Annotated in this window: 60 protein-coding genes, 2 tRNA genes and 2 pseudogenes (2 of these 64 cut by a window edge); 17 read left to right on the forward strand and 47 right to left on the reverse strand. The window is 54.6% G+C overall.

Annotation, left to right across the window (positions count from 1 at the left end; genetic code table 11):
- From FY034_RS04745 to FY034_RS04845, 21 genes are all read right to left on the reverse strand, one after another.
- Positions 1-503 carry the 5' portion of a hypothetical protein gene (locus tag FY034_RS04745; protein ID WP_265554148.1) on the reverse strand. It extends 1,204 nt beyond the left edge of the window, so 503 of the gene's 1,707 nt are visible here — the first part of the coding sequence; it begins with the start codon at positions 501-503; its stop codon lies off the left edge, out of view.
- Positions 500-2,455, reverse strand: coding sequence for a HEAT repeat domain-containing protein (locus FY034_RS04750; protein ID WP_265554149.1), 1,956 nt, complete (start codon positions 2,453-2,455; stop codon positions 500-502). The genes FY034_RS04745 and FY034_RS04750 overlap by 4 nt, the downstream gene beginning before the upstream one ends.
- 91 nt (positions 2,456-2,546) lie before the next feature.
- On the reverse strand, positions 2,547-3,503 hold the full coding sequence (locus tag FY034_RS04755; RefSeq protein ID WP_265554150.1) for a toll/interleukin-1 receptor domain-containing protein: 957 nt from the start codon (positions 3,501-3,503) through the stop codon (positions 2,547-2,549).
- The gene (locus FY034_RS04760; protein ID WP_265554151.1) at positions 3,504-3,818 is read right to left on the reverse strand and encodes a hypothetical protein; all 315 of its coding nucleotides are present in this window, start codon (positions 3,816-3,818) and stop codon (positions 3,504-3,506) included.
- 11 nt (positions 3,819-3,829) lie between these two features.
- Entirely contained in the window at positions 3,830-4,096 is a 267-nt protein-coding gene (locus FY034_RS04765; RefSeq protein WP_265554153.1) for a hypothetical protein, read from the reverse strand.
- A 44-nt stretch (positions 4,097-4,140) separates the two neighbouring features.
- Positions 4,141-4,659, reverse strand: coding sequence for an ImmA/IrrE family metallo-endopeptidase (locus tag FY034_RS04770; RefSeq protein WP_265554154.1), 519 nt, complete (start codon positions 4,657-4,659; stop codon positions 4,141-4,143).
- Entirely contained in the window at positions 4,656-5,543 is an 888-nt protein-coding gene (locus FY034_RS04775; RefSeq protein WP_265554156.1) for a type II toxin-antitoxin system MqsA family antitoxin, read from the reverse strand. Before FY034_RS04775 ends, FY034_RS04770 begins: the two co-directional genes overlap by 4 nt.
- Positions 5,544-5,554: 11 nt before the next feature.
- The gene (locus FY034_RS04780; RefSeq protein ID WP_265554158.1) at positions 5,555-5,791 is read right to left on the reverse strand and encodes a hypothetical protein; all 237 of its coding nucleotides are present in this window, start codon (positions 5,789-5,791) and stop codon (positions 5,555-5,557) included.
- Positions 5,792-6,656: 865 nt separating this feature from the next.
- Positions 6,657-6,800 carry a hypothetical protein gene (locus tag FY034_RS04785; protein WP_265554160.1) on the reverse strand — a complete coding sequence of 48 codons (144 nt, stop codon included), beginning with the start codon at positions 6,798-6,800 and terminating at the stop codon, positions 6,657-6,659.
- Between the two features lie 11 nt (positions 6,801-6,811).
- Entirely contained in the window at positions 6,812-7,084 is a 273-nt protein-coding gene (locus tag FY034_RS04790; RefSeq protein WP_265554161.1) for a hypothetical protein, read from the reverse strand.
- A gap of 2 nt (positions 7,085-7,086) precedes the next feature.
- The gene (locus FY034_RS04795) at positions 7,087-7,425 is read right to left on the reverse strand and encodes a hypothetical protein (RefSeq protein WP_265554162.1); all 339 of its coding nucleotides are present in this window, start codon (positions 7,423-7,425) and stop codon (positions 7,087-7,089) included.
- A gap of 240 nt (positions 7,426-7,665) precedes the next feature.
- The gene (locus FY034_RS04800) at positions 7,666-12,963 is read right to left on the reverse strand and encodes a hypothetical protein (RefSeq protein ID WP_265554164.1); all 5,298 of its coding nucleotides are present in this window, start codon (positions 12,961-12,963) and stop codon (positions 7,666-7,668) included.
- Between the two features lie 3 nt (positions 12,964-12,966).
- Positions 12,967-14,271 (reverse strand): hypothetical protein, encoded by a 1,305-nt coding sequence (locus FY034_RS04805; protein WP_265554166.1) that lies wholly within the window; start codon positions 14,269-14,271, stop codon positions 12,967-12,969.
- A gap of 11 nt (positions 14,272-14,282) precedes the next feature.
- Entirely contained in the window at positions 14,283-14,822 is a 540-nt protein-coding gene (locus FY034_RS04810) for a hypothetical protein (protein WP_265554167.1), read from the reverse strand.
- 19 nt (positions 14,823-14,841) lie between these two features.
- Positions 14,842-15,402 carry a hypothetical protein gene (locus tag FY034_RS04815; RefSeq protein ID WP_265554170.1) on the reverse strand — a complete coding sequence of 187 codons (561 nt, stop codon included), beginning with the start codon at positions 15,400-15,402 and terminating at the stop codon, positions 14,842-14,844.
- 11 nt (positions 15,403-15,413) lie between these two features.
- Entirely contained in the window at positions 15,414-15,929 is a 516-nt protein-coding gene (locus tag FY034_RS04820; RefSeq protein ID WP_265554171.1) for a hypothetical protein, read from the reverse strand.
- Positions 15,930-15,963: 34 nt separating this feature from the next.
- The gene (locus tag FY034_RS04825; protein WP_265554172.1) at positions 15,964-17,310 is read right to left on the reverse strand and encodes a replicative DNA helicase; all 1,347 of its coding nucleotides are present in this window, start codon (positions 17,308-17,310) and stop codon (positions 15,964-15,966) included.
- On the reverse strand, positions 17,297-17,524 hold the full coding sequence (locus FY034_RS04830; protein WP_265554174.1) for a hypothetical protein: 228 nt from the start codon (positions 17,522-17,524) through the stop codon (positions 17,297-17,299). The genes FY034_RS04825 and FY034_RS04830 overlap by 14 nt, the downstream gene beginning before the upstream one ends.
- A gap of 56 nt (positions 17,525-17,580) precedes the next feature.
- The gene (locus FY034_RS04835; RefSeq protein ID WP_265554176.1) at positions 17,581-18,252 is read right to left on the reverse strand and encodes a hypothetical protein; all 672 of its coding nucleotides are present in this window, start codon (positions 18,250-18,252) and stop codon (positions 17,581-17,583) included.
- A gap of 288 nt (positions 18,253-18,540) precedes the next feature.
- A complete protein-coding gene (locus tag FY034_RS04840) occupies positions 18,541-18,933 on the reverse strand; it encodes a hypothetical protein (RefSeq protein ID WP_265554178.1) in 393 nt (130 codons plus the stop codon).
- The gene (locus tag FY034_RS04845; RefSeq protein WP_265554179.1) at positions 18,930-19,127 is read right to left on the reverse strand and encodes a helix-turn-helix transcriptional regulator; all 198 of its coding nucleotides are present in this window, start codon (positions 19,125-19,127) and stop codon (positions 18,930-18,932) included. The genes FY034_RS04840 and FY034_RS04845 overlap by 4 nt, the downstream gene beginning before the upstream one ends.
- A 106-nt stretch (positions 19,128-19,233) precedes the next feature.
- On the opposite strand from FY034_RS04845, the gene FY034_RS04850 reads away from it, so the two are divergent.
- On the forward strand, positions 19,234-19,863 hold the full coding sequence (locus FY034_RS04850; RefSeq protein WP_265554181.1) for a helix-turn-helix domain-containing protein: 630 nt from the start codon (positions 19,234-19,236) through the stop codon (positions 19,861-19,863).
- Positions 19,864-20,083: 220 nt separating this feature from the next.
- On the opposite strand, the gene FY034_RS04855 is transcribed toward FY034_RS04850, so the two are convergent.
- The 19 genes from FY034_RS04855 to mutS form a co-directional block, all read right to left on the reverse strand.
- Entirely contained in the window at positions 20,084-20,413 is a 330-nt protein-coding gene (locus tag FY034_RS04855; protein WP_265554184.1) for a helix-turn-helix domain-containing protein, read from the reverse strand.
- Between the two features lie 6 nt (positions 20,414-20,419).
- Entirely contained in the window at positions 20,420-20,785 is a 366-nt protein-coding gene (locus tag FY034_RS04860; RefSeq protein ID WP_012469202.1) for a type II toxin-antitoxin system RelE/ParE family toxin, read from the reverse strand.
- Positions 20,786-20,836: 51 nt separating this feature from the next.
- A complete protein-coding gene (locus tag FY034_RS04865; protein WP_012469203.1) occupies positions 20,837-21,391 on the reverse strand; it encodes a recombinase family protein in 555 nt (184 codons plus the stop codon).
- A 262-nt stretch (positions 21,392-21,653) separates the two neighbouring features.
- A complete protein-coding gene (locus tag FY034_RS04870; RefSeq protein WP_012469204.1) occupies positions 21,654-21,998 on the reverse strand; it encodes a helix-turn-helix domain-containing protein in 345 nt (114 codons plus the stop codon).
- Positions 21,967-22,245: a type II toxin-antitoxin system RelE family toxin gene (locus FY034_RS04875; RefSeq protein ID WP_265554188.1), complete on the reverse strand. Its 279-nt coding sequence runs from the start codon at positions 22,243-22,245 to the stop codon at positions 21,967-21,969. The genes FY034_RS04870 and FY034_RS04875 overlap by 32 nt, the downstream gene beginning before the upstream one ends.
- A 49-nt stretch (positions 22,246-22,294) precedes the next feature.
- Positions 22,295-23,557: a tyrosine-type recombinase/integrase gene (locus FY034_RS04880; RefSeq protein ID WP_265554189.1), complete on the reverse strand. Its 1,263-nt coding sequence runs from the start codon at positions 23,555-23,557 to the stop codon at positions 22,295-22,297.
- A gap of 179 nt (positions 23,558-23,736) precedes the next feature.
- Positions 23,737-23,813 (reverse strand) — tRNA-Met (locus FY034_RS04885).
- Between the two features lie 45 nt (positions 23,814-23,858).
- A tRNA-Met gene (locus FY034_RS04890) sits at positions 23,859-23,935 on the reverse strand.
- A 57-nt stretch (positions 23,936-23,992) separates the two neighbouring features.
- Entirely contained in the window at positions 23,993-24,724 is a 732-nt protein-coding gene (locus tag FY034_RS04895; RefSeq protein ID WP_265554190.1) for an SPOR domain-containing protein, read from the reverse strand.
- A gap of 10 nt (positions 24,725-24,734) precedes the next feature.
- Positions 24,735-26,426, reverse strand: coding sequence for an arginine--tRNA ligase (gene argS / locus FY034_RS04900; protein WP_416222779.1), 1,692 nt, complete (start codon positions 26,424-26,426; stop codon positions 24,735-24,737).
- On the reverse strand, positions 26,426-26,602 hold the full coding sequence (locus FY034_RS04905; RefSeq protein ID WP_265554192.1) for a hypothetical protein: 177 nt from the start codon (positions 26,600-26,602) through the stop codon (positions 26,426-26,428). Before FY034_RS04905 ends, argS begins: the two co-directional genes overlap by 1 nt.
- 12 nt (positions 26,603-26,614) lie before the next feature.
- The gene (locus tag FY034_RS04910; RefSeq protein ID WP_265554193.1) at positions 26,615-26,914 is read right to left on the reverse strand and encodes an FtsB family cell division protein; all 300 of its coding nucleotides are present in this window, start codon (positions 26,912-26,914) and stop codon (positions 26,615-26,617) included.
- A 1-nt stretch (position 26,915) separates the two neighbouring features.
- Positions 26,916-27,854 (reverse strand): UDP-glucuronic acid decarboxylase family protein, encoded by a 939-nt coding sequence (locus FY034_RS04915; RefSeq protein ID WP_265554194.1) that lies wholly within the window; start codon positions 27,852-27,854, stop codon positions 26,916-26,918.
- Positions 27,854-29,212 carry a UDP-glucose dehydrogenase family protein gene (locus FY034_RS04920; RefSeq protein ID WP_265554197.1) on the reverse strand — a complete coding sequence of 453 codons (1,359 nt, stop codon included), beginning with the start codon at positions 29,210-29,212 and terminating at the stop codon, positions 27,854-27,856. The genes FY034_RS04915 and FY034_RS04920 overlap by 1 nt, the downstream gene beginning before the upstream one ends.
- 28 nt (positions 29,213-29,240) lie before the next feature.
- Positions 29,241-30,077 (reverse strand): 16S rRNA (cytidine(1402)-2'-O)-methyltransferase, encoded by an 837-nt coding sequence (gene rsmI, locus FY034_RS04925; RefSeq protein ID WP_265554199.1) that lies wholly within the window; start codon positions 30,075-30,077, stop codon positions 29,241-29,243.
- Positions 30,077-31,366 carry an N-acetylmuramoyl-L-alanine amidase gene (locus FY034_RS04930; RefSeq protein ID WP_265554200.1) on the reverse strand — a complete coding sequence of 430 codons (1,290 nt, stop codon included), beginning with the start codon at positions 31,364-31,366 and terminating at the stop codon, positions 30,077-30,079. The genes rsmI and FY034_RS04930 overlap by 1 nt, the downstream gene beginning before the upstream one ends.
- A gap of 160 nt (positions 31,367-31,526) precedes the next feature.
- Positions 31,527-31,916, reverse strand: coding sequence for a type II toxin-antitoxin system VapC family toxin (locus tag FY034_RS04935; RefSeq protein WP_265554202.1), 390 nt, complete (start codon positions 31,914-31,916; stop codon positions 31,527-31,529).
- Positions 31,906-32,136 carry a hypothetical protein gene (locus FY034_RS04940; RefSeq protein WP_265554203.1) on the reverse strand — a complete coding sequence of 77 codons (231 nt, stop codon included), beginning with the start codon at positions 32,134-32,136 and terminating at the stop codon, positions 31,906-31,908. Before FY034_RS04940 ends, FY034_RS04935 begins: the two co-directional genes overlap by 11 nt.
- A 70-nt stretch (positions 32,137-32,206) precedes the next feature.
- A complete protein-coding gene (gene mutS, locus FY034_RS04945; protein WP_265554204.1) occupies positions 32,207-34,825 on the reverse strand; it encodes a DNA mismatch repair protein MutS in 2,619 nt (872 codons plus the stop codon).
- A 139-nt stretch (positions 34,826-34,964) separates the two neighbouring features.
- On the opposite strand from mutS, the gene FY034_RS19025 reads away from it, so the two are divergent.
- Positions 34,965-35,150 (forward strand): Rdx family protein, encoded by a 186-nt coding sequence (locus FY034_RS19025; protein ID WP_408059141.1) that lies wholly within the window; start codon positions 34,965-34,967, stop codon positions 35,148-35,150.
- Positions 35,151-35,160: 10 nt separating this feature from the next.
- Here the strand turns inward: FY034_RS19025 and FY034_RS04950 are convergent, their stop codons facing one another.
- The 7 genes from FY034_RS04950 to phnD form a co-directional block, all read right to left on the reverse strand.
- Complete coding sequence (locus FY034_RS04950) at positions 35,161-36,081, reverse strand: 4Fe-4S dicluster domain-containing protein (protein ID WP_265554205.1); 921 nt, start codon at positions 36,079-36,081, stop codon at positions 35,161-35,163.
- Complete coding sequence (locus tag FY034_RS04955; protein ID WP_265554206.1) at positions 36,074-36,712, reverse strand: TorD/DmsD family molecular chaperone; 639 nt, start codon at positions 36,710-36,712, stop codon at positions 36,074-36,076. The genes FY034_RS04950 and FY034_RS04955 overlap by 8 nt, the downstream gene beginning before the upstream one ends.
- 73 nt (positions 36,713-36,785) lie before the next feature.
- Positions 36,786-37,556 carry a 4Fe-4S dicluster domain-containing protein gene (locus FY034_RS04960; protein WP_265554208.1) on the reverse strand — a complete coding sequence of 257 codons (771 nt, stop codon included), beginning with the start codon at positions 37,554-37,556 and terminating at the stop codon, positions 36,786-36,788.
- A gap of 19 nt (positions 37,557-37,575) precedes the next feature.
- Positions 37,576-40,143 (reverse strand): molybdopterin-dependent oxidoreductase, encoded by a 2,568-nt coding sequence (locus FY034_RS04965; protein ID WP_265554210.1) that lies wholly within the window; start codon positions 40,141-40,143, stop codon positions 37,576-37,578.
- A gap of 354 nt (positions 40,144-40,497) precedes the next feature.
- Positions 40,498-41,904 (reverse strand): sigma-54-dependent transcriptional regulator, encoded by a 1,407-nt coding sequence (locus FY034_RS04970; protein ID WP_265554213.1) that lies wholly within the window; start codon positions 41,902-41,904, stop codon positions 40,498-40,500.
- Positions 41,891-43,369 carry an ATP-binding protein gene (locus FY034_RS04975; RefSeq protein ID WP_265554214.1) on the reverse strand — a complete coding sequence of 493 codons (1,479 nt, stop codon included), beginning with the start codon at positions 43,367-43,369 and terminating at the stop codon, positions 41,891-41,893. Before FY034_RS04975 ends, FY034_RS04970 begins: the two co-directional genes overlap by 14 nt.
- Positions 43,366-44,232, reverse strand: a complete 867-nt coding sequence (phnD, locus tag FY034_RS04980) for a phosphate/phosphite/phosphonate ABC transporter substrate-binding protein (protein ID WP_265554216.1) — start codon at positions 44,230-44,232, stop codon at positions 43,366-43,368. The genes FY034_RS04975 and phnD overlap by 4 nt, the downstream gene beginning before the upstream one ends.
- Before the next feature lie 89 nt (positions 44,233-44,321).
- Here phnD and FY034_RS04985 point away from each other — a divergent pair, with 89 nt between their 5' ends.
- From FY034_RS04985 to FY034_RS05055, 15 genes and pseudogenes are all read left to right on the forward strand, one after another.
- Positions 44,322-44,663 (forward strand): ArsR/SmtB family transcription factor, encoded by a 342-nt coding sequence (locus FY034_RS04985; RefSeq protein WP_265554219.1) that lies wholly within the window; start codon positions 44,322-44,324, stop codon positions 44,661-44,663.
- Between the two features lie 103 nt (positions 44,664-44,766).
- Positions 44,767-45,807, forward strand: coding sequence for an ACR3 family arsenite efflux transporter (arsB, locus tag FY034_RS04990; RefSeq protein ID WP_265554221.1), 1,041 nt, complete (start codon positions 44,767-44,769; stop codon positions 45,805-45,807).
- A 190-nt stretch (positions 45,808-45,997) separates the two neighbouring features.
- Entirely contained in the window at positions 45,998-48,592 is a 2,595-nt protein-coding gene (locus tag FY034_RS04995; RefSeq protein ID WP_265554222.1) for a putative bifunctional diguanylate cyclase/phosphodiesterase, read from the forward strand.
- A 2-nt stretch (positions 48,593-48,594) separates the two neighbouring features.
- Positions 48,595-49,233 carry a molybdenum cofactor guanylyltransferase gene (gene mobA, locus FY034_RS05000; RefSeq protein ID WP_265554223.1) on the forward strand — a complete coding sequence of 213 codons (639 nt, stop codon included), beginning with the start codon at positions 48,595-48,597 and terminating at the stop codon, positions 49,231-49,233.
- The gene (mobB, locus tag FY034_RS05005; protein ID WP_265554225.1) at positions 49,233-49,739 is read left to right on the forward strand and encodes a molybdopterin-guanine dinucleotide biosynthesis protein B; all 507 of its coding nucleotides are present in this window, start codon (positions 49,233-49,235) and stop codon (positions 49,737-49,739) included. Before mobA ends, mobB begins: the two co-directional genes overlap by 1 nt.
- Positions 49,736-50,728 carry a GTP 3',8-cyclase MoaA gene (moaA, locus tag FY034_RS05010; protein WP_265554227.1) on the forward strand — a complete coding sequence of 331 codons (993 nt, stop codon included), beginning with the start codon at positions 49,736-49,738 and terminating at the stop codon, positions 50,726-50,728. The genes mobB and moaA overlap by 4 nt, the downstream gene beginning before the upstream one ends.
- Positions 50,729-50,732: 4 nt before the next feature.
- Positions 50,733-51,149: pseudogene (locus FY034_RS05015) on the forward strand (MOSC domain-containing protein); the annotation flags it as partial.
- Between the two features lie 30 nt (positions 51,150-51,179).
- Positions 51,180-51,524: pseudogene (locus tag FY034_RS05020) on the forward strand (DUF2703 domain-containing protein); the annotation flags it as partial.
- Between the two features lie 83 nt (positions 51,525-51,607).
- Positions 51,608-52,555, forward strand: coding sequence for a permease (locus FY034_RS05025; protein ID WP_265554228.1), 948 nt, complete (start codon positions 51,608-51,610; stop codon positions 52,553-52,555).
- Positions 52,556-52,568: 13 nt separating this feature from the next.
- Positions 52,569-52,796: a thioredoxin family protein gene (locus FY034_RS05030; RefSeq protein ID WP_265554231.1), complete on the forward strand. Its 228-nt coding sequence runs from the start codon at positions 52,569-52,571 to the stop codon at positions 52,794-52,796.
- Entirely contained in the window at positions 52,796-53,767 is a 972-nt protein-coding gene (locus tag FY034_RS05035) for a DUF4405 domain-containing protein (protein WP_265554233.1), read from the forward strand. The genes FY034_RS05030 and FY034_RS05035 overlap by 1 nt, the downstream gene beginning before the upstream one ends.
- A gap of 29 nt (positions 53,768-53,796) precedes the next feature.
- The gene (locus tag FY034_RS05040; RefSeq protein WP_265554234.1) at positions 53,797-54,264 is read left to right on the forward strand and encodes a rhodanese-like domain-containing protein; all 468 of its coding nucleotides are present in this window, start codon (positions 53,797-53,799) and stop codon (positions 54,262-54,264) included.
- A 5-nt stretch (positions 54,265-54,269) separates the two neighbouring features.
- Positions 54,270-54,578, forward strand: coding sequence for an ArsR/SmtB family transcription factor (locus tag FY034_RS05045; RefSeq protein WP_265554236.1), 309 nt, complete (start codon positions 54,270-54,272; stop codon positions 54,576-54,578).
- Positions 54,579-54,597: 19 nt separating this feature from the next.
- Positions 54,598-55,254: a cation transporter gene (locus FY034_RS05050; RefSeq protein WP_265554239.1), complete on the forward strand. Its 657-nt coding sequence runs from the start codon at positions 54,598-54,600 to the stop codon at positions 55,252-55,254.
- Positions 55,251-55,359 carry the start of a cation diffusion facilitator family transporter gene (locus tag FY034_RS05055; RefSeq protein ID WP_265554240.1) on the forward strand. Its footprint extends 821 nt past the window's final position, so only the first 109 of its 930 coding nucleotides appear in the window; its start codon is at positions 55,251-55,253; its stop codon lies off the right edge, out of view. Before FY034_RS05050 ends, FY034_RS05055 begins: the two co-directional genes overlap by 4 nt.

A 55,359-nucleotide genomic window follows, 5' to 3' on the forward strand; every position in this document is an offset into this window, starting at 1 on the left:
GAACGATCTGTGGCATCAAAAACATGCTCACTAAGCATAAATCTTTCGATCAAAGTGGCAATTTTGTCGCCACCCCAGAAGTCAAGTGTAACCTCACCGGAATGACCTTTTGCATAACTATCCCAGTTAATTTGCGTGTCTTGCTTCAAATCGCCAGTAGTAGCAAGGACTATGCGCTTACGAAGTGGCTCGTGTTGCGGTTCCACATGGGTCTTTAAATAGACATCAAAAACTTCATTTAAACTCTGGCGGGATGACTGTGGGCCGGAGTCCCATTCATTCCTCCCAAGATCGCCGCGCTTAATAACAAGACAGAGTAATTCTCTGATGCCATCTTCCGGATGTTTTCCCACTGCCGCCATGTCAACGCCATATTGACGGTTGCCTGTCTGAGGTTTTGAGACCGGGACATATCCCATAGACAGCAGTAAGTCAGGAAGCAGTCTGTCGAATTCATCACGCTCCCGCAGGGTACGCAAATACTGTGCAAGGATCAGTCTCATTCTACACCACGCCTTGCCAGGCGAAAGCCCATGTGCCTGATTTCATAACCAACTGCATCAAGAACGTGGCGTCGTGGTAGCGCAATAGAATGGGAATGCGGGATAAGGTTACTGGCTTCAGTATAACCACCATCCCGAAAGCTGAACCATCCGCTACCGCCCTTCATGGGAATCTCCGTGAAAATCTGACTAACTATCGACTTTTTTCTTGCTTCTTTTGCCACTACATTCATCTGTTTGGAATGAGCACTTGCAAACAGGCGTTGCACATCGGGAGGTGGTTTTAATTCTTCAATTCTGGGGAGTGCCTCAATTGCATCGATGTGGCTGGTAATTTGATGAATAACTCTTGAATACAGCTCAACAATTTTTGGATCGGAAGTTTGGGACTTCTCTTGCTCCAACCTCTTCATCGTTGAATCTGGATAATCCATACCTACTTCTTCAGCCAAAACTGTATGCACAAACCCCAGCTTCCAATCTTGAAGATTCGTCGATTTTAGAAGAGAAATGGTAAGCGATAGTAGATGATCCTCCGAGTTAACAAAACCAAGTAACCGCCTTACCAAGAAAAGAAAATCAGCTTTATTGAAAGTGCTTAACAACGTTGTGTCGAACTCTGGATTTTTAAAGCCATGTACCCATAGTTTCGAAAGTAGTCCTGCTACGGCTGCAGCATGCTTTCTATCATCTGATGACAACCATTCCGTAATTATTTGCGAAAGCAATTCTGGACGCTTTAGCAATTCAAATACAGTAGAATCAAACAATTCTGGAAAGCTTGTATCTCTTGGAATTTCATGGCCATTTCTTGCAACCCACTCCGAAAGACACGAGAGTACAAATTGTTGTTGCACCTTATCAGCTAGCAAATGCGCTAAAATAAAATCAAAATTATCAACAGCTCCCTTGAATGTCGGTGTTAGCTTGCATAATTGGCGTATATATTTCTTAAAAATGTCTTTATCTGCCAAGTCTTTCGTGTTCATGAACAAGTGATGGGAAAGTGCTGCCAATACTTCCTGTTCCCCTGTTTTTGCCATTTTTAAAAGTAGGGGATCAAATTTTCTTGTTATTGAGACTGATTCAGCAGCGGCATAGATTGCAGTTCTACGGACCTGCTCGTCTGCATGCGAGATGTTCAAGGTGATAATTTCAACAGCAGAAGCGAATTCTGTTTTCTTGATCAGATTACAGACTAGTAACCGACCTAAAGTCCATATAGCTGCTCTTCTGAGAATAACGTTTTCTGATTTTGTGTCTTCAATGGCTAGTCTTAACGACTCTTCGGCATTCTGTGATGCGAGAGCAAGGAGTGTGGTCGGATGGAGAGCTACTGTGCTCTGAGAAATTTTCTCCTGCAGAAGTGAATGTAGCAAACGACATGATTCAGGCATGTTGCTCAATTTTTTCTGCAGTTGGCTTAGAAAAGCGCCAGCCATAAGATCATTTTTCGTTTTTTCATGCTGAACATCGCAAAGTTGGATAATCGATGCTGGCTCGATCCTAAGAAAGTAAGGTAGAGCAGCCTCAACAACGTGTAGAACAGTAAATACTTCAATGCTACCATCAACAATTGCGCTTGCCGCAACCAGGAGAATATCTTCTGTGTTATGCGCTAATGCCAGTAAGCGGCCAGCTACTCTATCCGATGAACCAATTTCATGACGCCAGACGTCATTAGCCTTGTGCAGCCATTGACTCGGATCTAATTGAAATTGCGCCTTATGTTTATCAAATAAATATGAAGCCAAAAAACGGTTGCGTCCCTCGATTGACGCAAAAACTACTGAATTTCCGTCTATCTGAATTTCATCTGAACTCTCTTGAGGCGAATGTAGGCTTTCGGGAGGCAGGGCAATCATCAGATCAGAACTGCCACTCTCGTGAGAGTGAAGTACCAATTCGCCAAGCGTGTTAGCTGTCTGTGCTGTCATCACGTCATCGAGCATACAATCTCCACGAATAAATTTGCCTAAATTACCATATAGGGAATTCACGTGCCATATATGGCAAAGACAAGTCAATATCCCTCTACCCCTCTTACCTCTGAAGCGGCCCAATCAACAATTCCCATAAATATTCTGACGCTCCTTCTTCAGTAAGCTGTTTTCCGGAAACTTTTCCATAATGCGGCATGCCAAGTGGTTTCAGATATAAAGAATACCCATCACTCTCAACCGAAAGTGATTCATTGTATGTCGTATCTGTATTTAAATCAGGATTGTTGGAATAGAGGATACCACTAGAAAAAGAGCTTCTGCCGCCATACCATATTCTGCAACCAGATACCTGCTGCCCATTACAATAAATCTTTGCCGAAAAGTGACGCACATCAACGCGCGTCCCTCGTGTCTGTATTCCCTGATTGCGCTGTGCAAGCTCTTCTAACGAACCTTCAAGATAATTGCAGATAACATTGAAAGCTGATTCCAAAAAATCATCTTTATCGTGGTCAGAAAATTGGCGGGTAATGCGCAGATTGCTTGAGCGAAGAACAACGGCTGTTGGTGAAGTGGTGTCACCTACAGGAATCACTGATTTTTTTATCTGGTTACTAGGGGTGAGTGTTTCTACTGCCTTCTCAATAGCATTTGCAACTTCCAGAAACCCATCATCAAGAGTAGGGTATTTTGTAATTGCTTTGCCATCTTTTGTTGCGGCAAGTATCTTTCCAAATGGTGCCTTGTGCCAACTGCATGGTCTTAGAATGACCGGTATAATGATAGCCTCGCCACGTTCATGCCGTTCCATCGCACGAGTCATCTCAATGTCATAGCAGTAATCGGAACTGAGAAAGTCAGAACTAACGAGAAGCAAGATGATATCAGCCGTTTCGAGGTTGGCGCTAATCTCTCTGGCAAAGTCATTACCAGCTCCAATGCGCCGGTCATGCCATACTTCAATCAGCCCCTGCCGCTTCAAAATGGAAAGATGTTTTTCCTGTTCGTCACGCAAGGCCTCATCTGCGTGTGAATATGAGAAAAATATTGTTGGCATTTAAAGAATCCTTTGTAGTTGTTCAAGAAACGCAACTATTTCACCACCGCCTAAATGTTTTTGTTTGCCGCCATGTTTTTCCCACAGTTCAAATATTCTGAGTTCTTGCTGAGTAGCCTGCCTATCGCCTCCACTGCCTGTCGAGGGACATGCTCCTGAGCAGAGCCGCATGTTTATATTCCCTTTTTTAATCGCAATCTGAACACAGACACTGCCGCTATCATTTTGCTGCTCTCTGATTTGGCTAATTATCCAATGTTTATCTGCCTGCAAAAGGTCATGTTCCTGGTTTCCTATTCTGATTTTTACAGACATGCTACCTCCGGCTAAACGTTATATTTTTTTCCTTTTTTAGCTGGCCTCTGCGCCAAAGTACTCCCAGCCGCTGCTTTCGAATCCTTACTTGTCCGTCCATCCCGCAGCACACTCGAAGCCGCTTTTGCCGCTGGTGCCGATGTGACTTTTGCTGGCGCCTTGGTCTGCGATAAGGCACTTGCTGCCGCTGTTTTAGATTTTGTTGCGGTACTGCTACTTGTCATGGTTTTAGATGCGCTGGTTGCCGCTTTTGGACTTGTCACTTTTGCCTTAGCCATCTCAGTTCTCCTTTGATCTAGGTTTGATAGTCTTCCAGTTCCGCTTACCTTAAATTCTTCGCCGACCCGAAAAAATTCGCCACCGCAATAGTCATCGCCGGTCTGCTCACCTGAAAAATCCCCGCCAATTTCTCCGGATTCTTCAACTCCGCCTGATACTTCTTCAACTGTTCCTGCGGAATGAGCAACTCAGCGGCAAAGGCGTCCGCTTCCTGCTCCCATGGCGGCTTGGCGCTTTCCGGCATATCCTCGCCATATTCCCGCGCCACTTCGGCATCGTAAAAATCCCGCTTATCGTGTCTGAGAAAAATATGCCCCAACTCGTGAGCCAGGGTAAAACGGCCCCTCACGTAGGCTTTTGCCCTGTTCACCATGGCAACCCGCGTTCCGTCCTCCAGTTCCATCAGCATCCCGTCAACGGCTTCGGGGTCGTCAAGTTCCATATACTCCAACCCCTCACCCTCGCAGATTTTACGCAGGTCGGTGGGAACATCCACGATCTTGTACTGCTTCAGCACCTTGCGCGCCATGTTTCGCGCCAGTGGATAATTGGCCGGAATCATCGCGTTCCTCCCGCTTGCGGCAGAGCATCAAGAGCAGCCTGTACCTTTACCAGGTAGTCGTCACTGACCAGCTTCTGCTGTGCCGACTCGCCTCTTTTCTGCGCTAGTTTTTCCAGCATCATGTTGACAGTGCGTGACTGGGCAGCCGCCCCCTTGGCGTCGTAACTGGTGGAACGTGCATGGACAACGGTTGCCGAGTTCTTCATTGAGACGATTGATAAGGTGGCGTTGAGTAGTCGCTTGAGGTTATCGAGCGTCAATCCGAAAAACTGGACAATCCGTGCGGTTACATCGGGAGAAATCTGTTCCGGGGCAAAATCATTGTTTTCAATACGAGTCAGGATGGCCGGTTCAATCTCCAGTGAGGCACAGACCAGATCTGGCAGGAGTCTGGTCGCATTGATTACCTCGCGAATATACTCCCCAAAGGAAAGATACTGATCAAGCAGGGAGCTGTTCACTTTACTGATGGCGGCGATGCGCTCCGACGGAATCAGGTTAACCTTGGCATCGGGGAACTTCTCAATGAAGTTATGCACTAGAAGGTTCATGGAGGGGGTGATGGCAACCTCACCACGCTCCCAACGGCCATAGGAGTTGCGGCCGATCTGCAGCAGGTCGCAGATTTCGTCCAGCTTCATGTTTAGCACCCGGCGCACCGTCTTCAGTTGTTCCGGTGTGAGGAGTGGTTTCAATCCGAACTCCAGAGCAACTCGCTGCTTGTCAATTTCCAGGCTCTGCCCATGGGTGAACGTAACTTCCCCACAGGCGGGGCAAGTTTCGCAGGCAAGGTCACGTAACAGGTGCGACTCGCCATTAACCGTCACTGTGAGATCGGTCGTTGAAGTCTTATAGTCAGCGTTAAAACAGTTGGTGCAGATCATTGTCTAATCCTCTATTTGTGTGTGAACGAGGTAAGTTTCCATTCGATGAAGAGGCCGGTCTGCGGATGGTAGTTGCTGCAGACCTTGCAGTAGACAGTAACTCCTCTGGTGCTGGTGCCGTGGATAACATAGTGGGTGTTGTCCGGATGGCTCGCCCGTTCACTGGTTGCTGGCATCGCCTTTTCAATGGCATCGGCATCCATGATGACCTTCTCTACATCGGCCTCATATAATTCAGCCTTATCCATATCGTTCAAGCAATCCTTCGTCTTCCTGATTTTCCTTGCCAGATAGGCATTCTTTATTTCAGCGAGAACAAGTCCGTCTAGCTCCGTTCCAATTGGCGTCATAGAGTCTCCATAATCACTCACACCAATTGGTGTTAAATTAAATATACCAATTGGTATTTTGGTGTCAATTACAATTTTTCTTCGAAGTGTCACCTGTTATCAACTTGTGCTTCATCGACAAGCTAACTACTCATGATGCATTACCCAACCCTTCGATTATCCTCAAATCGCCACCACATGGCATATTCCTGCACCGCACCAACTCTTCAGGCCGTCACAAACCACAAACAAAGCCAAGTAAACACTGCGCGTTACGAAAAAGTGTAAAATTTCTTTACACCTTTGAAAAACGAAAAACCCGCCTTTGGGGCGGGTTCAGTAATAAACGTATAGGTCTTTAGCAATTTATTTCGCATGGCTACCACTCTAATGGATAGATCACTGTAGTCTGTGTACCTGAATCTAGATCAGCTGTCCAGGGATTTACAAAACATTTCTGAGTATAGCCACCATTGCCACCATCAAAGCCACGGACTCCTGCCTGCCGCTAGGGGTTGTACCGGAGGAGGAAAAAAGAAAAGGCCTCGATTTCTCGGGGCCTTTTGGCTTTGTCCGGACAGTGCCGGATTGTTAATTGGTGGCTGCTCAGTCTCTTAAACTGATTGAATAAGTCACTGTTTTTGCTGGTAAGTATTTTGTTTTTAAGATTGCATGTGTCCCCAAAAACATCCCTAAAACTGTTGTTGTTTATCAGTTGTAAGATCAGGCAGAGAGGTCAAATTGTAATCCGTCCCAGTGATTCCGGGGCAGCTCTATTGTGAGGCTATGCTGTTACTTCGTCACTAAGCTGTTTGATGGTTTGCACCAATACTCGTAGATCATTAATCCGGTCAAGCTGTTCATTCCGTGGCAAGTCAATAAACTCTTCCGCAAGATCGTAGGTCTCTCGGTCCAGTATGTTGACCATGGAGCGAAGTTCTATTTCGGCAGGATAGGTCGTGGTTGCCGCTCCGTTTCAAGCAGTTTTAAAGCGCCATCAATATCACGACATATAGAATTTATTGACCAGTAGACACCTGAACACATGGCCTCGTTTTTCAGATTGATTACAGGCATGCCGGTTTCATCCCAGAGCATTTCATTGAACACATCAAGCCTTAAAATTGCTTGTCTAATGGTATCTAGTGGGTCTTCTTCTACTGCTTTGCATAATGGAATAGCCTGTTGTGGTTTATCTGTTTTGTGGGTCATAGTTACGCTCCATTCGCCTTGGTTTCGGTATTTGTCAATAAAACTTCAGGGCCTTGTGGATCATACTTGTGTACTTCAAGGCGTGTCTTTGTTCCGTGAAAGCGTTGGTGTATTATCTGAATGTTGGCATCTTCAGCCCAGCTTTTTAGAGATTCAAATTCAAAAGCCATAGTTTTTACATTTTCAGCAAGGCATTCGATGATATTTGCAACGCCACTTAAGTCATCATCTGGTTCCGTTTTTTCGAAGATTATTTTAGATACTTGTTCCATTGATCTTGCTATTCTCACAAGACTCATACTGTTTTGATCCAGCGTAAAAGGTGAAATGATTGTACACATAAAACCTCCGGTTCAGTTTTTGTCTTTTGCTACTTTCATGCTACCTATAAAAATAATCTTGCGTAAGCTGTTTTATTCTGATAGATTCTGCGTAACATTTTGATGTTACTGAAAAACAATTTTTCGGGTAATAATAATAAAAATCATCCGCAATAGTTGCGGATAAACACCAAAAACAACAAAGCCGCCCTGGTGATTACCGGAGCGGCTTTTTCTATGGCAACTGAATTTTAAGGAGTCCTACCTGTACGCCTGTTTGTACCAATCAATCGCAAGCTTGACGTTCTCCCGGTCTTGCGCTGAAAGGCTGTTAAGAAACTGCTGCCGCATGTGCAGGGGCATTCCTGACAGCGGGTGCTGACGCTTGATGCTCTGATACAGGTTTTCCGGTTTTCCGCCTGCCTTCAGGTACTCTGCCTTGTAGTGGTCTACCGCCTCCCTGTCACGGTACTTCAGGGCCTGGCGGAAATAGAAAAGGGCCTTGCTCCGTTCGGTGGGTTCGGCTGTGGTCTGTTCTCTGCCGTGCTTTTCCAGAAAGCGGCCCACCTGTTGCTTGATGTCATGATAGGCATTCTCTCCTGGGTCCGATTCGTACACCAGCAGATTCTTCAGGCTGTTCAAGTAGCCCTTGGTTGGTTTGCCTGCCAGTGCCTTGTACTCTTCATCCAATGCAAAGAAGCGGGCTACATGCTCGGTTCTGTCCCTGATCGGCATAGGCTTGGTCATATCAGGGTAAATGCTTTTGCCGGTCATCAGTTCACCGGCAAGCTTGGTAAAGGGGCTGGCAGCATTCACCAACTTGTTAGGTGTTGCCAGTGCCATCTTCTTCAGCATTTCCTTGGCGTCCATCTGCCCGGCCTGCAGTTTTTTGAAACTCTCCGGGTAGTCTTCCAGCCCTGCCCATGCAAGAACGTCTGAGAAGGCACCAGAGAAACGCAGGGTTAATGTCTTACCGTCGCTGGTAGTGCCAAGGATCAGATGCAGCTGCCCGCGTACCTGTGCGCTTAACTTTTCTTCCTCTTCCGGGTGAAGCAGATGATTGAAGGCCGATACCGCTGCAAACAGCAGGTGGGTCAACAGTACCTTTTCACCAATGCCCAGGGCTGCCCCTGCTGCTTTGCGGGCTCCTACCCCTGCCATGCGTGCCGCTGTGCTGCCTGCTTCCCCTTGGGTGGCGGCGTTCTTAAACAGGCGGTAGTAGCGTGGTGCGTTAATCTCCATCCAGCTCCAGAAGGGAATCAGGCTGGTTCTGATCTTCTCCCCGTGGGCAGACAGGTTGCCATAATCCCCCAGCAGTTCCCGGCTGAGTTTGGCGGCCTTGTCCCTGGTGTTGGTCAGGCTGTTAATCTCTGCAGGTGTTGAGGCCCAATAGACCGGCTTGCCCTGGTCAAGCAGTTCCTTTGCCCGCAGGTAGGCGGCTTCCCTTAACAGCCCTTCCCGTAACTGGGTCAGGCTGGAAACCTTGTCAAAGTATTTGGCAATCAGGTTTGCTGGTGCCAGCTTGGTGAGATCCCCGGTTTTCAGGGCATCCATCAGTTTGACGTTGCGGGTGCCTTCCTTCAGGTGCTGGAATCCGGGCAACTTGGAAATGTCCGGGATTTCGTTAATGCTGATACCGGCATCAATGACGCCACGGTCAAGCATGGCCAGCTCTTCAAAGGTCATCGGCTGGCCTGCCTTACGGTTCAGGGCATTCTTCCAGGCGGTGCTGAAGTGCTTCATAATGCCGGGATCAGCAGCAAGAACGATATCAAGGTCACCTGACATATTGTTCAGGTTGTACTTCAGTGCCCGACGTGGAGAGAGCAGCGTCCAGACCTTCCAGCCACCAATCAGCTTTTTATTGATGGTGTCCAGGGTGGCGTCTTCCCGGTTGGTTCTCAGATTATCCAGGGTCTTTGCCAGCCCTGCAGGTATGACCACCTCTTCCTTTCTGCCGCCCAGAATCAACACTTCTTTGAACTTTTCTGCCACTTCAGCAAAGGCCGGGTTCTGCTCAACAAAGCGGGTAATGATGCTTTCCGGCATGGTCTGACCTTTGTAGAAGACGCTGCCCTTTTCCGGCTGCCATGTGGTGTAGCCTTCGGGGATCAGGGCTTTCCAGTCAGCAGCCCCTTCCTGTTTGGCCTGTTCCCGCAATGCCGGGGCAAGGTCGTTGATGCTCAGCACCTCGTCCAGTGCCTTCTTGGTTGCCAGCTCTTTCATGGCCTGGCTGTAGTATTCAAACTCTGCTTCAAGGAAGTTGGTGTTAATGTCCAGTTCTGAACCTTCCCGGCCCTTCTGCCAGCCCCGCTGCTTGTTGCGGACCTCTCCGGCTGTGCTGATACCGGCCCACTTGCGGGCGTTGGCATGTTCAAGTACCTGGTGCCGGAAATAGCCGGTGTTAATGTCATCAACCGTGTATTTGCCGGTTTGCTTGTAGTTCTCCAGCCCTTCAGGTGTCAGCACTGATTCAACCGGCAGCAGGTCATTATCAACCAGTTCAAGCACCAGATGCTTGTTAACCTCTGTTCTCCGTTCTACTGCTGCCTGGACATCCGGGTTGGCTGCCACCAGTTTGCTGATACGTTCATGGTCAGCCTTGACAGTCTCCGGGGTGTAGCCAAAGGGGAGGGCACGGCCTTTGTCCGCTTCATTGATCAGGTCATCCAGTACCACCTTGCGGCTGAAAAGATCCATCTTCTGAGGCCCAAAGGAGGCGGTCAGGCTGTGCAAATATTCGGAGGTTTTAGCCTTGGCGGCTATGTCAGATGATTCAAAGCGCCGTAATATGTCAGCAGTACGCTTGCCGCTGAAGCTGCTGGTGTCCAGATTGGGGAAGTGCTGGGTTTCGGATAGCATTCGCTGCAGAAAACCTTGCAGACGTTCCTTAAGGCCGGGGCCATCACTCAGGCCGTGGGCTGTCTGCCAGCGTTGTTCTATGGCCGGGTCTGTTGATGCAATCCCGGCTGTCATACCTTTTGGCTGCTGTATGGTGTCATTGGGCTTGGTTCTGCTGGCGGCAATCCGCTCCAGTGTGGTTTTGATGGAGTAGGCCGGGGGTGCTGCTTCGCTTGCATTGGTGCCATTCCAGACGTCACCGCTGGCGATATCCTGCATAACCTTCAGCGCCGGGTTAAACAAGCCACGTACTTTCTGAAAGAACTGGTAAATGGCCTGCAACCAGAGATGCCCCTTCCGTTGCCCAAGGCCGTTGTTGTCCCTCAGTCTCTGGTATTCCTGGGCTGCTGCTTCTTCATTACCAAACTTTTTCAGCAGGGTTGCCCGCTGGCTTTGGTTCAGGGCAAGGGCCATTGCAGCGTGGAAGGTTTCGTGGTGGATCTCTCCGGCACCGGCTTCAGTCAGGGAGATAACAGCATCCTGTCCCATCCGCTGGAAGGCGGCCACCGGCTTTTCATCAGCTTGCAGCTTGCGGCCATAGGCGGCTTCTGCTACCTGCAGATTGAAAATGATTTCATCTGTGCCGTTCACGCGGATGGTTGCGCCGTTCTTCATGGTTACGGTGAAACCGTGCTGGTCTTCAGAAATGGTCTGTTTGGGAAATGCCTGTGCAACAACATCATGGGTCAGGTTGAAAAGCGGCCTGTTTTGTGGGGTGGCTTCTTGCGTGGCCGGGTTTTGATTGCTGGTTAATGGCATAGTAGCGTCTTGCTCATCAAAACGCTTGAGAGCGTACATAATGGATTGATCAAGATTCGGGTCAAGTGCAGATACATCAAAGGGGAAATCTGACATATTCTGTTCAAGGTTGGCCTGATGCTGCAGGCTGTAGCTGTGTTGGCCTCTGGTGGCAGCCTCAATCTTGCTGTACATATCCTCAATGCTGCTACCGGGGGGCAGATAGCCATGTTCTTCCAGCAGCTCCCGCATGGTATCCAGGGGCTTGCCCTTGCTGCTGATGGTGTGCAGTATCCCCACTTTGCCGGTCTTGCTGGCGTGAAGATTCAGGTCTTTGATGCTGTCTTTGATGGTGCTGCCCCACTGTGTTACTGCCTGTTCCCTGTTGATACCGCCCAGCTTGGCAATAGCGGTGATCAGGTCATCCTGTGCCGGGTTGACTGAACGGCTTGGCTTGTTGTTCAAATTCGGCTGCATTTGAGACACAACGGGGTTTGATGTTGCTGGTTGAGGTACAAGCTCCGGCTGCTGCAGGGCTGTTGGTTCTTCCTGCTGTTGGCCGGTCAGGCGTTTCCATTCACTGACAAGTGCCTGGCCGGTCCTGTCGTATGACCTGACGTTCATCAGGTGCGTCATGCCGTTCTTGATCTGCTTGTCTGCCCAATGATTTGCAAGGGCCAGTTCATCAGGTTGCGGCATGGTGACTGGCGTCCGAAATTCGGACGGTCCGCCAAGCAGTTCAGCGGTTGCCGGTCCGGCTTGTTGCTGGTCAGGCAGGACGGCTGATCCTTCATGTTCAAGGGCCTTTAACCGATCAAAGCCTTGCTGCTGTTCCGGGGTAAGCGTGATATCCGGCAGGTCTGGAGTATGTAGGGCGGCTGCAGCTTCACTCGCTTTTAAGGCCGATCCAATCGGGCCATAACCTTCTGCCTTGGCCTGCTGTGCTGCTTCCTCCGGGGTTTGACGGGGGATAGCCTGCTGCTCTGTTTGTGCGGAATGTTGAGCAAGGGCATTGTAGCCACCACCACCGGCACCCATCAGGCCACCGGTAACCATCCCTTGTGCCCCTGATTCCACCACCCCTTCATGCCACGGCTTACCCAGTGCAATGTTTTGCAGGGCTTGTTCCTGCATACTCTGGGGCAGTTCCTCCAGCATCCCTTCAGTCAAGGCACCTTCCGCAACCTGGCGGGAAAGCCCTTTGTTAATTGCCTTGCCGCCACCGCTGGCCAGCATGGTTTCAATGTTGGCAATACCGGCCTTGTTTGCAAACTTACCGGCTGCAGCTCCAATACCACCGGTCACAATACCGGATAACCCGGCAAGGCCAGCTTGTTCAGGTGTCAAGAGGTGGTCTGGTGTTTCTGCCCGGATAGCTTCGGCGTTCTGTCCGGCTGTTATGGCACCTTCTCCAATGGCTCCGGCCACAAAGGGGGCCAGCTTTGGCAATACCTTAATCGCTCCCCGTGCTATTCCAGCACCCCCCAATAAGGAGGGTGCAGATTCAAGGGCGGTGTGGGCGGCAACAGAGGGGTTTTCAACAATGGCCTGAACAGTGGGCAAAAAGCCCTTGGCTTGTTGAACTGCAGCATTGGCCTTTTTCTGTTCTGGTGAATACAGTTCATCCAGTGTTTTCTTGGCTTCACGGGGCCTGAAACCTACATATTCAAGCCCTTTGCCTACTCTGCCACCGGTTGGAATATCGGCAATACCTACAATAGATTCGGGCAAGCCTATTGCGCCTTTAAGTGCCGTTACTGCGGTGTCTCCGGCAATACGGCGAAACAGTGAAGAATGTTCTTCCGGCTGGGGCGCTGCCTGTGGTGTCGGCGCGGGTAGTGCTGCAAGCTGGCGGGCGATGTTGTCATCATCAATGCTTGTTGCATCGTCAAAGAAATTGATACGATCATACAGTCCCATGATTTACCCCTCCGTAGCTTCTTTTCTGGTTTGGAAGCGGGCAAAGTCAGGCACGTCGATTGCGTGGCCGTTCTTCTGGGCTACGCCATAGATACGGGCTGCCGCATCGTTATGACTCATGCCGCCCTTCATCAGCTTTTGATAATGGGACTCATACACTCTGGGTAGTGCAGCGTATTGTCCGCCTTGCCGGTTGGGGGAGAGCATGAAAACATTACCCCTGGGGTCTTCTGCCTGGGCATGCAGCTGGGCGTAGTAGTTAAGTTTTGGGGCCACATGGGTGGGGACGTTAAGCTTTGACCACCCGGACATTAACCCTTTCACGCGGTCGCTGTACTGCTGTTGGACTTGCTCCTGCTGTTTACCAAGGGCGGTCTGCTGTGCCTTGGCAATGTTCGCATCACCAGCAATACCGGCAGCCTTTACATGGGCATCAGCGTTATATTTGACACCGGCCAGATGCTGGTCAGTTGCGTACTTGTTGCTTTGCTCCTTGATACCTGCAATCCGCTGTGCCTGGGTATCTGCCAGCTGACCGGCTATTGCATTGCGGCGGGATTCATACCCGGCCAGATCGCCAGCAGCGCCACCACGTATGAAGCTTCCAAAGTTGCGATTGTTTACCGTTTCTGCAGCGGCCTGTTCACGGGGGGACATACGCATAAGGTCACGCTGTCCGGCCTCGTTTACCTTGGCAGCGTGCGCCACCTGCTCGTCATAGGTGCGGCCTCTGTTATCCATTAAGCCATTACCTGGCTTGCCAATACCGGCAATCGCTTGCTGATTGATTGCATCCATCCGGCGCACACCGCTTGCAGACATACCCGTTTCCTGCATTTTGCCCACAGTCTGCAGGCTATCCGGTGTCATGCCGGCAATAGTCTTTGGGGTGCCGATAAGGCTTGCACCACCTGGAGCAGAGGCACCAGCACCGGCGATACTAAAACCGGCAATTGCCGGTGCTTTATCCGGCATACCCAAGGGGCCTGATGATTGGCTTGTGCTGCCGGTTGGTTGAGAAGTTGCCCCGGCTATCGGTTGTGCTGGTCCAGCTATCCCTTGTGGTTTGCTGGCCTCCATTCCCGCAATGGCCATAGGGTTGTTGCTGGGTACTGGGCGACCGGCGTAGTATCCTGCACCGGCAATGGCGCTTGTGCCTGCATTTGGTGATACATCAAGCCCGGCTTTGGGCGGTTCTGCTATCGCTTGCGGCTTCTTGGACGGGTCAAATACCTGGCTGGGATCGTATGAAGCACCGCCTAGGCCTTGTTTTGTTGTCTGGGTTGTTTGATCGTTTTGCATTGCCATGGTTGTTTCCTTTACTGGTAGGGGGTTGGTTGTGCGGTCACGTAGTCTTCAAAACGGGCAGCATCGCCCTTGCTGTACTTTGCATTGCGGTAGGATTGGAACTGACGGATCAGCTCTTTCACTTCATCACGCAATCCAACAGGGGCAATGTTTTCAAGATAAACCGCTTCTTGTGCTGTAAGCTCTTTGGCTGCCAGTGCCTTGTTGAACAGGTCAACATACCGCTGATGTTCTCTCTTGGCCTTTTGCTCGGCTCTGTGCAGAGTGAGTATCCGGCTGCCCTGTAGCTCCTTGATTTTCAGATCAAGAGGGCGAATAGCCTCTTTGATTGGTTCAGCGGCTACCTGCTGCAATCGTAGGATTTCAGCATGAAGTTGGTTGATATCAGCTTCTTTGCGCTGTCCAGTGGCATATTCTGTCAGCATTGAAGGCAGCTTTGCCTGTAACTGCTTGATATGATCAAGAGCCGTTTCCTTGCGGGCCTGCAGTCTACTGACAGCAGATTCGAGTTTTTCAATTTCTGTGTAAATCTGTTTTACTTCCTCTTGCATGGCTGGGTTCCTCTATCTTTCAGGCATTTACCGTTATTTCGCTGCTGTCCGGTTCTTCAGGCAGCGGGGCAATGTTGACAACCTGCTCAAACGGGACCGGGTTAGGGCCAAAGCCCCGTTGGGCAAAGCACTGCAGTTGGCTGATCAGGGTGTTTACCTGCTCTTTAAGCACCGGGCGGCCAGCTGCATACGACCAGAGCCGGTCCTCATCACCTGCCTGCAGGCTGCGACGCTGCAGGACGGAGTTAAAGAACTTGGCGAATTCAGCGTCTTCAGTCCGCAACTTTTCAATATTGGTAATGTTGCCAAGGGCCAGCCGTACTGTTTTCAGGCGGTTGTCAATCTCTGCGTATGCGGCCAGATAGGGGGCTTGCAGGGCAACAAGCAGCAGCATCTTTTCGGCTTCAAGCTCCTGCAATTCAGCCAGATTTCCTGATTCTGCGAACCGGAGTAACGCGGCAACGTATTCCTTTTCAATTTCGTCAAGCCGTTCTTCAACAGAGCTACGGCGGTGCTTAAGCCTTGTCAGTGCTTCTGTAAGGTGGCTCTGTTCGTCGTTAAGCTGTTGTTTATTCTTCATGGCTTGGCTCCTTAATTGTGGTATTGCGGGCTGCAGTGATCGGCACCTTGTGAAATCAGGTTAAGCACCCCCAGCAAGTGCTGGTTCTGCTGCATCAGGTGAACAAGCCGGGCCTCTGCCTGTTCTGCCCGTTGGGCTGCCTGCTCAGTCGCCGTGGCGTACTGGCAGGAAAGCCGGTACAGCAGTTCCATTGCCTCAAGAAAGTCTTCCGGTTCACGTTCGCCGTCCAGTATCTGGTTCTGTACATCTCGCAGCAGTTCCAGGGTTTCAGCCTCATTGCGGTTGGGATTGGTCAGGTCATCATCCTGCAGGATCAGGTAATCAGCAGGCGGGGCAGGCTCAAGCACGGCAACCTCTTCTGCCGGTGCAGGCTGGAAACTTTCAGGAAACAGCCGGTCATGCAGTTCAATAAACTGGTTGGTTGCTTCGTCCCAGTCGCCTTCAAAGAGCTTTTCTGCAGTCTGCTGTACCAGCTCGCCGATCTCTTCAAGGGTTACGTTGTGGTTCAGTTCAAGGGTGTTGGTCATGGGGTATCCTTTCATTTTCCGGCTTTGCCGGTGATCAAAAATCAATCGTCTGGTTGGTTGCCTGGCGTTGTGGTTCGTAATCCTTCAGGCCGGTAAACTGCAGGCTGGGGCGGTCTAACAGCACCTCCCAGATCTGCCCGGCTGCGCCGTTACGGTTTTTCAGCACCTTCAGAATCAACTGCCCCGCCTTGGTTTGCTGCAGTCCCAGCATGAAGTCTGCAGAGGCCTCAATATCTCCGCCACCCTTGGCGCTGTGGGCCTCTATCTCTGTCTGGTGCTTGACTGATTCCCGGCTGACCTGGGCCAGCACCAGCAGCGGCACGTTTTTTTCCTTGGCAAGGTTCTTCAGGGCGGGGGCAAGAAAGGCGGTTTTCTCAAACAGGGTCTTGCCTGGGGCGGCCATCAGGCCCAGGTAATCGATCCCCACAACGCCTATGTCGCCGTGATTACGCTTGGTAGCGTCAATGTATCGGCCAATTTGTTCAACGCTCAGTCCGGGACGGTCGCACACCAGCATGTTTCTACCGCCACCGTCACGGGCCGCCAGTTGCAGGGCATTGGCCTCCACCGGCTCATTGCGCCAGCGATATTCGCAGGTATACCCGTTGATACCGCTGGTCATGGCAACTTCCCGTTCAAACAGTTTGGCGGCAGGCATTTCCAGGGAAAAGAACAGGCTGAGTAAGCCGGTGTCGCGTGCAGAACGCAGCAGCAGGAATTGCAGCAGGGCGCTTTTAAAGGTGCCGGAATAGGCGATTACGATAAGGACTTCACCGGGGGCTACTCCCCGTAATTCTTTGTCCAGGTCCTTGAAGCCGGTCTTGAAGCGGTATTTGTTGACCCGTGCGACAAACTGCTGGTAGAGGGCTCCACGGGTGCTGAAATCTATGAGGTCTGCAGCGTTCACCCCGTGTGCCCCGTCCAGCTCTGCAGCCAGTTTTTCAAGGTTACGGCGGGCCTCGTCAATCACCGTGGCGGGATCATCCCCCTGCTGGACCTTGCCGGTCATCACCAGTGCCAAACCGGCAAGGGACCGCTGCACAGCATGGGTGCGGATGATTTTTGCATAGTGGGCGGCATTGGCTGCGGTGGGGACGTAATCAGCAAGTTCCAGCAGGTACGGGGTGCCGCCTGCCGCCTCCAGTTTGCCGGATGCTTTCAGGGCTGCAGCAAGGGTGGTAAAATCAATCGGCGTTCCGGCCTGATGTAGATCCAACATCCCACCGAAAAAATGCCGGTGGCGTTCAAGGTAGAAGTCCACCGTACCGATGATCTCGGTCAGGGTCGGAAGTACGGTGTTATCTATCAGCACAGCCCCGAGGCAGGACTGCTCTGCTTCGTTGCTCCAGTGGACGGCGTGGGTGGTTTCAGGCAGTGGCATGGGTGGTGTCCTGGGCGGCTTTCAGATCGTCAATCAGTCGGGCAAGCCGGTCTTCAGCTTGGTCGGCAAAGTTTGCAATAGCCCGCAAGCTAAAGGCCTGTTGGGTTGGATGCACGTTACGCATGGCGTCGAGAGACAGGCAGAGCAGGCGCTGGTCTTCTGCCAAGGCCTCAAGGGTGCTAATCAGGTCGCTGGGGTTGATTGAGGTTTCCATGGTGTTGCTCCTTTCAAGGTTGGTTGTGCTTCAAAAAATTAAGACATTTTGAGACGTTATCCGGGGGCGGTGGTCTCCCAGAACCGCCAGTCTTCCAATAGGGTGCCGTCAGGGGGCAGTAGCCCGGCAGCCCTAAACCGTGCGGCATTGTTGGTCATGATCTCGCCGGGGGGCGGCATCCGGTTAATCTGGCTTTGCAGCATCGGCAGGTCACGGCGGTTTGCAAGGAATGTGTCCTCGACGGTAAGGAAGTGGCTGGCTATCAGCAGCAGCGGCTTCAAGGGGTGCAGGCCCAGCAGGGTCTTGGCTGCCTTGGCATCCTTGGCGGCGAAGAGGTAAGGCTTACCCTGGGTGGTCTCGTAGGCATAATTCCACCAGGCAATAAAGGTCTGGTGGTCACCTGATGGGGGTCGCTTCGATTTTGGAGAAGCGACAAGAGATTCTTTAAATCTATATCTACTAAGTAGCTGTGGAGTGACTGCGGAATCAGTGTGGAGTGATTGTGGAATATCTTCTTGCAACCCATTACTATTATTTATATTTGCCGTGGAGTCAGTGCGGAATGGTTGTGGAGCCAGTGCGGAATTGCCTGATTGTGGAATATCGCCTTGTAATGCGCTGTTATTATTTTCTTTTTGTGCGGAAGTCAGAGTCACTATCATTTGCAAGTCCAGAAATGTTTTTACCGTTTTTGAATCCCAAGAAAATATTCGCCCATACTCACGCATAGACCGAACAGTCCCGTCTTGCCGGTCGGCTGTTATCCGTGCTGCGGCCTCTAGCCTGGTGTAGGGGCGGTCTGTTGGTAGTGTGGTCAACAGGTCTCGGTTAATGGGAATCCACTGCATCTATGAGCCTCAGTCATGCCTCAGAAAAATATGCGGGAAGGGGAGTTGAGGCGGACTCTCCGTATCGTCTGGCCGGACTATCCCGCAGGCCGTAAAAACCTAAGTTCACCTAACATTTTCAGCGGCTTGTTTAGATGTTGACATTTGATGACATTTTCAGCCGCCTACTCAAGCTTGCTCGTCTGCGGTCTCGGGATTATCCTCTGCGTCCATGCGCCAGACGGCATCCCAGCCATACGCCTCAATCGCCAGCTCCATCAGGTCAGAGCCACGCCATAACCAGACTTCGCCATGCCGGATAAGATCGGGACGCTGTAGTTTGCGCCCGGTCCTCTGGAACAATTCAGCTTTAGTAAATGCCGTGGAGATCGCGTTGCGGACACTTTGCGGAACATTGCCGCCAATCGTAGGGCGGTGGTTAGGATCAGCGGCAGCGTCTCGCCATCCGAAGCCTCCAAAATCTGGCAGCGGTGGCCCATCATCACCACGCGGGCCGGGTGGTTCTTGGGCCTGCAGCTCTTGAATCTGCCTGATCAACTCGTCTATGCGCGCGCGACTCATTGGGTGATGCCTCTCTCGATCAGGTTGATGATCTCGTCAGTGCGGAAGCGGGTGGTCTTCCCGGTCAGCTTCACCGGGTTGAGGTGTCCAGCCTTCGCAAGGTTCCACACGGAAGTCCGGCAGATCCCGAGGGCGGCTGCTGCATTCTTGTCAGTGGTCAGCGTGCCGGGTGTTAGCTGTGTGCGTGTGTCCATTTTCGTTGCCTCCGTATTTGCACGATGCTAGACTAGTTTTAACTTACATAAACTTTGCTGAGCAAGGTTTATTATAAACTGGGCAATTATGTCAATGGGTGATTTTATGCAAATCAAAAATGAAAAAGTTGTTAGGCTTAAATTGGCACTTAAAGAGATTGGAGAAGATGGGAGAGGCAGCTACAGCAAAATAGCAGAAATGACTGGGTTTTCACCTGCTTATGTGGGGCAGGTTCTAAATGGAAAGAAAGATAATCCAAGTGCTGTTTTTTTACGGGCAACCTGTAATGCTTTCAAAATTAGTGATGAATGGGTTAATAATGCAAAAAAGCCGATGCTAGACCATCCGGAAGACTTCCTGTATTCAAAAGATGGAAAAATTATTGGTTTTCCTGACCCTGGTTTTTTGGGTAGATCCGGGTATTGGCTTGTTAAGTTTCCAGAGAAGGACCCAATAAAAAATATTTTACAGATGTACACTGAGTGCGGAGAGGCAGAGCTTGGTAGCTTTGCTGGCTTGATTGTAAGTAGGATTCTTTCTTTACCTGATCATGATGTGATTGATTTGGCTATGCAATTACGCAAAATAGTAGAAGGTATTCCGGAGAAGGAAGTTACTTCTTATGCAGATAAATTCATGAAAGATGCTGGAATTAAACCTTTTACCCGTTTGAAATTAAAGCGCATACCGGTTGAACCAGAAGAAAAAAACAGGAGAAATAAGGAGAAGGAATAGCCGGTTTCTCTTCTCCCGGAAAAAGCAGAAAAAACAAGAATAAAAACCGGAAAATACCGGAAGTTTTACGCAGAAAGGGCAGCCGTTACCGGTTGCCCTTTGGTGTGTGTGGGTAGGGTGAAAGAAGGCGAAAAAAGGCGAAGGATACAGGCTGTACTGCTAACCGAGAAAAAGGCGACATTTTGCGACGGTTCTGCTGTTGCCGGGTGAATGGGGTGGGTCAGGCTGCTGCGACTCTCAAGCTGCCCAGTTGCCGTGAACGTGCCTTGGGCTTGATAACGATCTTGACATCCCGGCCCAGCAGGTTCAGGAAGTGAAACAGGCGTTCCATGGAAAAGCCTTTCAGGCGTCCACGAATTAAGGCTGATACCTTGGGCTGATCTATTCCCAGCAATTCTGCTGCCTGTGCCTGGGTCAGGTGCCGCCTTTTGATGATATCATGTATCTGGATAGAGAGCAGGGCCTTTGCCTGCATTTCTTCGGCATCAGGTAGTTCAAGGTCTGCAAACACGTTACCGCTGCTGTGGTATAATTCAATCTCTTCTTTCATATCTTGTTACCTCCCTTTGCCCCGGTGCAACTCTTCAGCCATCTTCAACCGCGTCTTGATCTTCTCTATTTCTGCTTGAGGCGTGGCAATCCCTGTTTTTGATTTCTTCTGAAATACATGCAACACATAGACTACATCCGCAAAGCGTACCGTATAGACAGCCCGGTATGTATCGCCGTCATGATCTTCAACAATCTCTAGTACACCAGCACCTGAAAAGCCTTTCAGCGGCTTGGCGTCGGGATGCTTACCGCCTGCCTGGGCCATGAAGAGAGCAACACCAAAGAAACGCCTGACGTCTTCCGGCATTTCTTTTAGGTCTTTCAGGCTGCTGGCAATCCACTCAAGAGGTTTTGTAGGCTTGTTATTCATTGCGTCCCCATTATGCCATAATTGGCATAAATATAAACAACAAAAATTCAATCAGGCTTTTGCTGCCTTGGCTATCCGGTACACGCTGGCAATACCTATTTCCAGTTCATCAGCTACCGCCTGCTTTGTCTTGCCCTGGGCCAGCAGTTCAAGTGCCTTGTCAGACAGTGCCCGTGCTGTTGCCTTGCGGCCTTGGTAGCGCCCTGCATCTTTGGCCAGCCTGATCCCTTCCCGCTGCCGCTCCAGCATCATTTCCCTTTCAAACTGTGCGATTGATGCCAGCATGGAAAGCATCAGCTTGCCGGTGGGGGTGGAGGTGTCCAGGTTGATGTTCAAGACCTTGAAGGAAACCTTTCTGGCTTCAAGTGACTCTACGATCTCTAACAGGTGTTTGGTGCTGCGGGCTATCCGGTCCAGCTTGCAGACTATTACCGTGTCACCTTCCCGGAGGTGGTCAAGCATTGCCGCCAGCTGTGGGCGGTCTTGCTTCACGCCTGATGCTTTTTCTTTGAAGATCTTATCAACACCAGCACCGTTTAGTTGCTCAAGCTGTGCGGTCAGTTCCTGGCCTTCTGTGCTTACCCGTGCATATCCGATGATTGCCATGATAGTTCCTCTCTGTGCGGTTGCTATCAACAAGTTAAATACTATGTGATAAACCTATCAATAGGGTTAAGGACTGTCAAGCTTTTTAAAAAATCAGCGGTTTCAAGGTTTGTAAGTTGTTGATTTTACATAAGCGGAACCTATCACGTTTTTGCTATCAATAGAGCATGGGCTATTGATAGTGTTTGGGCATGGATATAAAAAGGCGACTACGTAAACTGTAGTCGCCTCTGGTGGGAACTGTTGCTGATTCAGTGTAGAGTTATAGGAGCCGTCTGTAATCGCAGTGCAGGGCCTCAGCAAGCCGCTTGGCGCTGACAATACCAATAATACGCTTACCGTTCTCCATTTCGCTGATGTGCCGCTGGGGAATGCCGGTTGCTTCTGCAAGCTGTGTCTGGGTCATGCCTTCCCGGTGCCGGAATCCTGATAGGGTTGTGCCAGCCTCATTGCCTGCAAATTCGGGAAAGGCTTCACGCCATGGAATGCTGTCGTCAGCTTCCTGCAGGCCGATCTTGGCAGCGAATGCCCGCAGCTCTTGAACCTTGTTGACTGATCCAATAAATCGAACTGAATCAGTATGGTGCTTTTTCATGCGTTCCAGCATACGTGACCTCCACCAGCTTAATCTTCCCGTCCTTTACTTCCCAGACTGCAACATAGGTTGGATTGCCCTTTTTTAAGTGGCAGTGGTGCCTGGCACTGGAAAGCTTACCGTAGTTCGGCCAGTCTCCACGGACGGGGCCACCGGCTTCAATATCTCCGATCAACGCATACAGGATCTGACGTAGCGTTTTAGGGAGTTTGCTTTTTTGCTTTTCTGCTACGCGTGACAGCTTAACTGTCCAGGTCATAAAATATACCTTTCAGAAGTATAAATCAAGCCTCTGTATTTATCCCCTGTTACCCTGCCTGTCTGATCGGGATAACCTTTGCCCCGGCCTTCAATCCATCCAGGTAATCAGACCATTGCTGCATCATCTGCCGCCGATCCTTAAGGAAAGAGGTTCGATTGTAGGCCCTGCCGTTTGCATCCCTTACCGCGTGGGCTAGTTGATGTTCTATGATGTCGGGACGGAATCCCAGCACTTCATCAAGTATGGTTCGGGCGGTTGCCCTGAATCCGTGGCCAGTCATTTCACTGCCGGTATACCCAAGGCGGCGCAAGGCTGCGGTAATGGCGTTTTCACTCATAGGCCGTAATGGGGTGCGGTGGCAGGGGAAAACGTATTTGCTGTGTCCGGTCAGGGGGTGCAGCTCTCGAAGTATCTGGACGGCTTGAGAGGAGAGGGGGACAAGGTGAAACTGCCCCTTGCGGTCTTGCTTGGTCTGGTTCTTCAGCTTCATTCTTTCAACAGGTATGTTCCATTCAGAAGAATCAAGGTCAAGTTCTGTCCACTCCATGCCCCGCAGTTCCCCTGGGCGGCAAAACAGCATAGGGGAAAGCTGTAAGGCACACTTGACTACAAAGCTTCCCTGAAAGCTGTCTATGGCTCTTAACAGGGGGGCAACTTCTTTCGGGTCTGTCAGTGCCCCGAAGTGCTTTGCTCTTGATGGGGGGAGTGCCCCTCTCAAGTCTGCAGTACAGTCACGGTCTGCCCGGTGTCCGTGGGCTATGGCGTAGCGTAATACCTGGCTGATGATCGTCTTTACCCGGTGAGCGGTCTCAAGTATCCCCCGTGATTCAATCCGTTTCAGAACCTTCAGCACGTCCGGGGCTTTAATCTCTTCAATCGGCATTGCCCCGATATAGGGGAACAGCTCCCTTTCCATCCGGCTAAAGAGCTTGGTGGCGTGGCCGGGAGTCCATTGGTTCTGAAAGGCTCCAAACCATTCCCGTGCTATTACCTCAAAACTGTTTGCGGTCCTGTCTTCACCGGCCTGCTTTTGTGCCTTCTTTAAATTTCCTGGATCGGTACCGTTTGCAACGAGCTTCCGGGCTTCCTCTTTCCGCCTCCTTGCATCTGCCAAAGAGATCTCAGGATAAGAACCAAATGCAATCCGGCGCTCTTTACCTTCAAAGCGGTATTTCATCCGCCAGAGTTTACCGCCTGTTGTTGTAACGAGTAGGTAGAGGCCGCCACCGTCAAACAGATTGTAGGCTTTGTCTTTGGGTTTGGCCTTGGAAACTTGAATGTCGGAGAGGGGTACAATCCTTTTAGGCATGGCGCTTTCCTCCGTTTTGGGGATACCCAAAATGCTATGGGGACATTTTGCCGAAAATATATCCCCAAAAAACGTGGATTCAAGCATATCAATATAGACTTGTATGGACAACACAAAAGAAAAAGCCCTTGAATTTTCAGGGGCTTTTTATCTTATCTGGACTATCCCAGACTGTTTAATGGTGGCTGCTCAGGGACTCGAACCCCGGACCTCACACGTATGAAGCGTATGCTCTAGCCAGCTGAGCTAAGCAGCCATTTGAAAACGCCCCTTCGGTAGACCAAAGAGGCGGTTGGTGATTTGGTTGCGGGGACAGGATTTGAACCTGTGACCTTCGGGTTATGAGCCCGACGAGCTACCAGACTGCTCCACCCCGCGACGTGAGGAATTGAACTTATAGCAGGAACAGCAAGGTGAAGTCAATATAAAATTTACTTATTCCTGATCGGGCAGCACTTTTGCGCCACCGCCTACCCGGCTGGCGATCTCTGCTGCGGCCTCTTTGTCAAGGTGGCGCCCGATACGGAGGCGGTACCAGGTGCCTTTGTCGTTCAGATTGGTTTCTGCAACCGTGGCGCTGTAGCCCTTGGCTGCAAGTTTTGCCTTGGCGTTTTCAGCCTCCTTTGCGTTGGTGAAGGAGGCCACCTGGACCAGAAAACCGGATCCTGCGGTCTTGCTGTCGGGCGCTTTGGCTGCAGCTCCTGCTGCCTGGGGTGGTTGCGGGGCAGGGGAGGGGGCAGGTTTGGGCTTTTCATTGATGCCGCTGCCAAGCACTGTCTGTTTTTGACCCTTGGGCAGGCTTTCAAAGAAGGAAAGCGGCACCTGTCCGGTGGGCGCTGCTGATTGAGCAGGCTGTCCCGGTGCTGCGGCAGGCGCGGTTGCTCCGGGTTGGGCTGGCTGTTGCACCGGTTGTTCTGTTTGCTTTTTGGGGTCCTTTAAGGCTGTTTCAAGGCTCTGTTGCTCCATGGCAGCCCTGAACGCCTTCTTGGCGGCTTTTTGTGAGAAAAACCAGCCGGTGCCAAAACCGGTAATGAATATGACTCCCGCAAGAATACTCCATAACAGCAGGCTGCCGGAGGATGAGCTGTCAGCCTTGCGTGGACTGGCACCAGTGCTTGAACTGCTGGAGCCGTAGGATTGTCGTGGCTCACTATAGTCGATCCGCATGGCTGACCTCCTACATCTTTTCCGGGGCTGATACGCCCAGCAGGGTGAGGGCGTTTTGTATGACCTGTCTGGTGCGTGCCAGCAGGTAGAGCCGCGCAATGCTCAGCGAGGTGTCTTCAGTTACGACCTTGGTCTTGTTGTAATAGCTGTGGAACTGACCGGCCAGTTCGGTCAGGTAGTAGACGATCTTGTGGGGTTCAAACTCCTGAGCAGCGTCATCAACGGTTTCCGGCAGGCTTTCAAGCCATTTGATCAGACGCAGCTCTTCAGGGGTCTCAAGTTGCGCAAGCATCGCGGTATCCGGTGTCTGAGCAGGCAGGTTGATGCCTTTATCGGCCGCATTCTCGAAGATGCTGCAGATACGGGCATGGGCATACTGGATATAGTAGACCGGGTTATCCAGTGATTGCTGCTTGGCAAGGTCTATGTCAAAGACCAGCTGGGAGTCGGGCTTGCGCATCACAAAGAAGAAGCGTGTTGCGTCGCGGCCCACTTCGTCGATCAGATCCCGCAGGGTAACATAGCTGCCGGCACGCTTGGAGATCTTGACCTCTTCGCCACCCCGCATGACCGTGACCATCTGATGCAGGACATATTCCGGCCAGCCCTTGGGAATACCGGCGTTCAGGGCCTGCAGGCCGGCCCGCACCCGGGTGATGGTGCTGTGGTGGTCTGCTCCCTGTTCGTTGACGACCCGCAGGAAGCCGCGCTGCCATTTGTCCAGATGGTAGGCCACATCCGGTACGAAATAGGTGTAGCCGCCGTCGGTCTTGCGCATGACCCGGTCCTTGTCATCACCAAAGTCGGTGGTGCGCAGCCAGAGTGCCCCCTCCTGCTCATAGGTGTGACCGTTGGCAATCATCTGCTGTACTGCTGCCTCAACCTTGCCGTCAGTGTACAGGCTTGATTCGAGGAAATAGTGGTCAAAGCGGACATCAAAGGCCTGCAGATCCTGGTCCTGCTCCCTGCGCAGGGCTGCAACGGCAAAACGCCTGATGGCATCCAGGTCGTCCGGGTTGCCGCTGGCAGTGACCTGCTGGTCTCCGGCAGTAACGGTCTCCCCGGCAAGGTAGGCCGTTGCCACCTCTTTGATGTACTCGCCCTGATAGCCATCTGCAGGCCAGCGCGGGTCGTCGGTTTCAATCCCGAGGCAGCGGGCCTGTACCGACAGGGCCAGGTTGCTGATCTGGGCACCGGCGTCGTTGTAGTAAAATTCCCGGGTGACCTGCCAGCCGGTTGCAGCCAGCAGGCGGCAGAGCACATCACCGATGGCGGCACCCCGGCCATGGCCGATATGGAGCGGCCCGGTGGGGTTGGCACTGACAAACTCAACCTGCGCCTTGCGACCGGCACCGCTGTCCGTGGTGCCGTAGGCCGGGCCGGCCTGCTCAATCAGGGGAAGGCACTGTTGCCAGGCGGCCGGAGCAATAAAAAAGTTGATGAAGCCCGGACCGGCTATTTCAGCCCGGCGAATCAGCCCGTCAGTATCCTGGAGGTGCAACAGCACACTTTCAGCCACCTGACGGGGGGATTTGCGTTCCGGTTTTGCCAGTTGCAGGGCGATGTTGCAGGCAAAATCACCGTGGGCTTCCTGGGCAGGGGTGCCGATAACGACATCGGGGAACTGTTCCGAGTTAAGGACAGCTGCATTACGGGCAGAGACAAGGGCTTGGGTTACCAGTACAGCAAGTTTCTGACGGATCATTGTTGGGGAGCTTCCTTGGAAGAATCATTGGTCGCGGGCAGGTCAGTCGTATCCTGGTCCTTGATGGTGATATCCCGCGAAAAATCAGGGCAGCGGGCACCGCTGTCCGAGACGGAAAAACGTTTTGCACAGGTTGCACGCCAGGCACAGATAATACAGTTTTGTCGTTGCATGGGGTCGTTGCCTCACTTGCTCCCGGACGGCGGAAACTGATAGATGACTTCATTGGGGCGGACCAGCCCCAGCTCTTTGCGGGCAATCCGCTCAAGCTGATGGCGGTCACTGCGCAATGCCTCGATTGAAGAACGCAGCTTCTGATTTTCGATGCGCAGGTCAGCCACGTTATGTTCAATGCGCTGTTTTTCCTGCCGCATCTCGTAAATGCGCAACAGGCCACGTTCGCCGAATACCGTGAAAAACAGGATAAAGGCAAGGCAGATAGCTGGGATCAGCCAGGTGCGGCGTGAGATGCGGATTCCGGTCATGTCAACCCCTGTTACAGCGTGCTGCAAAGTAGTCCGCTGTGGCCTTCAGGCCTGTTTCAAGGTCTACGGATGGTTGCCAGCCAAGTTTCTCCTGCGCCAGGGAGATGTCCGGTCTACGTTGTTTCGGGTCGTCCTGGGGCAGCGGTTTGTATATTATCTTTGATTTTGAGCCGGTTATTGTAATGATTTTTTCAGCAAATTCAAGGATGGTGTTTTCAACCGGGTTCCCCAGGTTGACCGGGCCGATAAAGCCCTGCTCATTTTCCATCATCCTGATCATGCCGTCGATCAGGTCGCTGACGTAGCAGAAGGAGCGGGTCTGCCTGCCTTCGCCAAAGACCGTAATGTCTTCGTTTTTCAGGGCCTGCAGCATGAAGTTGGATACCACCCTGCCGTCGTTTTCCGCCATGCGGGGGCCGTAGGTGTTGAAGATCCGGATGATGCGGATATCAACCTTGTTCTGGCGATGATAGTCCATCATCAGGGTCTCGGCTACCCGCTTGCCTTCATCGTAGCAGCTGCGGATACCGATCGGGTTGACGTTGCCCCAGTATTCCTCCTTCTGGGGGTGGACCTGGGGGTCGCCGTAGACCTCCGAGGTGGAGGCCTGCAGGATGCGGGCCTTGACCCGTTTTGCCATCCCCAGCATGTTGATCATGCCCATCACGCTGGTCTTGACGGTCTTGACCGGGTTGTACTGGTAGTGCACCGGCGAAGCGGGACAGGCCAGATTGTAGATCCGGTCCACCTCCAGCAGGATCGGTTCCACGATGTCGTGGCGGATCAGTTCGAAGCGGTGGTTGTCCATCAGGTGGATGATGTTGTCTTTGCTGCCGGTAAAGAGGTTATCCAGACAGATGACGTCATTGCCTTCGTTCAGCAGCCGTTCACAGAGGTGACTGCCGAGGAACCCCGCGCCGCCGGTGACCAGGATACGCATCAGTTGCTCCCTTCCTGAATGCCGTTGCCGGCCCTGCCGAGCGGGATATAGCGGATATCCATCTCCTGCATCCGGTCCAGTTTATAGAGGTTGCGGCCATCAACAACCAGGGGTTGCTTCAGCAGGCCCTTGATCCGCTCAAAGTCGGGGTTGCGGTATTCATGCCAGTCGGTGATGACCGTCAGGGCATCGGCATTGTTCAGGATCTCGTACTGGTTGCTGCTGTATTCGATCCGGTCGCCGAACAGCTTCTTGGCCTCTGTCAGCGCTTCCGGGTCGTGGGCCCGCACAACGGCCCCGGCAGCCAGCAGGCGTTCGATGATGGTCAGTGATGGCGCTTCACGCATATCATCGGTACGGGGTTTGAAGGAAAGCCCCCAGCAGGCGATGGTGCGACCGGCCAACGGTCTTTCCTTGTCGCCGGAGCCCAGGGCCTTGATCAGCTTGTCGGCCAGGACCTCTTTTTGGCGTTCGTTGGCTTCTTCCACAGCCTTGAGCAGCAGGAAGTCGTAGTTGCACTCTTCGGCCGTGCGGATCAGGGCCTTGACGTCCTTGGGAAAGCAGGAACCGCCGTAGCCCGGGCCGGGAAAGAGGAAGTCGTAGCCGATGCGGGAGTCTGAACCGATCCCTTCCCGGACAGCCGCAACATCGGCCCCCATCCGTTCGCAGAGGTTGGCGATCTGGTTCATGAAGGAGATCCGGGTGGCCAGCATGGCGTTGGCGGCATATTTGGTCATCTCGGCGCTGCGGATATCCATGATGATCAGCCGGTTCTGCTTGCGCATGAACGGGTCGTACAACTCTTTCATGATCTCGGCGGTACGGACGTTGTCGGTGCCGATCACGACCCGGTCAGGCTGCATGAAGTCATCGATGGCAGCGCCTTCCTTGAGGAATTCAGGGTTGGAGACGACATCGAACTCAAGTGATGAACCGCGGGAGGTCAGTTCTTCCTGTACCGCCAGCCGGACCTTGTCAGCCGTGCCAACCGGTACGGTGGATTTGTCAACAATGATCTTGAAGCCGTTCATGTGCTGGCCAATGGTACGGCCAACGGAAAGCACGTACTGCAGGTCAGCGGAACCATCTTCACCGGGCGGCGTGCCAACGGCAATAAACTGGATCAGGGATTGTTCAACCGCTTCAACCATGTCGGTGGTAAAGGAAAGACGGCCTTCAGCCTGGTTGCGCAGGATCAGTTCCTTCAGGCCCGGCTCATAAATCGGAATGATGCCGTTTTTCAGACCTTCAATCTTCTTCTGATCAACATCAACGGCAATGACGGTGTTGCCGCTCTCGGCAAAACAGGCCGCAGCCACCAGACCGACATAACCGGCACCAAATACGGAAATCTTCATCAAGACAGCTCCTTGCAGGGGTGTGTAATTACAGTTTGTTTCTCAGCAGCAACGCCTGGGCATACAGCTCACGCCGCGGCAGGCCGGTTGCCGCGGCCACCAGGGCGGCGGTCTCCTTGACGGTGTGCCCTTTGGCCAGGGCGGCCAGCAACTGTTCTTCCGGAGAGGGCCCCGCCAGTGCGTGTGAAGTCTCGTCGGCAGGTGCAATCAGGATCACCATTTCGCCGCGTTCACGTCCCTCCCGGGCCTGTTCCCGCACCTCACGGGCCGACCCGCGCAGGCACTCCTCATACAGCTTGGTCAGCTCCCGCGTCACCACCACCTGACGGTCCCCCATGATATCGGCGATGTCAGACAGGGTCTCGGCTAGCCGGTGCGGCGCTTCATAGAGCACCAGCGTGCCCTGGGCAGCAGCCAGTGAAGCCAGAAACGACCGACGCTTACCTTCCTTATTCGGCGGAAAGCCGGCAAAAGTAAAGGAATCAGTGGGTAATCCGGCTACAGAAAGTGCCGCTATGGCAGCGCAGGCCCCCGGTATCGGCACAACCTTGATCCCCTCGGCCAGCGCATCCCGCACCAATTGATAGCCCGGGTCAGATATGCAGGGGGTGCCGGCATCGGAGATCAGTGCCACCTGCTTGCCATCCCGCAGGGTTGCCAGGATACGCTCCCCTTTCAGGGATTGGTTGTGATCGTAGTACGAGGTCAGCGTCGTGGTGATGCCGAAATGGGAGAGCAGTTTGCGGGAGTGGCGGGTATCCTCGGCGGCGATCAGATCAGCCTCTTGCAGGGTGCGGACGGCCCGAAAGGTCATGTCTTCAAGATTTCCGATCGGTGTGGCAACAATGTAGAGGGTCCCGGCCATTATTTCAGCGAGCTGATATAGCCCCGGATACCATCCAGGATGCCGTCGGCAGCCAGATCGTGAAAGGATGAGTCCTTCAGGTGGCTCTCTTCGGTGCTGTTGCTGATGAAGGCAACCTCTGTCAGGATGCTGGGCATGCTGGCACCGACCAGCACATAGAAGGGGCCCTGCTTGACACCCAGGTTTTTGGTGTCAGGGTATTTTGACTTGTTGGTTTTGTAGAGCGACTTCTGCACCTCTTCGGCAAGATGGGCTGAATCATTCAGCTTGTAATTAGCCATCAGGTCGAACAGGATCGCCTGCAGCGTGCTGACCTTTTCCAACGAGGTGCCGTTTTCCTTGGCAGCCAGTTGGGCCACCTTTTCGGTCTTGGCCAGATTCAGGTAGTAGGTCTCGATACCGGCAGCGTTTCGATTGGGGGCGGCATTGGCGTGGATTGAGACAAACAGGTCGGCATTGACCTTGTTGGCAATGGCGGTCCGTTCTTCCAGCGGAATAAAGATGTCGGTCGAGCGGGTCATGACCACATCCAGTCCCAGCTCTTCCCGTAATTTTTCGCGCAGTTTCAGGCCAATGGACAGGACCACGTCCTTCTCCTGCAGGCCGGTCTGGCCGACTGCGCCGGGATCATGGCCGCCATGACCCGGGTCCACCACAATCCGGCGAATCTTGGAGATGGCAGGGTGCTTTTTGGTTGATCTGGGAGCCCGTTCCGCCTTTGGCTCCTCCGCAGCGGTCCTGGCGGGGGGGGCAGCAGCGATACCGTCCAGGCTATGACTGGCCAGGGAACTCTCCAGCCGGCTGATCTCCGTTCTCCGGTCACCTCTGACATCGATAATCAGGCGCGCCGGATCTGAAAGGGGAAATATCTTGTAATCGCGGATGTTGTCCGTATCCAGTACCACCCGTACCACTCCCGGCTTGTACAGTGCCGCCCGGACGCCTTTCAGAAGGCCGTCGCCGATCGTGATATCACGCAGGCCGTTGCCCAGCCGGGTGTTTTGAAGGTCAATGAAGATCCGGCCCGGTTTGCCACTGCGACCGGCAGCCTTGTCCAGTTCGTGGCTTTCCCAGGTCACATCGCGGTCAAGGGTAATGGCGATCCGGGTATAGTCCGGGTTTGACCAGTGTTTCAGATCCAAGACCTGGGCCGGTTGCAGTTGAGAGGTTTTGAACTCTTTGGCGGGATTTTTCCGGCTGGTCTTGGCCGCAAGGTCAGCCGGGGCAAAGGCTGTCAAGGTCAGCAGGGTCAGCAGTAGAAATATGCATGCTCTCGGTCTGATCATCACACCATTTTCTTTAATTCATCCAGCAGATTCAAAGCTTCCAACGGTGTCATAGCAGAAATGTTCAGTTTTTTCAACCGTTCACGCAGCAGAGTAGGTTTGATTGTGTTTGAAATGCATAAACCAATTTGCCGGAAAGCCTGTTATTGGTGTGATGCCTGGTTCACCATTGCTCGGTTTTGATTTCCTTGATCTGATGAAAATGCTGATCACGGGTAACCAGAATGAGTTGATGCTGTTTGGCAAGGGCTGCTATCCAGATATCGTTTTCAGGGATAGGAGTGCCTTTGGCTCTCAGGTGCTCCTTGATTCGACCGTAATAGCGGGCTGTCTCTGCATCGCAGGCGAGAACCGCACTTTTCAGGGCAAAGGAGTCTATCCGTGCTCCATTTGCTTTGCTGTGTGTAGATTTGGCCGCACCAAAGTAAAGCTCACCAAGCACAATGGACGGGATGAAGATCCGGGGGGAGGCAGAGAGTTGGGCAATAATGGTTGAGTCGCTTGCAAAGAGTCCAATGACGATGTTGGTGTCAAGGAGATAGCTACCACTCATGATGGTCAACCTGCTCACATCCCTCTTGAATAGCCTGTGACATTGCTGCAAGGTCGTCAGCCGGGATGGTTCCGGCAAAGGAGAGCAGGCTTGAACCGGATGCCCCGCTGGGTGAGCTCATTTCCAAGGCACGCGCAAACTGAAGCACTTGACATTGTTGTGTTAGCGGCAAGCGGTTCATTTGTTGCAGAAATTCATTTTTGAGCGCAAGTGCAGTCATTGGTCACCTCCTGTTACCGTATAGCTGAATAGTTCTATACCATGCAGCAGAGCGATACTAAAAGTGATTTTCATGCCATCCGCTTTAACTCATCCAACAAATTCAATGCCTCAAGCGGTGTTAGAGTATTGGTGTTCAGTTTTTTCAACCGTTCACGCAGCAGATCCCCCTGCGGTTCAAACAGTGAATACTGTCTGGTTTCCTTTTTGGGCGGTGCGATGCTGCTCTTGGAGAGACGTGGCGCCCCCTGCTCGAACTCGCCTTCTTCCAGCGTTTTCAAGACCTCGCGGGCCCGTTCGATCACATCAACCGGCATGCCGGCCAGGCGGGCCACCTGGATGCCGTAGGAGTGGGAGGCGGCACCGGGAATGATGGTGCGCAGGAAAATCACCTGATCGTTCCACTCCTTGACCGCCACGGTCAGGTTGGTGATCCCTTCACGGGTGGCGGCCAGATCGGCCAGTTCGTGGTAGTGGGTGGCAAACAGGGTGCGGGCCTTGCAACGTCCGGTGTCATGCAGGTATTCCGCCACGGCCCAGGCGATCGAGAGGCCGTCAAAGGTGGAGGTGCCGCGGCCGATCTCATCCAGCACCACCAGGCTTTTGGTGGTGGCGCTGCGCAGGATATGGGCGGTCTCCATCATCTCAACCATGAAGGTAGACTGTCCGCGGGCAAGATTGTCACCGGCGCCGACCCGGGTGAAGATCTGGTCGGCAATGCCGATGGTCGCTCTGCTGGCCGGTACAAAGGAGCCGACCTGGGCCATCAGGGTAATCAGGGCCACCTGGCGCATGTAGGTGGATTTACCGGCCATATTGGGGCCGGTGATCATCAGCAGCTGGTGTTGCTCTTGGTCCAGGCGGGTGTCGTTGGGGACAAAACGTTCTCCCAGGTTCATCGCCTCCACCACCGGATGGCGCCCCTCAATGATTTCGAGGGTGTCACCGTCATCCACCACCGGCTTGCAGTAATCCCGTTCCTGGGCCACCAGAGCCAGGGAGGCCAGGACATCGAGGGTCGCCAGGGCCGCAGCGGTACGGCTGATCCTGCCCCCCTGGGCGGCGGTCCGTTCCCGTACCTCCTGGAACAGGGTGTATTCCAGTTCGCAGATCCGGTCCTCGGCTCCCAGTACCTTTTCCTCGTAGCTCTTCAGCTCTTCGGTGATGTAACGCTCACCGGTGGCGATGGTCTGGCGGCGGATGTAGTTGTCCGGCACGCTGGAGAGGTTGGATTTGGTTACCTCGATGTAGTAGCCGAATACCTTGTTGTAACGGATCTTCAGTGAACTGATCCCGGTCCGGTCGCGTTCCTGGGCCTCCATCCGGGCGATGTAGCCCTTGCCTTCACGGCTGATGGCGCGCAGTTCGTCCAGTTCGGCATGGTAACCATCGGCGATGATGCCGCCTTCCCGCAACGAAAAGGGGGGGGCCGAGGCAATGGCCTGATTGATCAGGCTGCGTATATCCTGCAGCGGGTCCAGCTCTTCGGTCAGATCCCGCAACAGCGGGGCAGTGGCCTCCGTTAGCGCCAGCCTGATCTGCGGTACCTGCTCCAGCGAGTCATGCAGTGAGCGCAGGTCGCGGCCACCGGCACCGGCCATGCTGACCCGGCCGTTCAGGCGTTCCAGGTCATGTACCCCTTTCAGCTGTTCCCGCAACCGCTCCTGCAGCGCCGGGTTCTCTTTCAGCTCCTCCACCGCCTCAAGACGCCGCCTGATCGGTGCCACCTGAACCAGCGGGTAGGAGAGCCACTGTTTGAGGGTGCGGGCCCCCATGGCGGTGGCTGTGCGATCCAGACAGCCCAGCAGCGACCCGTTCTTCTTGTTGTCGGTCATGGTGGCGGTCAGCTCAAGGTTGCGACGGGTGGCCGGGTCAAGGGCCAGATGGTCATTCTGACGTACAATGGTCAGATCCCGCAGGTGGGGCAGCGTGGCATGGCGGTTTTCCTGCAGGTAATGCAACACCATACCGGTTGCCAGGAGCGCCTCTGACAGGTCAGCGGCGGTCAGCCCCAGCATCTCCGGCGAGGCCACCCCGAACTGGCTGCAAATCAGTTTGGCGCTGTAATCCTTGTCCAGCACCCAGTCTGCCACCGCGGCCCGGGGGCGGTCTCCGGCCACCAGGGCCAGTTCCGGCGGCAGCTCACGGCGCAGCTGGTCCGGCAGCAGCAGCTCACGGGGGGTGATGGATGCCAGCAGGGTTGCGGCTCCGGCCAGGTTGTCGCTGTTGGCGGTGCGGAATTCGCCGGTGGAGAGATCGAGCCAGGCGCAACCCCAGCGCTGACCGCTGCTGCAGAGGGCCAGCAGGAACGAGTTTTCGTCAGGTACCAGCGACTCGCTTTCAGTCACCAGGGCCGGCGTGACCACCTTGACCACATCCCGTTTGACAATCCCTTTGGTCTGTTTGGGGTCTTCGATCTGTTCGCAGACCGCCACCCGGTAGCCCGCCTCCACCAGCCGGGCGATATAGGGCTGGGCCGAGTGAAACGGCACACCGCAGAACGGAATCTCATCGGCACTATTCTTGTTGCGGGAGGTAAGGGTAATATCCAGAATGCGGGAAGCGATCAGGGCATCATCCAGAAACATCTCGTAGAAGTCTCCCATGCGGAAGAACAGGATGCTTTCAGGATGCTGGGCCTTGATTTCAAGGTATTGTCGCATCATGGGGGTCTGAAGGGCTGAACTCATGGCATGGTTTGTAGCATACAGGCGCTTGCCATTGCAAGGAGACGAGGCCCGGTGTATAGGTGGGTCACTCAAATCCAGCTGGAGGGGGAAAACCATGAGGGTTCTGATTCAGTACTGCGCATCCTGAGGACAGCAGCAACTGGCGGCAGGTCTTGCCGCTGAACTTGAGAAAAATCTGGACGGCGTAACGGTAGAGATTGAACGTGGTCCCAAACAGAGTGAACTGGCGGTGCTGGTGGATGGTGAGCAGATCTTCTCCCGGCTGGAGCAGATGCGCTACCCAACGGCACCTGAGCTGATAGCGGCCTGCCGCAGCCGTCAGTAATCTCTTCTTTCTACAAGCTGATTGCCTGATCCAGGCAGAACTCTACGCAGAGCCCGCAGCCGGTGCAGCGTTCCTGCAGAAACGCCGGGTGCTCTTCCTGATCGGTGATCACCAAAGCACCGGTGGGACAGATGGCTGCACAGCCCTGACAGGCGCTGCAGGCGGTGTTGAAGCTGAGGTTGTGATCAAACTGTTGTGCTGCCGCCTGGATCTCTTCTGGTAATGAGCGGCGTGTCCGGTTCAGCAGTTCCCTTCTTTGGGGCAGCCGTTTGTCTCCATAACTGCTGTTGCGTTCCACCGGCCTTGCGTTGGACTGCACGACTTCCGCGGCGGCCTGAAACAGCGAGTTGCGGAAGGACCTGAAGAAGCTGCGACGGTCAACGCTTTCAGGCTGGTACTGCAGTTCTGTCTGAGCCGTTGCCGTGACAAGCTCGCAGCCACCTGTGGTCAGCCCGCTGGCCGTTATCCGCTGCAGCCGTTCCTTCAGCACCGCCAACATGCTGTTGTTGGGACAGTCATTGCAGTGAGCCAGATTCAGGGTCAGGGTGCCGCTTAAGCTGCGGCACAGTGCCAGCAGGTGTTCTTCGGCAAGTCCTCCCAGACAGGGTAGCCAGGCATGTGCCTGTTCTCTGGTGCGGCAGCAGCCCAGAACCGGCTCTGGTACTTTTCTGAGTTGCGGGATGATGGTCTGAAAGTCAGCCTGCTGTTCAACTGCGCCGGAGGGGCAGACGGTGGTGCAGAGTAGGCAGCCGCTACACTGATCATGGCTGATGGCAAGCCCTTCTTCCAGTGACAGGGCTGCGGCAGGGCAGATGGCGCGGCAACGCTCGCAGCTGCTGTCGCTGAAGCGTATTCGCAGGCAGCGGGATGGCTCGATCTGCAGATCATCCCGGCTGCCTGTCTGTTTTTGTCGTTCTGATTTGTCAGGCATGGGCGGCTGCATTCAGGCTACGGGCATCGGCACGGATGAAAGCAGCTGTGCAGCGGGCAAGCGCCTGATAAAACGGGGCCTCAGCATCGTCAATGATCGCATCGGTAAACGGCTCAAACCAGGGTAGCAGGAAGGTGCCCAGGAATTCACGTTGCAGGTCTCGCAGCCGGTCAGCCTCCCGGGGGACTCCGGCAGCAGCGGCTTCCCGCTGCCTGAAGGCCAGGTACGACATGAACTCCAGCTCAACGGCAAAGTGATCCGGCAGCTCATGGAAGTCATCGGCCAGATGCAGGCCGTTGGCGTGGTAGAAGGCAGCCACCTTTGCCGTGGAATCCCCCATCACGGACTTGTGCTGATCCAGCCAGACTGATCCATAGGGTGGGGCTACCAGTTTAAACGGTCCCATAAAAAGGCGGGCATGTTCCACCAGCAGCTCATCAAGACGGATTTTGTGTAAGAGTTCAGCGGCTTCTGCGGCAGAAGCTGCTGCATCTGGCGCCATGTCCGACAACAGGCCGGCCAGGGAAGTGCAACAGTTTTCTTCAAACAGGGCCTGGTTGGGGGAGTAGTAACAGGCTGCCAGCAGCCGATAGCTGTCTTCGCGGCCGGTGGTGGCGGTTTGTTCCGGCATGGTGGCTCCTTACCAAAGCGGGATGGGGCTGTTGCCCCACCCCGATAGCACAGTCAGCTGTCAAACGTTACGATCAGATCCTTACCGTTGTTTTGAAGGAACGGATATAGGCCACATTGGGCCTGGTCTTTTTCTCTTCCTTCAGGCGTACCGCCTTGTATTTCTTGAGCAGCTTTGCCGGTTCTGATGAGGCGTCGTTCAGGTCGCCGAAGACACGCGCCCCGGAGGGACAGACCGTTACACAGGTGGGCTGCTCACCCTTTGCCACACGGTGGGCACAGAAGATACACTTTTCAACCACACCCTGCTTGCGGATGCTGGCGTAATCGGGGTGGCTGTACTTGTTGTGGTTGGGGATGACATCGCCGGCAGCCTTGGCCGTCTCCGCACCGGAGGCGGTGCAGCCCCTGATCAGTTCGGTGGTGTCACGGGAGGCCTTGTGCGGGGCCTCGGTGCCACTGTTGGCGCTGATCACCGAATACTCGGCCTTTTCCTTTGACGCATCCATGGCACTGTAGGGGCAGGCCTTCTGGCAGCGGCGGCAGCCGATGCAGCGTTCATCATTATGCATGGTGATGCCGTCCGGCGTCTTGAACATCGCCTTGGGTTTCACCGGGCAGGCCTTGACGCAGGGAGCGTCACTGCAGTGGTTGCAGAGCACCGGAATCGCTGAAAAGCTAACCTTGGGAAATTTCCCCTCTTCTTTGTAGATGAAGTCGGCCCAGTTAAAGGTCTGGCCGTTTGTGCGGGCCTGGGTGTTGTTCTCGGTCTTGCAGCCCAGGGCGCAGGCGCCGCAGCCGACACATTTTTGCAGGTCAATGACCATTCCGTATTGTTTTGCCATCTGTGAGATCCCCCCTTTCCTAAGCCTTCTCGATCTTGACGCCGGTGAAACCGCCGTTACGTGCCGTTGCTCCGCTCAGACGATCAAAATCTGACGGCATCAGTTCATTGTTGTTGCCACCCCTGGGGGTCTTGCCGTACTCCTTGGCAGCCACACGGCCATAGGCCCAGTGGCCCTGGCCATAGCACTTGGCCACCGTGCCCTGGCGCACACCCTCCCAGAGACGGGCCTTGCAGGTGATTGAGCCGCTGGTGGAGGTCAGACGGATGGTGTCGCCATCCTTGATCCCCAGCTTTTTGGCATCCAGCGGGTTGATCTTGGCCACGTCATCCCAGCTCTTGTCACCCGGATCAACCTTCTTGAACTCCTGGTACCAGACCGTGTTGGCGGAGCGGCCTTCACGGTTGAGACGTGATTTGTGGTCAATAAAGGTGAAGGGATACTCTTTTTCACTGCCGTGCCGCTTGGGTGACTCATAGTGCGGCACAAAGACCAGTTCGCCCTGGGCCTCATAGCCGCTGGACTTGAGTACGTCATCAATACTGGTCTTGTGCTTGGCTGCGAACAGGGTCAGGGTCTTTTTCAGGGTCTCGCTGTAAAACTCGAACTTGTGAGTAACGGTCTTGAACTTGCCCCAGTTCTTTTTGTAGGCATAGGTCTCGGTGTTGTAGATCCCCTTTTGCTTGAACTCGGCCCAGCTGCTGAGTTTATCGCCCTTCAGCTTCTCCTTGCCGTCCCAGACCTTCGAGCTGCTGATCTTGGCGGCGATCTCACAGAACTGGGCAGCATTGGCCGGTTTCTTGCCGGTCTCGGGGTCTTCAAAGGAGGCATAGTAGTCGTACAGGTTGGCAAAGCCCTTGGCCTTGAGCTTTTCGGCCAAAAGCCACATCACCTCGGTCTCTTCGGCCTTGACGTTCCAGAGCGGTTTGGTGACCGGCTGCTGGATGGAGACATGGCCGTGCAGGTTGGCCATGTTGGTAACGATAGTCAGCTTTTCAGTGGGGGCAAAGGTGGCCGGCAGCACCAGATCGGCAAACTGGGTCATCTCCGAGGCGTTGGTGACCATATGCACAAAGAACGGCACCTTGGCCAGGGCCTTGTCCCAGCGCTGGGCGCCGGTGGCGGAGAAGTTGAAGTTGGACCAGGTGCTGATGAAGATCTGGCAGGCGGCCGGATCTTTCAGGATTCCATCTGCCACGGCATTGGTGACCACGTTGGCCTTGGCGCTTTCAGTTACCTTGCCGTCCTTGTCCTTCTTGGAATCAAAGCCGCCCATGATGGCCGGCATATCCTTGGCTCCACGTCCATCCAACTTTTTGCCGTGGCCTTGATGTTTGGCCAGTTCATCAACAAACTTGTCAGGCGCCGGGAACTTGGTGGTCGGCGAGCTGGAAGACTGGAATACCCCGCCTTCGGTCTCGATTGATCCGAGGATGCCGTTTAAGGCATAGACCGCCATTGAGGCGTAGGTGCCCCGCGGGGTCATGGCCACACCGGGCCCCATCCAGACGGCACAGCGTGATCCGGCCTTGCCCATGGTTCGGGCAACCGTGATGATCTGCTCAGCCGGGATCAGGGTCTTTTTGGCAGCCCAGGCCGGTGTCTTGTCCTTCAGTTCAATGTTCCAGTACTTGACGATCCCGTGGGTCTGTTTCTCGGCAAAGGCCGCTTCATCGACCGTTGCTCCGGCCTTGAACAGGTTTTGGCCATCCTTGAAATCACCCACAAACTCTTTGCTCCAGAGACCTTCCGTCAAAAGCTGATGGGCAATGGCAGATGCCAATGCGCCGTCTTCGCCCGGTTTGATCGGCAGCCACTCATTGGCCTTGGCGGCAATTGAGGAGAGGCGGGGGTCAACGACAATGACGGCCCCCCGGTCAAAGATGTCGCCCAGCTTGTTGATGGCGTTGGGCACCTGGCGGTTGGAGGAGAGCGGATCACAGCCCCAGGCCACCAGGCATTTGGTCTTGGCCATGTCGTAGTCACGGTAGCCGAAGAAGCCCTGGGTGTAGCCCGGCCCCATCTTCTCGGCCTCGGCACAGAGGGCGCTATGGGAGAAGTAGTTGCCGGTTCCGTAAATCTTGGGCAGGGTGCCGTACAGCAGATCGGTGGAGGTTGGGGAGTAGCGGCCGCGCATGTAGACCAGCTTTTCGGGATGACCGGTCTTACGCAGCTCAATCATCTTGTCGGCCATCAGCTCCAGCGCCTCATCCCATGAGATCGGCACGAACTTGGGGTCGATCCCCTTGCCTTTTTGCGGGTTGGTCCGCTTCATCGGCACCTTGATCCGGTCCGGATCGTAGGTCTGCTGGATCATCAGGTGACCACGGGGGCAGCAGTAGCCGTTGTTGGCCTTGGAAAGCTGGTTGCCGCGCACCTTGACGATACGGCCTTCCTGGACATAGAACTCAACCGGACACCAGGCGGTGCAACCCTGGCAGGTGGAGGGCAGCCACTCACCCTTGGGGGCTTCGCCTGCCTTGGCATCATGACCCGCGGCAAAGGCATTCAGCTTCGGCAGTCCGACAGCGGCGACAGCACCGGCTGCGGCGCTAATCTTGAGAAAATCTCTGCGTTTGATCTCCATCCCATTCCTCCTTTACGTGGTAGTATGTGTGACCGTTTTTGCAGCCGGCCCTGACCGTGAAGGCGGTCTTGCCGTTGCGGCGAGTGCCGCAGGATCTGCCCTGGTGCATCTGGTTCAGGATCGCCTCTCCTTAATCAGGTTCCCATGGTGACCCGAGATAATCCTACCATAGCGCAGGATATAAAATCATGCAACTCTATATAATTATTGATATTATTTGTGTTACGCGGGCGGATCAACCGCGGTTTGAGATGTTTTTAATGCGGTGGTGTGTGAAATGTAATCTTTTTAATAAAGCTTGCTGAATGCAGGCGCATCACGCCTTTGCAACCGTTGACGCGGACAGCCTTTGATCTAGCTGTCTGTTACGATGTCGTAACAAGCGCTTTTTGCTGTATCCTCACTCTGCTCCGGTTCCTGTCGCTTCAGTTTTTCCCAGAGCACCTTGCGGGAAATCCCCAGCACTTCGGCAGCCCGGCCCTTCTGGCCACCCAGACTTTCCAGAACCCGCAGGATATAGCGCCTTTCAAAATCTGCAACCGCATCACGCAACGGTATTCCCACCTGAATCTTTTCAAACTGGCTGCCGATATGCAGCGGGGCATCTTCAAGGGGAGGGAGCTGATGTTCCCGTATCCGTTGACCGGGATACAGGACGGTGAGCTGTTCGATCAGATTGCTCAACTCCTGCAGGTTGCCGCTCCAGGGGCGCAGGAGCAGGGCGTCAAGCAGGCCGGGGGTGAGCCGGATCTGTTGTTCCCTTGTGGGGGCAAAACGCTCAACAAAGTGGGAGGCCAGCAGGGGGATATCTTCACGACGCTCCCGCAGGGGCGGTATCGGCAACGTCACGATATTGATCCGGTAGAGGAGATCCCTGCGGAAACGGCCCTCGGCGGCCAGCAGCTTGAGGTCATGCCGGGTGGCACAGATCAGGCGGATATCGAGGGGATGGTGGCTGCTGCCGCCGATCCTGGTGGTGGATTGTTCTTCAAGCCGCTTGACCAGGCCTGCCTGGATGTTGAGCGGCAGCTCGGCAATCTCCTCAAGAAAGAGGGTGCCCCCGGACGCCTTTTCCAGCAACCCGGCCCTGGCCCGGTCGGCACCCGGCAGGGCACCTTTTTCAACACCGAACAGCTCTGCCTCAATCAGCTGGGTCGGCAGCGCCAGGCAGTTTACCCTGATAAACGGTTTATCCTTTCTGCTGCTCATGCTGTGGATGGTTTCTGCCAAAAGCCTTCTGCCGGTGCCGGTTTCTCCCTGCAGCAGCAGCGCCACCTCGCTGGCGGCAACAATGGTCATGGTGTCCAGTATGGTACGCATGGCCGGTGAGCGGGTAATGATGGTCCTGGTGGTTGCGGTGTCCTCAGACAACGCCTCCAGCTGTTTTTCCAGCCCCCGGTACTCCAACAGGCGCTCGAGCTTCAGCAGCAGGACGTCCACGGAGAACGGTTTGGTAATAAAATCAAAGGCTCCCAGTTTCATTGCCCGCACTGCCATTTCAACGGTGGCCTGACCGGTCATGACCAGGGCGTGTACGGTGGGTTGCATCTGCAGCAGATCAGCCAGCAGGTCAAGACCGTCAACATCGGGCAGCCTGACATCCTGCAACAGCAGGTCAAAGGATTCGTCACTGGCCGCAGCCAGAGCCTCGGCGCCGCTCTTTGCCAGCCGCACCTTGAACCCTTTGCCTCGCAAGGCCTCAAACAGGGCTTCACCCAGCAAGGGGTCATCTTCAACAAGCAGGAGTTTAAAGGAGTTCATTGCCGGTCTCCGTTGGTGTCAAGGGCAGGCTGACCGTAAACACGGTTTTTCCCGGACGGCTGCTGAAGGTAATCGTGCCGCCATGCATTTCAACAATGCTCTTGCAGATGGCCAGCCCGATACCGGTCCCTTCGCCAGCATGTTTGGTGGTATAAAAGATATCAAACACCGTACGTTGCGCCTCGGCCGGGATGCCGCTGCCCTGGTCCTCAACCTCAAGCTGGTAGTAGCCGGGGGTGAACTGCGCCGACAAGCGGATTATCCCTCTGAGGGGCGAGGCCTGGGCCGCGTTAAACAGCAGGTTAAGCAGCACCTGCTGGATCTTGCCTTTATCCAGCTGCAGCATGAGCGCCGGGGTGCAGCGGTCTTCGGTCACCAGCTCCACATCAAAGCGCTTGAGCGCCACACGGCTGAATTCGGCACACTCACTGAAGAAGCTGTCGCTGGCAAGGGGCTGCAATTCCAGCGAGGCGGTCCGGCTGAAGTCGCTCAGCTGGCGCACGATCCGCTCTATCCGCTCAACGCCCTGTTTGATTATTTCCATGTTACGCAGCTGGTTGCCGCTTTTCTGCTCCAGGTTGTAGATGGAGGCGTTGATGGCCCCCAACGGGTTGTTTACTTCATGGGCCACACCGGCCACGATCTTGCCCAAGGTGGCCAGCTTCTCGCTCTGTACCAGCTGTGTCACCGCACGCTTGCGTTCTGCCTCACTCTGACCCAGGCGTTCGAGCATGGTGCGGAAGCTTTCCTGCAGCCTGCCGATTTCATCGGGACGGTCGGGCGGGAGTTCAACCAGCAGGTTGTCGGTGGATACCGAGGCCATTATCCCGGACAAATGCTGCAGGGGGCGGGCCATGCTGCGGCCGATCAGGTACGAGGCTGCCATCCCCAACAGAAAAAAGGCCAGCGAGGTGGCAGCGATACGTCTGGCCAGCGCCTGGAGTTGCGCCTCAAGCGGAGCGGTGGAGACCACGACCCGCAGGGCCCCCCAGCTCTTCTGGTAGATATGCAGCGGCATGGCCATATTCAGCATGGCAGCGGCTTGCCCCGGCTGCCTTTGCAGCGAGGCCTGATAACGCCCTTCCGTGATAGCGGTGCGGGTCAGAAGATCATCGTACTGCTTGCCGTACTCGGTATACTGGTTGTGGGCCAGGACCTTGCCGTTCTGGTCGGTCACGAAGGCAGCCACCACCTTGAGGGCGCTGTTCTTCATGATCTCCTCAATAAAATTGTCCAGCAGGCCGCCTTCCTCAATCACCCCCATCTCTTCATACACCAGGGCATTGATGATTGGTGAGGAAAGGGAGGTCAGCATCTGGCGGCCTTCACTTTCCAGGTTCCTGTACAGCAGATCCCGTTCGGTCTTCCAGGCGAAAACGCCCCACAGGGTTGACGACAGTGCCACCATCAGCATGGCAATCAGCACAAACTGGGTCTTGATGCTGATAAAGCGGCGGGTGGTCATTGGTGGCACCCGACGCCGCATCCGGTTGGAATGGCGCGGATCATACGGAAGATGTCGGCATAATCCTGCTGCCGGGCTGTGGCAAAACCGTTGTTGAACTCATCATCCCAGTTTTTCATAATCGCCTTGTGGCGGGGGTTGCTACGATCCAGCTTGAGGAGTGCCCGGGTAATTGCCTGCACCACCTCTGGCGGCGTGTCCCGTCTGACCACCAGCGGTACTGCCGGGATCGGCTTGGACCAGGCCAGGATCCGCAGACCGTGCGGTTTGTATTTCTCGGCCACCACATCCTTGACCGCCCCGGCATCAAACTGACCTTTCAGGATCGCCTTGGCCACGGCATCATGGTGCTGCAGGTTGGTGAAGGATTTCAGATCCTGCATGCGTACCTTGTTGTCCCAGAGCAGGTAGCGCGGGATCAGGTTGCCGGAGGTGGAATGGGGTGAGCCGAAGGCCATGGTCTTTCCCTTGATTTCTACAATGCTCTGCAATGCCGAATCGTTACGGACAATGATGGCGCTGCGGTAAAACGGGATGCCCGCTTTGTTGAGCGGTTTCAGGATCGGCATGGCCTGGTAGCGCAGATTGGCTTCGGCAAAGGTGACATCCCCCAGTGAGCTGATCTGGGTTACCCCCTGCTGCAGAAAACGGACCGCCTCAGGGTAGTCTTTGCTGATCTTCAGCTCAAAATGGTAGGGGGTTTCGGCGGTCAGATAATCCATGATAGGCTGGTAACGCTTGTACATGACCAGCGGGTTGTAGCGGGGGATTACGCCGAAACGGATCAACGGCTTCTCGGCAGCCTCGACCGCCGGCGGTACAGGCAGCAGACAGGTGCATAACAGCAGCGCTGCTGCAAGCACACTGCCTGTTAGACCGGGTCTTTGTGGAGGGAGCACTGTCATGATTTTTCCGCTTGACCTCATCCGTTCTCACGGATATTTGTTTTGGTATGAAACAGGTCGCCTATCTCTTCAAATCCCTTTCGGAAGAAACCAGACTCCGCATCCTGGTGTTGCTGCAGGAACATGGTGAACTCTGCATCTGTGACCTGATGGCGGCCCTGGAACTGCCCCAGTCAACGGTCTCCCGGCATGTGGCCTATCTGAAAAACGCCGGCTGGCTGCAGGACCGGCGTGGTGGTGTCTGGATGTACTATTCGCTGGCAGCCGGCCTGGGCCGGCAGATGGCCGATCTGCTGTCGCTTGTGAGTGCCCTTTGCGCCACGCTTCCCGATGTGGGGCAGGATCGTCTGCGTTTGCAGGCGTACCGCGCTGAAAAGAATTGTATCTGATTTTCAGTATATATTTTTTGTCGAATATATATCCGCCTAGGCGGATAATAGACGATGGAAACGATACTTGTGAAGATAATTTTTGCAGCGGGAGGTTTGCGCCATGTCTGAACAGATTGCATCACGTCTCTCGTTTCTCGACCGCTGGCTGACACTCTGGATCTTTGTTGCCATGGCGCTGGGGGTCGGGTTGGGCTATCTGGTCCCCGGTGCAGAGGCCTTTATCAACTCCTTTCAGGTCGGTACCACCAACATCCCGATCGCGATCGGCCTGATCGTGATGATGTATCCGCCCTTTGCCAAGGTGAAGTACGAAGATATGCCGGAGGTGTTCCGGAACAAGAAGATTCTGGGGATCTCGCTGCTGCAGAACTGGCTGGTCGGGCCGGTGCTGATGTTTCTGCTGGCGGCCCTGCTGCTGCCGGACAAGCCGGAGTATCTGGTGGGCCTGATCATGATCGGCCTGGCCCGTTGCATCGCCATGGTGATTGTCTGGAACGAGCTGGCCAGGGGGAACACCGAGTACGCTGCCGGCCTGGTGGCCTTTAACAGTATCTTCCAGGTGTTGTTCTACAGTGTCTACGCCTGGATCTTTATTACCGTGCTGCCGCCACTGGTGGGGCTGCAGGGGATGGCGGTCAAGGTCAGCATCGGCCAGATTGCCGAGAGTGTCTTCATCTATCTGGGTATCCCCTGTATTGCCGGCGCCGTGACCCGTCTGGTGGGGGTGAAGGTGATGGGCAGGGAGCGTTACCACCAAGAGGTGGTGCCGAAGATCAGCCCCTTGACCCTGATTGCCCTGCTGTTTACGATTGTGGTGATGTTCAGCCTGAAGGGCAATCTTATCGTGCAGTTACCGCTGGATGTGGTACGGATCGCCATTCCGCTCCTGATCTATTTTGTGGTGATGTTTCTGGTCTCATTCTGGATGGGGAAGAAGCTGGGGGCGGACTACTCCAAGACCACCACCCTGGCCTTTACGGCAGCCAGCAATAACTTTGAGCTGGCCATTGCCGTGGCGGTGGCGGTATTCGGTATCAACTCCGGGGCGGCCTTTGCAGCCGTGATCGGGCCGCTGGTGGAGGTGCCGGTCATGATCGGCCTGGTCCATGTGGCGTTCCGGTTTCAGCGCCGCTGGTCGTAATCGGCAATGGCCTGGGAATTCCTCGAAAAATGACGGGAGTCAAAAAACGAGTTGTTTGTAAATATTAAATAAAATTATACAGCTATAAAGTGTTGCGAGGCAGTCTGGTGTCGTGTATCGTTCTGGCCATGGTATGCATGGTGTCTGGATTCGCACCTCTTGTGATAACGAAATTTTATCGGGATGGGCCATGTTCCTATTTAAAAAATTTATTTCGTTTACCGCCGCCACCCTCAAACGTTTCATCTTTACGGCAACCCTGATTGTTTCTGCGGTTACCTTTGCCGTTGTCATTGTGATTGTTTCCTTTCTCTTTCTAAAACAGGCCCACGACACCAAAACCCATGAGTCGGGTCTGATCGCCCGGCATATCCTTGAGGCGATTACCGAGGTTATGGAGCGTGGGGGCACGATTACCGACATCGAGCATACCCTTGATGATTATCGCCGGCTTTTCCCCAGGCAGACCATTACCATTCAGACCCCCCAGAGCGGTGCAGCCGCCTGGCAGAGCGATGAACCGGCTGTTGCCAAGGCACTCCGGACCGGTGCGGTCGTGCACCACCATACCCCGTACACCTCGATCAATGTCTTTCCTGTCAAGGCAGAGGCCGGTTGCCGCAGTTGCCACCCGACATTTCAGGCTGGCCAGACCCAGGCACTCCTTGCCATTAAAGAGGATATCAGCCAGGCCACCTTTACCCTGCTCAACCGGGCGCTTTCCAGCTTCCTGCTGCTGTTGCCGTTTCCGCTGCTGATGGCGTTTCTGGTTGCACGGTTTGTGAACCGCCATCTTGGTGATGCGGTCTCGAAACTGAACAGCAAGGTGCATTCCGTCACCACGGTTTCCGATTTGACCCTGCTGGGCCAGGAGCTTGAGTCGGAAGGTGAAACACTGAAGTTTGGTGAGCTTGAGGCGATCTTCGGCGAATTCAGCGGGCTGGTGACACGGATCCGTGACGTTGCCGTGGGCAGGGAAATGCTGGAGTTTGAGATCAAGGTGCTGGAGCGTTTTATCATTACCTCCGAGGCGATCCGGGACTGGAAGGAGCGGGTCGGCTATCTGCTGAATGAGGTCAATAAGGTCATGCCGGCCTATGCCCTGTTCTGTGTCTTCCAGGTCGATGACGAAGGGTATGATATCGAGATCTTCTGGTCTGCTCCGCCGACAGCGGCAACCCGCAGCACCATGGAGTCAATTATCAGGCAGCAGATCAAGAGTGAGAAGTTGCACAGCAGCTCAGATGCCGCAATCCTGATTATCCATAACATCACCAATGAATCTGCCCCCTTGCTGGAACTTGCCCGTGACGAGATCGAGCTGGAGACCAAGTCGCTCTACCTGGATATGCCCCAGATCGGCGGCGTGGTGGGGATCGGGGTGCAGTCCCAGATTATGGCCGACCCGGTCCGTTCACTGGTGATCAACAGTATCCTGACCACCATGCTGAATGTGATCGGTTCGATCAAGGCGATCTACAAGTACACCAAGGATCTTGAGTACTACGCCACCCGTGACCCGCTGACCAATCTGTTCAACCAACGGGTCTTCTGGGAACTGCTGGGATATGAGATCGGTCGCGCCGAGCGGCACAACCAGCAGTTTGGGGTGCTGGTGATTGATCTGGATAACTTCAAGCATATCAATGACACCTACGGTCACCTGGTGGGAGACAAGTACCTGGTGCAGATTGCCGACACCATTCATGCAAGTCTGCGTTTGGGGGATATCCTGGCCCGTTACGGCGGCGATGAGTTTGCCATTGTGCTGCCTGATGCCGATCATGAACAGGTGCATATGGTTGCCAACCGGATCAGGGAGGCCATGGAGGCGATGACCCTGGTGACGGTCGACGGCAACAAGATCCGCGGAACCGCCTCCATCGGCTATGCGGTCTGTCCTGACCATGCCACGACGGCCAAAGACCTGTTCCTGTTTGCCGACAACATGACCTACAAGGCGAAGTCGCTGGGTAAAAACTGCATCATTGTCCCGACCAATGATGATGTGGTGGAGGTCTTTCAGAAGAGCAGCGAGATGTCGCGACTGTTGCTCAAGGCGCTGGATGAGAAGCAGGTTGTCCCGTATTTCCAGCCGATTGTCACCAGCGATGGGCAGGTGGTGGTCTGCAACGAAGTGCTCTGCCGGGTGGTGGTTGGTGATCAGGTTATCGCGGCCTCAGAGTTTATCGAGATTGCTGAAAAACTGGGGGTGGTCAGCCGCCTTGATGCAATTCTGATGGAAAAGGTCTTTGCCCTGGCCCAGGCTGATGGCTACGATGGGTACCTGTTTATCAATCTCTCTCCCAAGTCGTTGATCCTCAAAGAGTTTGTGCCTTCAATCATCAAGCTGGCCAACCAGTATCAGATCGCCCATGACAAGGTGGTCTTTGAGATCACCGAGCGGGAAACCGTGAAGAACATGACCCTGCTGGAGCAGTTTGTTCAGGATCTGAAGCTGGAGGGGTTCAAGTTTGCCATTGATGATTTCGGTTCAGGTTTCTCTTCATTCCAGTATATCCGAAGGCTGCCGATTGACTTTGTCAAGATTGAGGGGATGTTTGTGCTCAATATGCTGAACGATCCCAAAGACAAGGCCTTTGTCAAGACCCTGGCGGTGCTGGCCCGGGAGTTCGGCATCAAAACCATTGCCGAATATATCGAGAGTGAAGAGTTGTTGCTGACGGTGCGGGAGCTGGGGATAGACCTGGCCCAGGGCTATTACACCGGCAGGCCTGAAGCAACCATCAGAAAGGCCACAAAGGGACATGATCAGGGTGCCTGATCATGTTGACAGCCGGGAGCGGTCTGCACCGGGCGTGCCTGCCAGCGATGCCTACGCGGTTGCCTGACATAACCGCTGTGGTGCTGGTGGGGGGGCAGAGCCGTCGCATGGGGCAGGACAAGGCGTTCCTTGCGGTTGACGGTGTGCCGGTGATCGAGCGGATTCTGTCGGCCCTGCAGGGCTGTTTCGAGCATCTGCTGCTGGTGGGTGACCGGCCGGAACGCTTTGCAGGATACCGGCTGCAGGTCGTGCCGGACAGCTATCCCGGCAGTTCCCTGGGAGGGCTGTATACCGGTCTGCAGCATGCTGAAACGGACCTGATCTTTGTCACCTCCTGTGATATCCCCTTTCCCGACCCGGAGCTGATCCGCCTGATCTGTACCGCTTCAGCTTCCTGTGATGCGGTCGTTCCGGCCACTGCCGGCGGTCTGGAACCGCTGTTTGCCCTCTACCGCAAGTCCTGCCTGCCCCTGATGCAGGCGGCGCTTGAGGCCGGTCAATACCGGATTAACGCCGTGCTGGAGCAGTTGAAGGTTACGACCATCACCCCTGAACAGCTGGCGCAGATCGATCCCGGCGGCAGGGCCTTGCTGAATATCAATACTCCGCAGGAGTACGCGGCCTGCAGACAGGAAACCTGATGAGCAGACCGGCTGTTGTCTCTTTTGTGGCCCATTCCGGTACCGGTAAGACCACCCTGCTGGAAAAACTGATACCGATCCTGAAGGAACGGGGCTACCGGGTCGGCGCGATCAAGCATGATGCCCATCGCTTCGAGATCGATCATCCCGGCAAGGATAGCCATCGTCTGACCGCAGCCGGTGCCGACAGTATGCTGATCTGCTCCGGTGAGAAACTTGCCCTTGTGCGGCGGCACCAGCAGGCCCCGGCCATTGAGGAACTGCTCAGGATCTGCGGCCCTGACCTGGATATCATCCTGACCGAGGGGTTCAAGCAGAGTAGCCTGCCCAAGATAGAACTGCACCGGGGAGCGCTGGCCAGAGCGCTGATCTGCCGCGGGAACAACCATGATCCAACCCTGCTGGCCATTGCCAGCGACACGCCGCTTACGGTTGATGTCCCGCTGCTGGATCTGAATAGGCCGGAACAGTTGGCTGATTTTATTGAGCAAAGGCTGTTGCAATGAACGGTCAGGCACCCTTGCGGGATACCTATAACCGCCGGATCAACTACCTGCGCCTGTCGGTGACCGACCGCTGCAATCTGCGCTGCTTCTACTGCATGCCTGCCGAGGGGGTACAGGATGCCGGCCACAGCGGCGTACTCTCCTTTGAAGAGCTGCAGATGATTGCCGAGTGCGCCGTGCGGCTGGGGATCGAGAAGATCAGGATCACCGGCGGCGAGCCGACCGTGCGGGCCGGTCTGATCGATTTTCTGGCAAAGCTCACAGCCATTCCGGGCCTGCGTCACCTGGCCCTGACCACCAACGGCCTGTTGCTGGAGCAGATGGCCGCTGATCTGTACCGGGCAGGTGTGCAGCGTCTGAATGTCAGCCTCGATTCGCTTAATCCTCAGCGATTCAGGGAGATCACCCGAGGCGGCGATCTGCACAAGGTGCTGGCCGGACTGGATGCCGCGCTGGCGGCCGGGTTCCCTCACCCCAAGATCAATGTGGTGATCATGCGGGGGATCAATGACGCGGAGATCCTTGATTTTGCCGAGCTGACCCGTACGCGGGGCTGTCCGGTGCGTTTTATCGAATATATGCCGGTGGTCAGGGAAGAGGGCTGGCAACGGCTCTGCTTTTCCGGCCAGGAAGTGCTGCAACGGATTGCCGAACAGTACCGGCTGGAACCGATTGACAAAGGGGCGTTCAGTGGCCCCTCCCAGGATTTCCGTATCCCCGGCGCCGCAGGCAGCATCGGCATCATTACCGCCGTATCCGGCCACTTCTGCAACGACTGCAACCGGATCAGGGTCACGGCGAAGGGACAGGCCAAGGGCTGCCTGTTCAGCGATGAGAAGACCGATCTGCTGCCGTTTCTGCGGCCACCGGACTGCCAGGCACTCTGTGCTGCCCTGCAGCGGATCGTGGCATCAAAGCCGGAAGGGCACGCCATCAAGTGTGGTGAGTATGCCCACAGTAACTTCAGCATGGCCCAGGTAGGAGGGTAACGATATGGCAGAGGTGATTGCCGTCTGCATCAGCGAAAAAAAAGGTGAGCGCAAGAAGCCGGTACCGTCGGTTGAACTGCGGGTGGACCACGGCATTGTCGGGGATGCCCATGCCGGTGACTGGCACCGTCAGGTCAGCCTGCTGGCCCAGGAGAGCATCAACAAGATGCGCGCCCTGGGGCTGGATGTCACCACCGGGGATTTTGCCGAGAACATCACCACCAGCGGGATTGAGCTGGTCTCCCTGCCGATCGGCAGCCGCCTGCAGATCGGCGAAACCCTGCTGGAGGTAACCCAGATCGGCAAGGAGTGCCACACCCGCTGCGCCATCTATCACCAGGCCGGTGACTGCGTCATGCCCAAGGAAGGGATCTTTGCCAAGGTGATCAGGCCGGGCAGCATCAGGCCGGGGGACCGGATAGCAACTGGTGTGGCGCCGATCCGGGTTGAATGGCGGCACTATGACAAGGCCGGTGCGACCTGTGAGCGGTGCGGTGACACCGGCGCCAACCTGAAGCAGGTGATAGGCGAGTATGCCGGGCAAGGTGTCGAGATTGAGCTGCAGGAGACCCTCTTGAACGAAGAACGGATCAGTGAATCAAACCTGGTGCTGATCAATGGCGTCGCGTTGGAGGAACTGCTGGCTGCAACCACCGGGGAGTCCGACTGTCCCTCCTGCAGCTGCCTGACCGGTTCTGCAACCAGCTGTCGTACCGTGCAGTGCGATGGCGAGGTGTTTGAAGAACTGACAGCGGAGTTGATCAGAAAAGGGATTGAGGCGGTGCTGGCCAGATAGCTTTATTGCACTTGACTCCAGACATTGGCAAAGAGTATATGAGTATTAAGTCATATGCTTTTGTTTTCTGATTGGAGTCTTCCATGCTCAAACAGTTTGCCGATTACCTGACCTTTACCCTGATCGGGTTACAACCAGGTTCCCACCTGGGTGAAGCCCTTGACTTCTTTATCTATGACACCATCAAGATCTTCCTGCTGCTGACCACGATCATCTTTGTGGTGGCCATCATCCGCTCCTCCTTCCCGCCGGAACGGACCAAACGGATCCTGTCCCATAACCGTGAATATGTCGGCAACGTCATGGCAGCCCTGCTGGGGATTGTCACGCCATTCTGTTCCTGTTCGGCAGTGCCTTTGTTTATCGGCTTTGTGGAATCCGGTGTGCCGCTGGGGGTGACCTTCTCATTTCTGATCTCCTCGCCCATGGTGAATGAGGTGGCGTTGATCATGCTTTGGGGGATGTTCGGCTGGAAGATCGCCCTGATCTACATCGGCACCGGCTTGCTGGTGGCAATTGTGGCCGGGATCGTGATCGGCAGGTTGAAGATGGAAAAACATGTGCAGGACTATGTCTGGGAGATGCAGGTAGGGCAGCAGGAGATTGAGGAACTGACCTTCCGCGATAAGCTGGTCTATGCCCGTGACTATACCCGCGATCTGCTGAAGAAGATCTGGCCCTATGTGGTGATCGGGGTAGGGCTGGGAGCCTTTATCCACGGCTATGTGCCCCAGGACTTTCTGGCCAGATGGGCCGGGCGTGATAATCCCTTTGCGGTGCCGATTGCCGTTGCCCTGGGAGTGCCGCTGTACAGCAACGCAGCCGGGGTGATTCCGATCGTTTCAGCCCTGACCCAGAAGGGGATGGCCATCGGCACGGTACTGGCCTTTATGATGGCGGTCACGGCCTTGTCGCTGCCGGAGGCGATCATCCTCAGCAATGTGCTCAAACGAAGACTGCTGGTTACCTTCTTTGGTATCGTGGCGGCTGCAATTGTCGCTGTCGGCTATCTGTTCAACATCATACTGTAAAGGAGCTGAAACCATGAAACTTGAAGTCCTGGGCACCGGCTGTGCCAAATGCAAGAGCCTGCTTGAAAACGTCAAGAAGGCGGTGGAGCTTTCCGGCAAAGAGGCGGAGATCAGCAAGGTGGAGGATATCCCCTCCATCATGAAGTACGGCGTGATGAGTACTCCGGCCCTGGTGAAGGACGGCAAGGTGCTGTTCTCCGGCAAACTGGCAACGCCGGAAGAGATCGCGGGGATGCTCTGATGCCTGATCGGCAAACCTGCTGCCTGCATCTGCGGGGCTTCATCTCGCTTTTGACCGCGTTAAGCTTTCTGATTATGACCGTCTCCGGCGTGATCCTGTTCATTACTCCCCAGGGACGGGTGGCCTACTGGCTGGACTGGACCTTCTGGGGAATCAGCAAGTCGCAATGGGGTGACATGCATATCACCACCAGCCTGCTGTTTGCCCTGGCCGGACTGTGGCACACCTGGCTGAACTGGCGGGCACTGGTCAGCTACTTTCACGACAAGGTCAAAAAGACGGTGGCCCTGAAGTGGGAGCTGGCAGTTGCGGCACTGATCACCATCTTCTGTACGGTGGGGGGGATTTACAAAACGCCGCCGCTCAGCTATGTCCTGGAGCTGAACGACTGGATCAAGGATGCCTGGGTTAAGAGCCCTGATGACGAGCCGGTTATCAGTCACGCGGAACTGTTGCCGCTCAACAACTTCCTGAAAAAGGTGGATATCGAACTGGAACCGGCCCTGGCTGAGCTGAAAAAACAGGGCATAACGGTCAGCGGACCGGATCAGAAACTGCTGGATATCTCGAGAAGCAATGGCAAGTCGCCGGCAGCCATCTACAAGCTGCTGAAACCGTTGGAAGGCAAAACCGCAGACCAAACAGCAGCTGCGCCGGTTGTCCCGGCTGTCCGGCAACCCTTAAAACCGGTACCACCTGCCACACCGGCCGGAGCCCGGCAGGTGCCGGCAAGGCAGCTCTGGAGCGCCGAGCTGATACAGCAGCAGTTTGAAGGCAAAGGGGTGGGGCGCAAGACCCTGGCTGCGGTCTGCCGGGAACAACAGCTTGACCAGGCGGCAATTATCAAGAAACTTGCAGCCCGCAAGATCAGCGCAACACCGGATGATACCCTGAAAAAGCTTGGTGACGAAAGCGGTGAACTGCCGATCGAGCTTTTGAAGATTATCCTTGTCGGAGAACAGCGAAACTGATTAAAACAACATCTACGGGGGGAACCGTTATGCAATCCAAGATCGTCTTTGTCCTGCTGATGCTTGGGCTTTCCGTGCTGCCCGCCTTTGGTGCTGAAGAGGCCTTTGACCGCTTCCTGACCGGTTTTAACTATGAAACCCGGACTGATATGAAGACCGACAGCAAACGGTTGATCAAACTGCTTGAGGAAAAAAAAGCGGTGTTGCTGGATATCCGCTTTCCTGAAGAGACCAGGGCCTGGCGGATGGGCTTCGGCCTGTTCATCCCGCTCAATGAGCTGCCCAAACGTCTTGCCGAGCTGCCCAAGGACAAGATCATCGTCACTGCCTGCCCCCACAAGGACCGTTCCTCGATTGCCATGGCCTATCTGCGGACCAAAGGCTATAATGCGCGCTACCTGACCGACGGGCTGACCGGTCTGGCTGAAAACCTGCGGGGCGATACCGCCAAGGAATTTATGGAAGATGCCGGTCTGGTTCCGGCTGGAAAGAAGTGAGCATCATGAATACCCTGGAGTACAGCGCTGAAGTCCTGAAGGCGATCTCTCAGCCGACCCGCTTACGGATCATCGAACTGCTGCGGGATGGCGAGCATTGTGTCTGCGAGATCTTTCCGGCGATTGGCCATGAACAGTCCAATACCTCCCGCCACCTGCAAATGATGCTGAAAAGCGGCATCCTGAACCAGCGCAAGGATGGCCTGAAGATCTACTATTCCCTGCGGCATCCGGAGGTGTTGGAGATAGTACGGCTGGCCGGTCTGATTGCCGGCCACGAGGCAACGCAACGGGCTGCGCTGTTTACCAGGTAGTCTGAGGAAAGGGAGGAGTATGACCAGAGAACAGTGGTTGCAACGGGCAAACTGGCTGGCGTTGTTTACCATCTTCTACAACATTGCGGAGGGCGTCGGATCGGTCTGGTTCGGGGCGGCTGACGAGACCCTGTCGCTGTTCGGTTTCGGCGTGGATTCCTTTATCGAGGTGGTTTCGGCAATCGGCATCTGGCACATGCTGCGCAGGATCAAGGCCAACGGAGGAGAATCGCGGGATGAGTTTGAGCAGCGTGCCTTGCGGATTACCGGTACTGCCTTCTACCTGCTGACCATCGGTCTGGTGCTGACTGCCGGCATCAACCTCTATCAGCAGCACAAGCCTGAGACCACTGTCTGGGGCATTGTGATCTCGCTGCTTTCGATCTCGTTCATGTGGCTGTTGATTCATCACAAGACAAAGGCCGGGATTGCCCTTGCCTCACCTGCAATCATGTCCGATGTGGCCTGTTCCAGGGCCTGCATGTATCTGTCGGTTGCCTTGCTGATTGCCAGCGTGGGCTATGAACTGACCGGGCTCGGTTATTTTGATGCCGTTGGTGCCCTGGTGATCTCCTGGCTGACCTATAAGGAGGGACGGGAGTCCTTTGGCAAGGCCAAGGGACTGGCCTGTTCCTGCAGCTGTTCCTGTGGAGCTGCCAAGGAAAACCCATTGTGACCACGCTTGACAGCCATATCAGCGGCAAGTTCAAGATCGCCATTGCCCTGACGGCGGTCACCCTGGTTGCGGAAGTAGCGGGTGGTCTCTGGACCAATTCTCTGG

The organism is Trichlorobacter lovleyi, assembly GCF_015239775.1.
GTDB classification, from domain to species: Bacteria; Desulfobacterota; Desulfuromonadia; order Geobacterales; family Pseudopelobacteraceae; genus Trichlorobacter; species Trichlorobacter lovleyi_B.

Excerpts from the sequence above, each read along its gene's own strand:
- FY034_RS04750 (WP_265554149.1), bottom strand. The coding sequence starts at position 2,455 with ATGCTCGATGACGTGATGACAGCACAGACAGCTAACACGCTTGGCGAA.
- FY034_RS04755 (WP_265554150.1), bottom strand. The coding sequence starts at position 3,503 with ATGCCAACAATATTTTTCTCATATTCACACGCAGATGAGGCCTTGCGT.
- FY034_RS04760 (WP_265554151.1), bottom strand. The coding sequence starts at position 3,818 with ATGTCTGTAAAAATCAGAATAGGAAACCAGGAACATGACCTTTTGCAG.
- FY034_RS04765 (WP_265554153.1), bottom strand. The coding sequence starts at position 4,096 with ATGGCTAAGGCAAAAGTGACAAGTCCAAAAGCGGCAACCAGCGCATCT.
- FY034_RS04770 (WP_265554154.1), bottom strand. The coding sequence starts at position 4,659 with ATGATTCCGGCCAATTATCCACTGGCGCGAAACATGGCGCGCAAGGTG.
- FY034_RS04775 (WP_265554156.1), bottom strand. The coding sequence starts at position 5,543 with ATGATCTGCACCAACTGTTTTAACGCTGACTATAAGACTTCAACGACC.
- FY034_RS04780 (WP_265554158.1), bottom strand. The coding sequence starts at position 5,791 with ATGGATAAGGCTGAATTATATGAGGCCGATGTAGAGAAGGTCATCATG.
- FY034_RS04785 (WP_265554160.1), bottom strand. The coding sequence starts at position 6,800 with ATGGTCAACATACTGGACCGAGAGACCTACGATCTTGCGGAAGAGTTT.
- FY034_RS04790 (WP_265554161.1), bottom strand. The coding sequence starts at position 7,084 with ATGACCCACAAAACAGATAAACCACAACAGGCTATTCCATTATGCAAA.
- FY034_RS04795 (WP_265554162.1), bottom strand. The coding sequence starts at position 7,425 with ATGTGTACAATCATTTCACCTTTTACGCTGGATCAAAACAGTATGAGT.
- FY034_RS04800 (WP_265554164.1), bottom strand. The coding sequence starts at position 12,963 with ATGGGACTGTATGATCGTATCAATTTCTTTGACGATGCAACAAGCATT.
- FY034_RS04805 (WP_265554166.1), bottom strand. The coding sequence starts at position 14,271 with ATGGCAATGCAAAACGATCAAACAACCCAGACAACAAAACAAGGCCTA.
- FY034_RS04810 (WP_265554167.1), bottom strand. The coding sequence starts at position 14,822 with ATGCAAGAGGAAGTAAAACAGATTTACACAGAAATTGAAAAACTCGAA.
- FY034_RS04815 (WP_265554170.1), bottom strand. The coding sequence starts at position 15,402 with ATGAAGAATAAACAACAGCTTAACGACGAACAGAGCCACCTTACAGAA.
- FY034_RS04820 (WP_265554171.1), bottom strand. The coding sequence starts at position 15,929 with ATGACCAACACCCTTGAACTGAACCACAACGTAACCCTTGAAGAGATC.
- FY034_RS04825 (WP_265554172.1), bottom strand. The coding sequence starts at position 17,310 with ATGCCACTGCCTGAAACCACCCACGCCGTCCACTGGAGCAACGAAGCA.
- FY034_RS04830 (WP_265554174.1), bottom strand. The coding sequence starts at position 17,524 with ATGGAAACCTCAATCAACCCCAGCGACCTGATTAGCACCCTTGAGGCC.
- FY034_RS04835 (WP_265554176.1), bottom strand. The coding sequence starts at position 18,252 with ATGCGTGAGTATGGGCGAATATTTTCTTGGGATTCAAAAACGGTAAAA.
- FY034_RS04840 (WP_265554178.1), bottom strand. The coding sequence starts at position 18,933 with ATGAGTCGCGCGCGCATAGACGAGTTGATCAGGCAGATTCAAGAGCTG.
- FY034_RS04845 (WP_265554179.1), bottom strand. The coding sequence starts at position 19,127 with ATGGACACACGCACACAGCTAACACCCGGCACGCTGACCACTGACAAG.
- FY034_RS04850 (WP_265554181.1), top strand. The coding sequence starts at position 19,234 with ATGCAAATCAAAAATGAAAAAGTTGTTAGGCTTAAATTGGCACTTAAA.
- FY034_RS04855 (WP_265554184.1), bottom strand. The coding sequence starts at position 20,413 with ATGAAAGAAGAGATTGAATTATACCACAGCAGCGGTAACGTGTTTGCA.
- FY034_RS04860 (WP_012469202.1), bottom strand. The coding sequence starts at position 20,785 with ATGAATAACAAGCCTACAAAACCTCTTGAGTGGATTGCCAGCAGCCTG.
- FY034_RS04865 (WP_012469203.1), bottom strand. The coding sequence starts at position 21,391 with ATGGCAATCATCGGATATGCACGGGTAAGCACAGAAGGCCAGGAACTG.
- FY034_RS04870 (WP_012469204.1), bottom strand. The coding sequence starts at position 21,998 with ATGCTGGAACGCATGAAAAAGCACCATACTGATTCAGTTCGATTTATT.
- FY034_RS04875 (WP_265554188.1), bottom strand. The coding sequence starts at position 22,245 with ATGACCTGGACAGTTAAGCTGTCACGCGTAGCAGAAAAGCAAAAAAGC.
- FY034_RS04880 (WP_265554189.1), bottom strand. The coding sequence starts at position 23,557 with ATGCCTAAAAGGATTGTACCCCTCTCCGACATTCAAGTTTCCAAGGCC.
- FY034_RS04895 (WP_265554190.1), bottom strand. The coding sequence starts at position 24,724 with ATGCGGATCGACTATAGTGAGCCACGACAATCCTACGGCTCCAGCAGT.
- FY034_RS04905 (WP_265554192.1), bottom strand. The coding sequence starts at position 26,602 with ATGCAACGACAAAACTGTATTATCTGTGCCTGGCGTGCAACCTGTGCA.
- FY034_RS04910 (WP_265554193.1), bottom strand. The coding sequence starts at position 26,914 with ATGACCGGAATCCGCATCTCACGCCGCACCTGGCTGATCCCAGCTATC.
- FY034_RS04915 (WP_265554194.1), bottom strand. The coding sequence starts at position 27,854 with ATGCGTATCCTGGTCACCGGCGGCGCGGGGTTCCTCGGCAGTCACCTC.
- FY034_RS04920 (WP_265554197.1), bottom strand. The coding sequence starts at position 29,212 with ATGAAGATTTCCGTATTTGGTGCCGGTTATGTCGGTCTGGTGGCTGCG.
- rsmI (WP_265554199.1), bottom strand. The coding sequence starts at position 30,077 with ATGGCCGGGACCCTCTACATTGTTGCCACACCGATCGGAAATCTTGAA.
- FY034_RS04935 (WP_265554202.1), bottom strand. The coding sequence starts at position 31,916 with ATGAGTGGTAGCTATCTCCTTGACACCAACATCGTCATTGGACTCTTT.
- FY034_RS04940 (WP_265554203.1), bottom strand. The coding sequence starts at position 32,136 with ATGACTGCACTTGCGCTCAAAAATGAATTTCTGCAACAAATGAACCGC.
- mutS (WP_265554204.1), bottom strand. The coding sequence starts at position 34,825 with ATGAGTTCAGCCCTTCAGACCCCCATGATGCGACAATACCTTGAAATC.
- FY034_RS04950 (WP_265554205.1), bottom strand. The coding sequence starts at position 36,081 with ATGCCTGACAAATCAGAACGACAAAAACAGACAGGCAGCCGGGATGAT.
- FY034_RS04955 (WP_265554206.1), bottom strand. The coding sequence starts at position 36,712 with ATGCCGGAACAAACCGCCACCACCGGCCGCGAAGACAGCTATCGGCTG.
- FY034_RS04960 (WP_265554208.1), bottom strand. The coding sequence starts at position 37,556 with ATGGCAAAACAATACGGAATGGTCATTGACCTGCAAAAATGTGTCGGC.
- FY034_RS04965 (WP_265554210.1), bottom strand. The coding sequence starts at position 40,143 with ATGGAGATCAAACGCAGAGATTTTCTCAAGATTAGCGCCGCAGCCGGT.
- FY034_RS04970 (WP_265554213.1), bottom strand. The coding sequence starts at position 41,904 with ATGAACTCCTTTAAACTCCTGCTTGTTGAAGATGACCCCTTGCTGGGT.
- FY034_RS04975 (WP_265554214.1), bottom strand. The coding sequence starts at position 43,369 with ATGACCACCCGCCGCTTTATCAGCATCAAGACCCAGTTTGTGCTGATT.
- FY034_RS04985 (WP_265554219.1), top strand. The coding sequence starts at position 44,322 with ATGAAACAGGTCGCCTATCTCTTCAAATCCCTTTCGGAAGAAACCAGA.
- arsB (WP_265554221.1), top strand. The coding sequence starts at position 44,767 with ATGTCTGAACAGATTGCATCACGTCTCTCGTTTCTCGACCGCTGGCTG.
- FY034_RS04995 (WP_265554222.1), top strand. The coding sequence starts at position 45,998 with ATGTTCCTATTTAAAAAATTTATTTCGTTTACCGCCGCCACCCTCAAA.
- mobA (WP_265554223.1), top strand. The coding sequence starts at position 48,595 with ATGTTGACAGCCGGGAGCGGTCTGCACCGGGCGTGCCTGCCAGCGATG.
- mobB (WP_265554225.1), top strand. The coding sequence starts at position 49,233 with ATGAGCAGACCGGCTGTTGTCTCTTTTGTGGCCCATTCCGGTACCGGT.
- moaA (WP_265554227.1), top strand. The coding sequence starts at position 49,736 with ATGAACGGTCAGGCACCCTTGCGGGATACCTATAACCGCCGGATCAAC.
- FY034_RS05025 (WP_265554228.1), top strand. The coding sequence starts at position 51,608 with ATGCTCAAACAGTTTGCCGATTACCTGACCTTTACCCTGATCGGGTTA.
- FY034_RS05030 (WP_265554231.1), top strand. The coding sequence starts at position 52,569 with ATGAAACTTGAAGTCCTGGGCACCGGCTGTGCCAAATGCAAGAGCCTG.
- FY034_RS05035 (WP_265554233.1), top strand. The coding sequence starts at position 52,796 with ATGCCTGATCGGCAAACCTGCTGCCTGCATCTGCGGGGCTTCATCTCG.
- FY034_RS05040 (WP_265554234.1), top strand. The coding sequence starts at position 53,797 with ATGCAATCCAAGATCGTCTTTGTCCTGCTGATGCTTGGGCTTTCCGTG.
- FY034_RS05045 (WP_265554236.1), top strand. The coding sequence starts at position 54,270 with ATGAATACCCTGGAGTACAGCGCTGAAGTCCTGAAGGCGATCTCTCAG.
- FY034_RS05050 (WP_265554239.1), top strand. The coding sequence starts at position 54,598 with ATGACCAGAGAACAGTGGTTGCAACGGGCAAACTGGCTGGCGTTGTTT.